Consider the following 55,534-nt stretch of genomic DNA (forward strand, 5'->3'; position numbering starts at 1 on the left):
GCGGTCTATCAGTAACCGAGATGTTGACTGATGCACCGCTATCGGGAGCAAGCCCCCTCCCACATTTTGTTCTGCGTTAAATCAGAACTCGTGTTTCCTGAATGTGGTCCTATAGCCTATGCAGCCTTAGGCGCACACCCGTGCGCATGCATTCAGGGAGCTTCACACATGAAACGTTTTGCCTTGGCGATCATCTGCGGTGCGTTGGCCACTTCGGCCGTGGCCGCTCCAAAAGATTGTGAAGAGCTCAGGAAAGAGATCGAAGTGAAGATCCAGGCCAAGGCGATTCCGTCCTACACCCTGGAAATCATCACCGCCGAAGAAGCCAAGAATCATGACAGCGCGATGATTGTCGGTACGTGCGAAAACGGCACCAAGCGCATCATCTACCAGAAAAATAACGACTGATCACAGGCAGTTGACGCTGCGTTCTTCAGCCAGCAATTGGCGGGCGGCGTTATACAGTCGGATATTCGGCGTAAAGGCCAATGAGCGCCCTTCCAGGCGATAACGTTGGCCGGCCTCGAAATGGTCGTACTGCAGGGTGATGAAACAGGTGCGGTCGGCCGTTTGCCCAAAGCCATTGAGGCTGCCGCCGGTTGGCACCTCGAAATCAAAGCGCACCATCAACTCGTGACTGCCCGGTGGTACCTGGAAGTAGCGTCCGTCCGGCAGGCTCTTGCCGTCCAGGCGCTGCGCCATCACCAGCTTGGCTCCCGGCGTCGGCGTGGCGAAATCAATCCAGGCTTGATGCGGGTCGACCGGCGGGACGGGCGTCGAAGCGCAGGCGCTGAGGAACAGGGCGACGACGGAAAGCAGGAGCTGGCGCATGGCAGGTACTCAACGCGAGGAGAGGTTTGAGTATAAACACGCTGCGCCGTGGAAAAATCCCCTTCAGGCGCGATAGTCTGGCGCACAAATCACCCAGGAGCGGTCGAGGCATGGTCAGGCGTTTTCTTCCAGGGTTGATAGTTGTACTGCTCAGTGGCTGTTCCAGCGTCAGTTACTACAGCCAATTGGCGGGCGGCCAGTGGCAGCTGTTGCGGGCCCGAGAGCCGGTTGCCGAGGTCATCGCCGATCCATCACGGCCGCAGTTGCTGCGTGATCATCTGGCTCAATCACAGAAAGCTCGAACCTTCGCCAGTGAGCACCTGCATCTGCCGGACAACCAAAGTTACCGGCTGTACGCCGATATTGGCCGACCTTATGTGGTCTGGAATGTCTTCGCTACGCAGGAGTTTTCCCTGGCGCCTCAAACCCATTGTTTCCCCATTGCCGGTTGCGTGGCCTATCGCGGCTATTATCGCCAGGGTGCGGCGCGCGGTGAAGCGGCGTTGTTGCACCAACAAGGCCTCGACGTGTCGATTGGCGGTGTCGAAGCCTATTCCACCCTGGGATGGTTCAACGACCCGATCATGAATTCGATGATGAACTGGGGCGACGAACGCCTGGCCACGCTGATTTTCCACGAGCTGGCGCACCAGCGTTTCTACGTCAAAGACGACACCGAGTTCAACGAGTCATTTGCCAACTTCGTCGAGCAGGAAGGCACCCGCCAGTGGCGCGCGACCCAGGGCCTGGCGCCGCTTGGCAACTCGACGCGGCAGCAGCGTGACCAATTTACCCAACTGATCCTCGATACGCGTAAACGCCTGGAAAAACTCTACGCGCAACCGCTGTCTGCCGACGCGATGCGCCAGGCCAAGGCGGCCGAATTCGAGGGTTTGCGCCGTGAGTACCGGCAGCTGCGCGATAACCAATGGGGCGGGGACAAGCGTTATGACGCCTGGATGAACCTGCCGATGAACAATGCGCGATTGTTGCCGTTCGGGCTGTATGACCAATGGGTGCCGGCGTTTGCGGCGCTGTTCCGGCAGGAAGGTGGGGATTGGCTGAAGTTCTACGCAGCGGTGGAGAAGATGGGCAAGTTGCCGGTGGCGCAGCGCAAGGCCGCGTTGAGGCAGTTGGAAGGGGTTGATCTGTAGGGCCTCATCGGGAGCAAGCCCCCTCCCACATTTGCCCGGCGTACACAGGTCAACAGATGGGAGGGGGCTTGCCCCCGATGGCGGCCTCAAGGCCGCTGCAAAAACGCCTGATGCATCTGTGCCAATGTCTCAAAATGCCAGGTCGGCGCCTCGGCGTTCAACTCTTCGAAACTACCAAACCCATAACCGACGGCCGCCGAATCCACCCCATTACTACGCGCCCCGATCAGGTCGTGCTTACGATCACCAATCATCAGGGTGGTCGCCGGGTCCAGGCTTTCTTCGCTGATCAAATGCGCAATCAACTCGACCTTGTTGGTGCGTGTCCCGTCCAGCTCGCTGCCGTAGATCACCTTGAAGTGCCTGGCAAAATCGAAATGCCGCGCGATCTCGCGGGCAAACACCCAGGGCTTGGACGTGGCGACATACAGCTGGCGGCCCTGTTTGCTCAGGTCTTCGAGCAGCGGCATCACGCCGTCGAACACGCGGTTTTCATACAGCCCGGTGACCTTGAAGCGCTCGCGGTAGAAATTCACCGCCTCCCAGGCCTTGGCCTCATCGAAGTCGTAGAACTGCATGAACGCTTGCAGCAACGGCGGGCCGATGAAGTGTTCGAGTTTGGTCAGGTCGGGTTCGTCGATGCCCAGTTTGCCAAGGGCGTACTGGATCGAGCGGGTGATGCCCTCGCGCGGGTCGGTGAGGGTGCCATCCAGGTCGAACAGGACGGTTTGGTAATTGAGGATCATCGGTCGAATCCTTCAGCCAGGTGCAGGTCTTTGAGCTTCACGTAGTTGGCGGCGCTGTAGGTGAAAAAGGCGCGTTCCTTGTCAGTCAGCGGGCGGATTTGTTTAACCGGGCTGCCGACATACAAAAAACCGCTGTCGAGTTTCTTGCCCGGTGGCACCAGGCTGCCGGCGCCGATGATCACGTCGTCTTCCACCACGGCGCCGTCCATCACGATGCTGCCCATGCCGATCAAAATCCGGTTGCCCACCGTGCAGCCATGCAGCATGACTTTGTGGGCGATGGTGACGTCGTCGCCGATCAGCAGGGGGAAACCATCAGGATTGAACGGGCCCGCGTGGGTAATGTGCAGCACGCAGCCGTCCTGCACGCTGGTGCGCGCACCGATGCGGATGCGGTGCATGTCGCCGCGAATCACGGTCAGCGGCCAGACCGAGCTGTCGGTGCCGATTTCGACATCGCCGATCACCACCGCCGAAATATCGACAAAAGCCCCGGCGCCCAGGGTTGGCGTGTGGTTCTGATAGGTGCGAAGGGTCACGATAGCCTCTCTCTTATGTGCTGATAGCTGCGGTGGACGTTGATTGTAATTAAGATGGCCCCATCTTTGTTCTTACATGTTTCTTCAGCCAAGGTGCCAACCGTGAGCGCGAACAACCCTCTTCTGCAGTCCTACGACCTGCCGCCGTTCTCGGCGATCCGTGCCGAGCACGTGCAGCCGGCCATCGAACAGATCCTCGCCGACAACCGTGTTGCCATCGAAGGAATCCTGCAAAGCCAGGGTAAAAATCCTACATGGGCCGGGCTGGTGCTGGCCATGGACGAATTGAATGATCGCCTCGGCGCCGCCTGGAGCCCGGTCAGCCACCTCAATGCCGTGTGCAACAGCGCCGAGCTGCGCGAAGCCTACGAGGCGTGCCTGCCGGCATTGAGCGCCTACTCCACCGAGATGGGCCAGAACCGCGCGCTGTTCCAAGCCTTCGAAGCCCTGGCCAACAGCCCGGAAGCCGCCGGTTTCGACGTGGCGCAAAAAACCATTCTTGAACACTCCCTGCGCGACTTCCGCCTCTCGGGTATCGACTTGCCGCCTGAGCAGCAAAAACGTTACGCCGAAGTGCAGAGCAAGCTTTCCGAGCTGGGCAGCAAATTCTCCAACCAACTGCTGGACGCCACCCAGGCGTGGACCAAGCACGTCACCGAGGAAGCCACCCTCGCCGGCCTGACCGATTCGGCCAAGGCGCAGATGGCCGCTGCCGCGCAGGCCAAGGGCCTCGACGGTTGGCTGATCACCCTGGAGTTTCCGAGCTACTACGCGGTCATGACCTACGCCCAGGACCGCGCCCTGCGTGAAGAAATCTACGCGGCCTACTGCACCCGTGCGTCAGACCAAGGCCCGAATGCGGGTCAGAACGATAACGGCCCGGTGATGGAACAGATCCTCGACCTGCGTCAGGAACTGGCCAAGCTCTTGGGTTACGCCTCGTTCTCCGAGCTGAGCCTGGCCACCAAGATGGCCGAGTCCAGCGACCAGGTGCTGAGCTTCCTGCGTGACCTGGCCAAGCGCAGCAAGCCGTTCGCTGCCCAGGACCTGCAACAGCTCAAGGCCTACGCCGCCGAACAAGGCTGCGCCGACCTGCAAAGCTGGGACAGCGGTTTCTACGGTGAAAAGCTGCGTGAGCAACGCTACAGCGTGTCCCAGGAAGCCCTGCGCGCCTACTTCCCAATCGACAAGGTGCTGAGCGGCCTGTTCGCCATTGTGCAGCGTTTGTACGGTATCGAGATCGCCGAGCAAAAAGGCTTCGACACCTGGCACCCGGATGTTCGACTGTTTGAAATCAAGGAAAACGGCCAGCATGTCGGCCGCTTCTTCTTCGACCTGTACGCCCGCGCCAATAAGCGTGGCGGTGCCTGGATGGACGGCGCGCGCGACCGCCGCCGCACCATCGACGGCGTGCTGCAAAGCCCGGTGGCGAATCTGGTGTGCAACTTCACCCCGGCCGACAGCGGCAAGCCTGCCCTGCTGACCCACGATGAAGTGACCACCCTGTTCCACGAATTCGGCCACGGCCTGCATCACCTGTTGACCCGCGTCGAGCATGCCGGTGTGTCCGGTATTAACGGCGTGGCGTGGGATGCGGTGGAATTGCCGAGCCAGTTCATGGAGAACTGGTGCTGGGAACCGCAAGGCCTGGCGCTGATCTCCGGCCACTATGAGAGCGGCGAGCCACTGCCCCAGGACCTGCTGGAAAAAATGCTCGCGGCGAAGAACTTCCAATCCGGCCTGATGATGGTGCGCCAGTTGGAGTTCTCGCTGTTCGACTTCGAATTGCATGCCACCCATGGCGATGGCCGCAGCGTGGCCCAGGTGCTCGAAGGCGTGCGCGATGAGGTGTCGGTGATGCGTCCTCCTGCCTACAACCGTTTCCCTAACAGCTTTGCGCACATTTTTGCCGGCGGTTATGCCGCGGGTTACTACAGCTATAAATGGGCCGAAGTGCTGTCGGCGGATGCCTTCTCCAAATTCGAAGAAGACGGCGTGCTCAATGCCGAGACCGGCCGTGCCTTTCGCGAGGCGATCCTGGCGCGTGGCGGCTCCCAGGCACCGATGGTGCTGTTCGTCGACTTCCGCGGACGTGCTCCGTCGATTGACGCACTCTTGCGCCACAGCGGCCTGAGTGAGGACGCAGCAGCATGAGTGAAGGGCCTGTGATTACCAAAAAGCAATTTATCGCCGGGGCGGTGTGCCCGGCGTGCAGCGAGCCGGACAAGTTGAAGATGTGGACTGAGGACAGCGTGCCGCATCGCGAATGCGTGGCCTGCGGGTATACCGATACGCTGAATGATCAAGGTCTGTCGGTGCCCAAGGAGTTGGGCACGCGGGTCAATACGTCGGCGTTGAAAGCGCCGGACCCGAAGGTGCAGGCGGTGCAGTTTTTCCCTAACCCGAAGCTGAAGAAAGACTGATTCGTTTACCCCCTGGGAGCGCGTCTCAGGGGGTGACCAGCAGTGCAGTTTTTTCCTCGGCGGGCTCGTGATCCTTGCTCGCCGGGTTCAGCCAGCTGTTCATTGAGCACAGGGCAAACGCGCTGGTGCTGCAATCGCCATTCGCCAAGGCTGTGCGCAACTTGTCGATATCGGCCTTCATCATGTAGCGAATGCCGTCCTTGAAGCCGTTACTGGTGCCGAAACCGCCCAAGGTCATCTCGTTCAGCGCATCCTCCTTGCTCCATCCCTGGATTACCACGCGATACATCGCCGCCATCAGGCCGGTGCGGTCAGAACCGTGCTTGCAGTGCATCAGCACCGGGCCATTAGCTTCCGCTTCCTTGATCGCCCTGAGCGCCGCCAGCACGTCGGAGTCATCCACATGGTTGGTGCGATAACTCAACTGAACCTGACGGATGCCTGGAGCCTTCAGCCAGTTGCTATCGGGCTCGGGCAGGAAATTGATCACGGTGCCTATCTTGAGTTGTTCCAACAACGGCGCTGCATTGCTATCCGGCAGTGCGCTGCGATAGAGCGTCGGCGTCATTTGATGCAGGTTGTAGCGGTCGCCCACGGGTTGGGCCCATTCGGGAGAACGAAGGAACGTAGCATCATCGGCCTGTGCAAAAGCTGTGTTGAACAGTGCCATAAACGCCAGGCCGAGGGCTGGCAACCAATGATGCGTGTGCATGGGCGACGTAACCGTATAGGGAATGGGTGGATAGCGCCCAGAGTCAGTCACAGGGGGTCAACGAGGTGTGAGGTGCCCGTCAAAGAATCGTGAATCCTCAATCTTTAGTCGCTGAAACGATTCTCTCGATGCTTAGGCTGCTATCATTTGTAACCATTGTTTGCCGCTGCGCTCTATCCCTTTGGATCGCCTGGATCCAATTCGCCGCGCGACAAAACCAAGCCGCTCCCTAGAAGCGGCTGAAAACCCCGTGACCACATGATGAGGTGCCACCATGTCTGATCAAGATCAAGACAACCCCCGGCGTGACTTTCTACGCAAATCCTTGACCTTGATCCCGGTGGTCACGGTTGCCAGCACCGGCCTTGGCGGTTCGATGCTGATGGCGACACCTGCGCCTGCCGAGGCTGCGCCGGCTAAGCCAGCGGTCAGCGAAAAAGCCTACGAGCCAAGCTATTTCACTACCGAGGAATGGGCGTTTATCAACGCTGCCGTCGAGCGTCTGATCCCGGCCGATGCCCAAGGCCCCGGAGCCCTGGAAGCCGGCGCGCCGGAGTACATCGACCGTCAGATGAACACGCCTTACGCCAGCGGCGCCCTGTGGTTTATGCAAGGCCCGTTTAATGCCGATGCTCCACCGGAGATGGGCTGGCAGAGCAAATTGGTGCCCAAGGAGATCTATCGCCTGGGTATCGCCGCGACGGATGCCTGGTCGAAGGCGTTCAACGGCAAAGCTTTTGCTGCGCAAGACAGCGCTACCCGAGACGATATGCTGCGTCGCCTGGAAGCGGGCGGCAGTGAAGTCACGGCACATTTTGACGCGGTACCACCGAAGATATTCTTCAACCTGCTGCTGCAAAACACCAAGGAAGGGTTCTTCTGCGACCCGATCCACGGTGGCAACAAAGGCATGGTCGGCTGGACCATGATCGGCTTCCCCGGCGCCCGCGCCGACTTCATGGATTGGGTGGAACGCAACGAGCAGTACCCCTTCCCGGCAGTTTCCATCCGCGGCGAGAGGGCATAAACGTGGCGACCATCATGAAGAAAGTGGATGCGGTGATTGTCGGCTTCGGCTGGACCGGCGCGATCATGGCCAAAGAGCTGACGGAAGCGGGCCTCAACGTGCTGGCGCTGGAGCGCGGTCCGATGCAGGACACTTACCCGGACGGCAACTATCCCCAGGTCATCGACGAACTGACCTACAGCGTGCGTAAAAAACTCTTCCAGGACATCTCCAAGGAGACGGTGACGATTCGCCATAGCGTGAATGACGTTGCCTTGCCTAACCGTCAGCTCGGCGCGTTTTTGCCGGGTAACGGCGTGGGCGGTGCGGGCTTGCACTGGTCGGGCGTGCATTTCCGTGTCGATCCGATTGAACTGCGCATGCGCAGCCATTACGAAGAGCGCTACGGCAAGCATTTCATTCCCAAGGACATGACCATCCAGGACTTCGGCGTGAGCTACGAAGAGCTGGAGCCGTTTTTCGACTATGCAGAAAAAGTCTTCGGCACCTCAGGCCAGGCCTGGACCGTGAAAGGCCAGGTCGTGGGCGAAGGGCGTGGCGGCAACCCTTATGCGCCGGACCGTTCCAACCCATTTCCGTTGGAAGCGCAAAAGAACACAGTCTCCGCACAGCTGTTTCAGAAAGCGGCCGCCAGCGTCGGGTATAAGCCCTACAACCTGCCGTCAGCCAACACCTCGGGGCCCTACACAAACCCCTACGGCGCGCAGATGGGGCCGTGCAACTTCTGCGGTTTTTGCAGTGGCTACGTGTGCTACATGTACTCCAAGGCCTCGCCGAACGTGAACATCCTGCCGGCGCTGCGCCAGGTGCCGAATTTCGAGCTGCGGCCTAATTCCCACGTGCTCAAGGTCAACCTGGACAGCACCAAGAGCAAGGCCACCGGCGTGACCTACATCGACGCCCAGGGCCGCGAGTGCGAACAACCGGCAGACCTGGTGATCCTCGGCGCGTTCCAGTTCCACAACGTGCGGCTGATGCTGCTCTCGGGTATCGGCAAACCTTATGACCCGATTACCAATGAGGGCGTGGTGGGCAGGAACTTCGCCTACCAGAACATGGCCACCATCAAGGCGTTCTTCGACAAGGACACCCATACCAACAACTTCATCGGTGCCGGCGGCAATGGCGTGGCGATGGATGACTTCAACGCGGACAACTTCGACCACGGCCCTCATGGGTTTGTCGGGGGCTCACCGATGTGGGTCAACCAGGCGGGCAGCCGGCCGATTGCCGGTACGTCCAACCCGCCCGGCACACCGGCCTGGGGCAGTGCCTGGAAGCGCGCCACCGCCGATTACTACACCCACCAGGTGTCGATGGATGCTCACGGCGCCCATCAATCCTACCGGGGTAACTACCTGGATCTGGACCCTGTCTACCGCGATGCCTACGGCTTGCCGTTGCTGCGCATGACGTTCGACTGGCAGGAAAACGACATCAAGATGAACCGCTTCATGGTCGAAAAAATGGGCAAAGTCGCCGAAGCGATGAACCCCAAGGCGATTGCCGTGCTCGGTAAAAAAGTCGGTCAGCACTTCAACACCGCGTCCTACCAGACCACCCACCTCAACGGTGGTGCGATCATGGGCACCGACCCGAAAACCAGTGCGCTGAACCGCTACTTGCAGTGCTGGGATGTGCACAACGTGTTTGTCCCGGGCGCATCCGCTTTCCCACAAGGCTTGGGCTACAACCCTACCGGCCTGGTGGCGGCGTTGACCTACTGGTCGGCCCGGGCGATCCGCGAGCAGTACCTGAAAAACCCCGGCCCGCTGGTTCAGGCATAAGGAGCGATGACCATGAAAGCATTTGTTCTCGCGACGTTTGCCCTGCTCAGCAGCTGCTCGATCAGTGCCGCCGAAACCGACCTGATCAAGCAGGGCGAATACCTGGCCCGCGCCGGCGACTGCGTGGCCTGCCACACCGCCAAGGGCGGCAAACCGTTCGCCGGTGGCCTGCCGATGGAAACTCCCATCGGTGTGATCTATTCCACCAACATCACCCCGGACAAGACCGGTCTGGGCGACTACAGCTTCGAGGACTTCGACAAGGCCGTGCGTCACGGCGTCGCCAAGAGTGGCAGCACGCTTTACCCGGCGATGCCCTACCCGTCTTATGCGCGCGTCAGCGAAAGCGACATGCAGGCGTTGTATGCGTACTTCATGAAGGGCGTGGAACCGGTCGCCCAGGAGAACAAGGACAGCGACATTCCGTGGCCGTTGAGCATGCGTTGGCCGTTGGCGGCGTGGCGCTGGATGTTTGCCCCCGAGGTGGCGGACAAACCGGCCGTGGCGGGCGCAGACCCAGTGATCAGCCGCGGCGCTTACCTGGTGGAGGGCCTTGGCCACTGTGGCGCGTGCCATACACCACGCGCCCTTACCATGCAGGAAAAAGCCCTGAGCGCGACTGACGGCAACGCGTTCCTGTCCGGCAGTGCGCCGCTGGAAGGCTGGATTGCCAAGAGCCTGCGCGGTGACCACAAGGACGGTCTTGGCGGTTGGAGCGAGGAGCAACTGGTGCAATTCCTCAAGACCGGTCGCAGTGATCGCAGCGCGGTATTTGGCGGTATGAGCGACGTGGTTGTGCATAGCATGCAGTACATGTCGCAAGACGACCTGACGGCTATCGCCCGTTACCTCAAAAGCCTGCCGGCGGTGGACCCACAAGACCAGCCGCACCAGTACGACAAGCAGGTGGCCGAGGCGCTGTGGAAGGGCGATGACAGCAAGCCCGGCGCGTCGGTGTACATCGACAACTGCGCGGCCTGCCATCGTACCGATGGCCATGGCTATACGCGGGTGTTCCCGGCGTTGGCGGGCAACCCGGTGGTGCAGACCGCGGATGCCACGTCGTTGATCAACATCGTGTTGAACGGCGGCACGTTGCCGGCCACTCACACGGCGCCGTCGACCTTTACCATGCCGGCATTCGCCTGGCGCCTGTCGGACCAGGAAGTGGCGGATGTGGTCAGTTTCATCCGTGGCAGTTGGGGTAACCAGGGTGCACCGGTGAAAGCCAGTGACGTGGCCGACCTGCGCAAGAACGACATGCGCACCACCTCGGGCGATGACCTGGGGCAGGTCACACAAAAGCACTGACCGCCAAACGGCACTGGTCAGGAACCTCACGCCTCGATACTGTATATAAAAACAGTATCGAGGCGCTTTCATGTCTACTCCGCTGCCGCCCCGTGGTCGGGGCACGGCCACCAACCTGCATAATCGTTTTGCGCCCACCGTCAGCGTGGCCGAGGACGACGGCTGGTATCAGGAAGTGCCGCCCACCCAGGGCACCGAAGTGCGCATCGAGACGGCCAAGACCATCATCACCCGCAACAACTCGCCGGACCTGCCGTTCGACCGCTCCATCAACCCCTACCGTGGCTGCGAGCATGGCTGTATCTACTGCTATGCACGGCCCAGCCACGCCTATTGGGACATGTCACCGGGGCTGGATTTTGAAACCAGGCTGATCGCCAAGAGCAACGCGGCCGACGTGCTGGAACAGCAGCTGTCGAAGCCGGGCTATGTGTGTGCGCCGATCAACCTGGGCTCCAACACCGACCCGTACCAGCCTATCGAGCGTGAGTACAAGATCACCCGGCAAACCCTCGAAGTGCTGCTGCGCTATCGGCACCCGGTCACCATCATTACCAAGGGCTCGCTGATCCTGCGCGACCTGGACCTGCTGGCTGAGCTGGCCAGGCAGCGCCTTGTGGCGGTGATGATCAGCCTCACCAGCCTGGATGATGAGCTCAAGCGCATCCTGGAACCGCGCACAGCGGCGCCCAAGGCTCGGTTGCGGGCCATCCGGGTGATGCGCGAGGCGGGTATCCCGGTGGGCGTGCTGTGCTCACCGATGATCCCGATGATCAACGACAGCGAGCTGGAAAGCCTGCTCACCGAAGCCCATGCCGCCGGTGCGCAGAGTGCGGCCTACATGATGTTGCGCCTGCCGCTGGAGGTGGCGCCGCTGTTCGAGGAGTGGCTGGCGGCGCATTACCCGCAGCGTGCGGCCCATGTGATGAGCCTGGTACGTCAGGTGCGCGGTGGTGAGGTGTACGACAGTCGGTTCGGCGTACGCATGCGGGGCGAGGGGCCGTTTGCCGACCTGCTGGCCCAGCGCTTCAGCAAGGCGATCAAACGCTTGGGGCTGAATCGGCGAGAAGGTTTCAATCTTGATTGCACGGCGTTCTGTCCACCGGGCAGGCAGATGGCATTGTTGTAGACTTATGAGGAAGAATGCACCGCTCCTGTAGAAATAGTCGCGTTTTGATATTACTGAAACCCGCGATCTAGAGCGGTTCATTCAGTTTGAGTTAAGTTTCGGTGGTTACCTTGTTCAGCGAGTGACTGATGAGTCGGCGCCTTGATGTGTGAAGTTTTCCAACTATTCCACTCGCCAGGCGTCGAACTGACCTGAAAACTCCCCTGCATTAATCAAGAGGATGAATCATGAGTGACAAGGATAAACAGCCGTTGGCTGCGTCGGCTTCAGCCCCTCAGGTGGCGGAGTCTGCCGATGCAGCGCTAAAACATATCGTTGACGGCTTTTTGCATTTCCATCACGACGTCTTCCCTCAGCAGGAAGAACTCTTCAAGAAACTCGCCACGGCCCAGAGCCCACGGGCGATGTTCATTACCTGCGCCGACTCGCGCATCGTGCCTGAGCTGATTACCCAAAGCTCTCCCGGCGACCTGTTCGTGACCCGCAACGTCGGTAACGTCGTGCCGCCTTATGGGCAAATGAATGGCGGCGTTTCCACTGCCATCGAGTACGCCGTACTGGCCTTGGGCGTGCAGCACATCATCGTGTGCGGGCATTCCGACTGTGGTGCCATGCGTGCGGTCCTGAACCCCGCCAGCCTGGAGAAAATGCCGACGGTAAGGGCCTGGCTGCGGCACGCCGAAGTCGCCAAATCCATGGTCGAGGACAACTGCGACTGTGCCAACGAAGGCGAGAGCATGAAAGTGCTCACCGAAGAAAACGTCATCGCCCAACTGCAGCATTTGCGTACCCATCCCTCGGTGGCGTCGCGTATGGCCAATGGTCAGCTGTTTATTCACGGTTGGATCTACAACATCGAGACCAGCGAAATCCGCGCCTACGATGCGGACCAGTCAGCGTTCCGCCCGTTAGGCGGCGAAGGACCGATTCCATCCGCGACGCCTAAAGCGCGCTTCTAAAACACTTCCCTGCCGGGTAAAGCGGTGGCTGCCATGGATGCAGCCAGGCTTTGCCGCGCCCGGCGAATGCCTCGGGAGAGCCATCATGCGTGCTGCTCAATTGAAAGCTGTATTGCCACGGGAGCTGCTCGCCTCCGTGGTTGTGTTTCTGGTCGCCCTGCCCCTGTGCATGGGGATCGCGATCGCGTCCGGCATGCCGCCGGCCAAGGGCCTGATCACCGGGATTATCGGTGGCTTGGTGGTGGGCTGGTTGGCGGGTTCGCCGCTGCAGGTCAGCGGCCCGGCGGCGGGTTTGGCGGTATTGGTGTTCGAGTTGGTGCGCCAGCACGGGATGATGATGCTCGGGCCGATCCTGCTGCTGGCGGGTTTCCTGCAACTGGTGGCCGGGCGTTTGCGCCTGGGTTGCTGGTTCCGCGTCACGGCGCCGGCGGTGGTGTACGGGATGCTGGCGGGGATCGGCGTATTGATTGTGCTATCGCAGATCCATGTGATGCTCGACGGTGCGCCCAAGCCCTCAGGGCTGGATAACCTGGCGGGCTTCCCCGCCGCGCTGGTGGAGGCGATTCCAACCTTGGGCGGCGGCCTGGGTTGGCAGGCCGGATTGCTCGGTTTGTCGACGATGCTGGTGATGTACCTGTGGGATAAATTCCGTCCGCAAACCCTGCGCTTCGTGCCCGGAGCGCTGTTGGGCGTGGGCCTGGCAACGGTGACCAGCCTGGTGTTGGCGTTGCAGGTCAAGCGTGTGGAGGTGCCGGAGAACCTCGCCGACGCCATCGATTGGCTGCGTCCCAGTGACCTGCTGAACCTGGCCGACCCCCAGTTGTTGATCGCCGCGTTTGCCGTGGCGTTTATCGCCAGTGCCGAAACCCTGCTCTCCGCTGCAGCGGTCGACCGCATGCACAGTGGCCAACGTTCCGACTTCGACAAGGAATTGTCTGCTCAAGGTGTAGGCAACATGCTATGCGGCCTGGTCGGTGCCCTGCCGATGACCGGTGTGATCGTGCGCAGCTCGGCCAACGTGCAGGCCGGTGCTACCACGCGCTTGTCGGCGATGTTCCATGGTGTATGGCTGTTGGGCTTCGTGTTGTTGCTGTCGAGGGTGTTGCAGAGCATTCCGGTGGCGAGCCTCGCGGGTGTATTGGTGTACACCGGGATCAAACTGGTGGATATCAAGGCCTTCAAGGCGCTCGGTCGCTATGGGCGTATGCCGATGTTTACCTACGCGGCCACGGCGTTGGCAATCATTTTCACCGACCTGCTGACCGGTGTGCTGGTGGGCTTCGGGCTTACGCTGGTCAAGCTGGCGTTCAAGGCCTCGCGCCTGAAAGTCAGCCTGATCGACCTGCCCCAGGAGGGGGAAATGGAGCTGCGTTTGACCGGCGCGGCGACCTTCCTGAAAGTGCCGGCATTGACCCAGGTGCTGTCGACGGTGCCTGCGGGCACCACCGTGCACGTACCGCTGAGCAACCTGAGCTATATCGACCATTCCTGCCTGGAGTTGCTGGAGGAATGGGGCCGGGCGAATGCGGCCAAGGGCTCGAAGCTGGTGATCGAGGCGCGTGGGTTGAAGCGCAGGCTCGAAGGCCGGGTCAGGACGACGACAGGGATCGGCTCGGCGCCCTCAATCGGCTGAGGCAGCCGGATCAACATGTGGGAGGGGGCGAGCCCCTCCCACATTCGTTCTGGCCTAATTTAAGATTTAAGCTGGCTGATCCAGTGCCAACTCAACCCCCAGTTGGCGGGAAAGACACGGCCAGCGCTTCCACGCGGCTTCCGTTTCCGGGCTTTTCAGCTGCTCGCGATACGCCTCGACAGACTCCAGCGCAAAACTGTCTTCGTTGAGCATTTCATCCACGGCATGGTGTACGGCTTCATCGAGCTGGTTGGCGAATGCTTCGCCGATCAACTGATGGGCAATCAGGTTGGCCACGGTGGTGTCTGCTGGAATCAACGGCTGGCCGAAGTGCTTGATATACAGATCGTTGACTTCTTCAACCAGGCGATGGGCCAAGTAAGCCTCGTCGAGCAGGCCGTCGAGCCCCAGGTGGCCCGCCAGAATAGCCGGTGGTTGCAGAAAGAACTGCTCGGCGATCTTCAGCACCGGCTTGATCTGGCTTTCGATACCGGCTTCGCGTGCCACGTCATTGGCGGCTTCCAGCAAGTCCGGGACGAGTTCGATGTAGGCGGTCACAAAGCGAGTCATGACGATGTTGCGATCACCGTCAACCAGGGAAATGGCCGAATGCAGGTGCGGCAATTGCTCTTCCAGCTGCTTGGCCAGTTGGCCGGTGCTGGCTTCGTGTTGATGGGCAAGGGAAATCTGCTCGCGCAATGCGGCGGTGTTCATGAAGGCTCCAGTGAAGCAGGTGTAGGAATAGGGACAGCATAAGGTAGCTCGTTTATACGAGCGCCTAAGACGCATTTGTCATAATTATTTCATGGTTATGCACCCGCGTTATATCGAATTGCCATCGTTCGTCGGATAAACGATTCCGCACCCGGTTTTATTAGGCCCGGCCACTCATTTTTGCTCATTTGCCCCTACACATTGCGGGGTTGCAGAGCGTGTCTATACTCGGGTTTGTACGCGATTAGCTGATGACGCCAGACTGCATAAGCAGGTAAGGCTAAGCGGTTGTAAGCAGTATGGAAGCCGCTCCCTTCGACGCAGGTGCAAACCGGCGGGATAACAAGAACGATAAGGGGAACCCGCAATGACGCGACATCCACACGTTTGGATGGGCCTTCTGTTGTGGTCAGTATTCGGCCAGGCGCACGCCGCCTGGACAATGAATATGGCACCAGGGGCAACTGAAGTCAGTCACGCTGTGTTTGACCTGCACATGACCATTTTCTGGATCTGTGTGGTGATCGGCATTGTCGTATTTGGCGCAATGTTCTGGTCGATGATCCTTCATCGCCGCTCTACAGGCCAGGTCGCGGCCAAATTCCACGAAAGCACGACCGTGGAGATTCTCTGGACCGTGGTGCCCTTGCTGATCCTGGTGGCGATGGCCATTCCGGCGACCAAGACCCTGATCAACATCTACGACAGCAGTGAGTCGGATATCGATATCCAGGTCACCGGCTATCAGTGGAAGTGGCATTACAAATACCTGGGCCAGGATGTGGAGTTCTTCAGCAACCTGGCCACGCCCGCCGAGCAGATCCATAACCAGGCGACCAAGGGCGAACACTACCTGCTGGAAGTCGACCAGCCGCTGGTGCTGCCGGTGGGCGCCAAGGTGCGCTTCCTGGTAACCGCCGCCGACGTGATCCACTCCTGGTGGGTGCCGGCCTTCGCGGTCAAGCGCGACGCCATCCCGGGTTTCGTCAACGAGGCCTGGACCCGCGTCGAGAAGCCCGGCATCTACCGTGGCCAGTGCGCCGAACTGTGCGGCAAGGACCATGGCTTCATGCCCATCGTGGTCGAGGTCAAGTCCAAGGCCGACTACGACACCTGGCTCGGCGAACGCAAGGCAGAGGCCGCCAAGCTCAAGGAGCTGACCTCCAAAGAGTGGACGCTCGAAGAGCTGGTGGCCCGTGGCGACAAGGTCTACCACACCACCTGCGTGGCCTGTCACCAGGCCGAAGGCCAGGGCCTGCCGCCGATGTTCCCGGCGCTCAAGGGCTCGAAGATTGCCACCGGACCCAAGGAAGGCCACCTCAGCATCGTCTATCACGGCAAGCCTGGTACCGCGATGGCCGCCTTCGGCAAGCAGCTCTCGGAAGTCGATATCGCCGCCGTAGTGACCTACGAGCGCAACGCCTGGGGCAACAACAAAGGCGACATGGTCACGCCTAAAGACGTGCTGGCCATCAAGCAGGCGGAAAGCAAATGACCTACTTCATCGCTTTTACCTCGACCCGCCCCGCCCACTCGCTTGCAGGAGAACGGCCATGAGCGCTGTGATCGATGACCATGGCCACGCCGGTGACCATGCCCACGGCCCCGCCAAGGGTTTGATGCGCTGGGTGCTGACCACCAACCATAAAGACATCGGCACCATGTACCTGTGGTTCGCGTTCACCATGTTCCTGCTCGGCGGCTCGTTCGCCATGGTGATCCGTGCCGAATTGTTCCAGCCTGGCCTGCAGATCGTCGAGCCGGCGTTTTTCAACCAGATGACCACCATGCACGGCCTGATCATGGTGTTCGGTGCGGTGATGCCGGCGTTTGTCGGTCTGGCCAACTGGATGATTCCGCTGATGATCGGCGCGCCGGACATGGCCTTGCCGCGCATGAACAACTTCAGCTTCTGGCTGCTGCCGGCGGCGTTCCTGCTGCTGGTCTCGACCCTGTTCACGCCCGGCGGCGGGCCGAATTTCGGCTGGACCTTCTACGCCCCGCTCTCTACCACCTACGCACCGGAAAGCGTGACGTTCTTCATCTTCGCCATCCACTTGATGGGCATCAGTTCGATCATGGGTGCGATCAATGTGGTCGCCACCATCCTCAACCTGCGTGCGCCCGGCATGACCTTGATGAAGATGCCGCTGTTTGTCTGGACCTGGCTGATCACCGCGTTCCTGCTGATCGCGGTAATGCCGGTACTGGCCGGCTGCGTGACCATGATGCTGATGGACATCCACTTCGGCACCAGCTTCTTCAGCGCGGCCGGTGGCGGTGATCCGGTGCTGTTCCAGCATGTGTTCTGGTTCTTCGGCCACCCCGAGGTGTACATCATGATCCTGCCGGCGTTTGGCGCCGTCAGTTCGATTATCCCGACCTTCTCGCGCAAACCGTTGTTCGGCTATACGTCGATGGTCTACGCCACGGCGAGCATCGCGTTCCTGTCGTTTATCGTGTGGGCGCACCATATGTTCGTGGTGGGTATACCGTTGGTGGGCGAACTGTTTTTCATGTACGCCACGCTGCTGATCGCCGTACCTACGGGGGTTAAGGTGTTCAACTGGGTCAGCACCATGTGGCAAGGCTCGCTGACCTTCGAGACACCGATGCTGTTTGCCGTGGCCTTCGTGATCTTGTTCACCATCGGCGGCTTCTCCGGGTTGATGCTGGCGATTGCCCCGGCGGACTTCCAGTACCACGACACCTACTTTGTGGTGGCGCACTTCCATTACGTACTGGTGCCTGGCGCGATCTTCGGCATCTTCGCCTCGGCCTACTACTGGCTGCCGAAATGGACCGGCCACATGTACGACGAAACCCTGGGCAAGCTGCATTTCTGGTTGTCTTTCGTGGGCATGAACATGGCGTTCTTCCCAATGCACTTCGTGGGGCTGGCCGGCATGCCGCGGCGGGTGCCGGACTACAACCTGCAGTTCGCCGACTTCAACATGGTCTCGTCCATTGGTGCCTTCATGTTTGGCGCCACGCAGATCTTCTTCCTGTTTATCGTGATCAAGTGCATCCGTGGCGGCCCGCCGGCACCGGCCAAGCCGTGGGATGGCGCCGAAGGGCTGGAGTGGAGCGTGCCTTCGCCCGCGCCGTACCACACCTTCACCACGCCACCGGAGGTCAAATGAACACGCTGATCGCCTTCGCTTCAGGGGGATGTCATGGCTGACTCCGTGCCCCTCAAGCGCCTGGTCACCCGCCTGTTGATCCTGGTGGTGGCGATGTTCGCCTTTGGTTTCGCCCTGGTGCCGATCTACGACGTGATGTGCAAGGCGTTCGGCATCAACGGCAAGACGGCCGGGCAATACGAGGGCGAGCAGGTCGTCGACCTCACGCGGCAGGTACGGGTGCAGTTCCTGTCCACCAATGCCATCGACATGGTCTGGGATTTTCACTCCAAGGCTGACGAGGTGGTGGTCAACCCCGGCGCAGTCACCGAGATGCTGTTCGTGGCCTACAACCCCACCGACAAACCGATGACCGCCCAAGCGGTGCCAAGCATTTCCCCGGCCGAGGCGGCGATGTACTTCCACAAGACCGAATGCTTTTGCTTCACCCAGCAAGTGCTGCAACCAGGCCAGCGCATCGAGATGCCGGTGCGTTTTATTGTCGACCGCGACATGCCCAAGGATGTGAAGCATTTGACCCTGGCGTACACGCTGTTTGATATCACTGCGCGCCAACCGCCGGTGGCTGTCCGTACCGGCGGCTAGCTACTGTTTGCCCGCTCAATCAGGAGAGCGAATACATGTCGACTCATGATACGTACTACGTACCAGCGCAAAGCAAATGGCCGATAATTGCCACGATTGGCATGCTGGTCACCGTGTATGGCCTGGCCGTGTGGTTCAACGACCTGAAGGCGGCACGCCCGGAATCCCACGGGCCGTGGATCTTTTTCGTCGGTGGGCTGTTGCTGGCCTACATGCTGTTCGGCTGGTTCGGCGCGGTGATCAAGGAAAGCCGTGCCGGTTTGTACAGCGCGCAGATGGACCGCTCGTTTCGCTGGGGCATGACCTGGTTCATCTTTTCCGAGGTGATGTTCTTTATCGCGTTCTTCGGTGCGCTGTTCTATGTGCGGCATATGTCTGCGCCCTGGTTGGCCGGTGAAGGCTCGAAGGGCATCGCGCACATGCTGTGGCCGAGTTTCGAGTTCGCCTGGCCGTTGCTCAACAACCCCGATCCAAAGCTGTACCCCGCACCCGAGGGCACCATCAGCCCCTGGGGCCTGCCGTTGGTCAATACCATTTTGCTGGTGAGCTCGAGCGTGACCATCACCATCGCCCACCATGCCCTGCGCAAGGGCCATCGCGGTGCGCTGAAGATCTGGCTGGCGATCACCGTGTTGCTTGGCCTGGCGTTTCTCGGGTTCCAGGCCGAGGAATACATCCACGCCTACAAAGAGCTGGGCCTGACCCTTGGCTCAGGCGTGTATGGCGCAACCTTCTTCATGCTCACGGGCTTTCACGGCGCCCACGTGACCATCGGCACCATCATTTTGTTTGTGATGCTGATGCGCATCCTGCGCGGGCATTTCAATGCCGAGCATCAGTTCGGTTTCGAAGCGGCCAGTTGGTATTGGCACTTCGTGGATGTGGTGTGGATTGGGCTGTTTTTCTTCGTCTATGTGCTGTGAGGCGACTTACCAAGGCGCGTGAGACACCAGCTGGCCGCTGAAAAAGCCCCAGGCGATCAAGGCCACGGTGATCACGGCCAGTACGACACGCACGGTCAAGGCAGTGACGAGGCGGTTGGAGTTGCCCTCGTCCTTGACCAGAAAGAACAAGCCACTGAACAGGCTCACGACGGTCGCGATCAGCATCAGGGCAATGGCTGCTTTGAGCATGGTCTGGTTCCTGGCTTTGGTGGGCATTGAGGGGATGGGCGGGCAATGAAAACAAGTATAGCCAGCGCCATGAAACGCTTTCGTCCAGGTATCGCACCGACCCTGGTGGTGATGATTCTGCTGCCGTTGATGGTGGGCCTGGGTTTCTGGCAACTGTCACGCGGCCATGAGAAGCAGTTGCTGGTGGACAGCTATGCCGAACGCCGCGTGGCTGAGCCGATCAGCAGTGTGCAGCTCGGTGACATGGCGGACCCGGCCTTTCGCCGCGTGCATCTGCGCGGGCAATTCGATGCCGAGCACAGCGTACTGCTGGATAACCGCATGCGCGACGGCAAGGCCGGTGTCGAGTTGCTGCAACCCTTTCACGATCAGGCCAGCGGCCTATGGCTGTTGCTCAATCGCGGTTGGTTGCCGTGGCCGGATCGGCGCACCCCGCCCGTCTTCACCACCCCAGACCAGCCTTTGAATCTCGACGCCTGGGTGTATGTCGCGCCCGGCGAAACATTCCAGTTACATGCAGACCCCACGACCGCGCAATGGCCGCGCCTGTTGACCGCGCTGCACCCCGCTGCGTTATGGGCTGAGCTCGGTCGCAGCGGTTTTGCCTACGAACTGCGCACTGAAGCCGGCCCCGGTACGTACGAAACCACTTGGCCCATCGTTGCGATGGGCCCGGAAAAACACCTGGCCTACGCGGTGCAGTGGTTCGCCATGTCGCTGGCGCTATTGGCGCTTTACCTCTACCTCGGATGGCACACCACAAAGGAGAAGCCCCATGGGAACGGCCATGAATCCACCCAACATGTCTGAGGTGCCTGATCGGCGCAAAGGCCGCTGGCAACTGTTGTTGATCCTGCTGATGGTGATCGGCCCGATGGCGCTGGCCACCTTCATGTACAAACTGCAGTTCTGGGTGCCGGACAGTCGCAGCTACCACGGGGAAATGATCGGTAACGGTCAGACCCGCGCCGATATTGGCGTGCAGGCCGATGAACAGCGCTGGCAGTTGCTGGTCACCGCGCCCGCTGCCTGCGCTGCCGATTGCCAGCAACTGGTGTACCTCGCGCGCCAACTGCAGATCGGCCTGGGGCGCGACGCCTCACGCGCCAGCCATGCCCTGGCCAGTGCGCAACCGGTCGGTACCGACTATGACGCTAAGTTGAAGGTCGAATACCCGCAATTGCAGCGCTACTCGCTGGACCTTTCGACCTTCACCAAAAACGCCGCCGCGCCGGGCGATGCGCAACTGTGGATCGTCGACCCCCACGGCAATCTGGTGCTGCGCTACGACGCCAAGGTCAAGGGCAAGGACTTGCTCAATGATCTGCGCCACCTGCTGAAACTGTCGAACATCGGATAAGGGCATCGTCATGGCCAAACCTGGATTTCGCCTCGCGTTGTTTGCCACCCTGCTGGCGCTGATCGTCGTGCTGCTCGGCGCCTACACCCGCCTGACCCATGCCGGCCTTGGTTGCCCGGACTGGCCGGGCTGCTACGGCTTTATCAGCGTGCCGCAAAGCGAGGCCCAGTTGGCCCATGCCGAATTGCATTTTCCCGATACGCCAGTGGAGGCTGACAAGGGCTGGGCCGAGATGACCCATCGCTACTTTGCCGGCACCCTGGGCCTGTTGATTGTGCTGTTGGCGGCGCGTTCGTGGAGCCATCGGCATGATCCGGGCCAGCCGGTGAAACTGCCGTTGTTTGTGCTGATGGTGGTATTCGCCCAGGCGGCGTTTGGCATGTGGACGGTGACCTTGAAGCTATGGCCCCAGGTGGTGACGGGGCATTTGTTGGGCGGCTTTGCGACCTTGAGCCTGTTGTTCCTGCTGACCCTGCGCTTGTCCGGCGTGCTGCCCGCCTTGATCGTGCCCAAGCGCCTGCAATATTGGGCCACGGCGGGTCTGGTGCTGGTGATCGGCCAGATTGCCTTGGGCGGCTGGGTCAGTTCCAACTACGCGGCGGTGGCCTGTATCGATTTGCCCACTTGCCACGGCCAGTGGTGGCCTGCGGCGGACTTCGCCAACGGCTTTCACCTGACCCAGCACATCGGGCCCAATTACCTTGGCGGCCAACTCGACAGCGATGCGCGCACCGCCATCCACCTGACCCACCGCATCGGTGCGGTGCTGGTCACCGTGGTGCTTGCGGGCTTGGCCTGGCAGCTGCGCGTGGTCGGTATGACTCGGCTCGCGGGCCTGCTGTTGATTGCCCTGGCGGCCCAAATCAGCCTGGGCCTGAGCAACGTGTATTTCCACCTGCCGCTGCCGGTTGCGGTCGGCCATAACGCCGGCGGCGCGGCGCTGTTATTGAGCCTGGTGCTGGTCAATTACCACGCCCGCACCAGTCTGGTCCGGGTACGTCACCAACTGCCCTTCGGCTGGCGCTTCAGCCCGCGCAAACACGTATCGGGCCTCATCACCCTTAAAGGAGAGATGCCATGGCGACCTTGATCGGCGCGCGCCACAGCCAGGCGATCTGGCGCGATTACCTGGAGCTGACCAAGCCGAAAGTGGTGGTGTTGATGCTCATCACCTCCTTGGTCGGCATGTTCCTCGCGACCCGCGCCGGCGTGCCGTGGGCGGTGCTGATTTTCGGCAACCTGGGGATAGCCCTGTGTGCTGGTGGCGCGGCGGCGGTGAACCATGTAGTGGACCGGCGGATTGATGCGGTGATGGCCCGCACCCATAAGCGACCGTTGGCGCAGGGCCGTGTATCGCCGATGGCGGCGCTGGCCTTTGCTTTGTTTCTAGCCGTTGCAGGATTGGCCTTGTTGCTGGCGTTCACCAATCCCCTGGCGGCATGGCTGACGCTGGCTTCGCTGTTGGGTTACGCGGTGATCTACACCGGCTTTCTCAAGCGCGCGACGCCACAAAATATTGTTATTGGCGGCTTGGCCGGTGCCGCGCCGCCGCTGTTGGGCTGGGTCGCCGTCACCGGCCACGTCAGCGCCGAACCCTTGTTATTGGTGCTGATCATCTTCGCCTGGACCCCGCCGCACTTCTGGGCGCTGGCCATTCACCGCAAGGAGGAATACGCCAAGGCCGACATCCCGATGCTGCCGGTCACCCATGGCGAGCACTACACCAAGGTGCATATCCTGCTCTACACCTTCGCCCTGTTGGCGGTGAGCCTCATGCCCTATGTGATCCATATGAGCGGCCTGCTCTACCTGGCGTGTGCGCTGGTTTTGGGCGGACGCTTTCTGCAATGGGCCTGGGTGCTGTACCGTGGCGCTCAGCCGCACGCGGCGATCAACACCTTCAAGTACTCTATCTGGTACCTGTTCCTGCTGTTTATCGCCCTGCTCGTAGACCACTACTTACTGTTGAACCTATGACTCGAACTCAAAAAACCGTCTTTATCCTGGTGGCCATCGTCGCGTTGATCATGGGCCTGACCGTCAACAAAGTGCTCTCGGGCAAAGGCCAGGGCGACCCTACCGCGTTGATCGACGCCGGCATCATCCTGCTGCCGCAAAGCCGTCAGTTGCCACCGGTGAGCATGACCAACCAGGACGGCCAGCCGGTGCTGGTCAACGAGTTGAAAGGCAAGTGGAGCCTGCTGTTCTTCGGCTACACCTTCTGCCCCGACATCTGCCCGACTACCCTCGCCCAACTGCGCCAGATCAAGAGCGAGTTGCCTAAAGAGGCTGTGGACAAGTTTCAAGTGATCCTGGTCAGCGTCGACCCGAACCGCGACACGCCGACCCAGCTCAAACAGTACCTGGGCTATTTCGACCCGCAATTCGAAGGCCTCACCGGCGCGAACGTGGAGGATGTGCAGAAGGTCTCGAATGCCGTGAGCATCCCGTTCATCCCGGCAGACACCAGCAAGCCCAACTACACCGTCGACCACAGCGGCAACCTCGCGCTGATCGGCCCGGATGGTACCCAGCGCGGGTTTATCCGTGCGCCGTTGAACAATCAGAAGCTGGTAGCGCAACTGCCGGGGCTGTTGCAGCGCAAGTAACAGGCAACACAAAACACATGTGGGAGGGGGCTTGCCCCCGATGGCGGCAGATCAGTCAGCTCATGCAGCGACTGCTACTCCGCAATCGGGGGCAAGCCCCCTCCCACATTTTTTGATCTCCAGAGTGTTGGAGATCGAGCTGGATCAGAACGCCGGCAGGATCGCGCCTTTGTACTTCTCTTGGATGAATTGCTTCACTTCAGGAGTGTGCAGGGCTGCAATCAGCTTCTTCATCGCGTCCGAATCCTTGTTGTCTTCGCGGCTCACCAGGATGTTCACGTAAGGCGAGTCATTGCCTTCGATCACCAGGGCGTCCTTGGAAGGGTCCAGTTTGGCTTCCAGCGCGTAGTTGGTGTTGATCAGCGCCAGGTCGACCTGGGTCAGCACGCGCGGCAGGGTGGCGGCTTCGAGTTCGCGGAATTTCAGGTTTTTCGGGTTTTCGGTGATGTCCTTGATGGTCGACAGGATGTTGGTCGGGTCCTTCAGGGTGATCAGGTTGTGTTTGGCCAGCAGCAGCAGCGCACGGCCGCCGTTGGTGGCGTCGTTCGGGATCACCACGTTGGCGCCGCTTGGCAGTTCCTCCAGCTTCTTGTACTTGCTGGAGTAAGCGCCCAGGGGCTCCAGGTGCACCGCGCCGACGCTCACCAGGTGAGTGCCCTTGGCCTTGTTGAACTCATCCAGGTACGGCTGGTGCTGGAAGAAGTTGGCGTCCAGGCGCTTTTCCGACACTTGCACGTTTGGCTGTACGTAGTCAGTGAACACTTTGACCTGCAGGTCCACGCCTTCTTTGGCAAGCGCAGGCTTCACGAATTCCAGGATTTCCGCGTGGGGCACCGGCGAGGCGGCGACCGTGATGGTCTCGGCGTGGGCGGAAAACGCGGCAACGGCGGCGAAAGCAACCAGTAGTTTTTTCATCCAACAAGCTCCTTGTTCGGGCATGTGCCGGCTTTTGCACCGGCAATGGCCGTTATTTTCGAGAAAAATGCACCACCAGCTTGTCGCCGACGGTTTGCAGAATTTGCACCAGGATCAACAGCATCACCACAGTGACCACCATCACATCGGTCTGGAAGCGCTGGTAACCGAAACGGATCGCCAGGTCACCCAGGCCGCCGGCACCGACGACACCGGCCATTGCCGTGTAGGACACCAGTGTAATCGCCGTCACCGTGATCGCCGCGAAGATGCCAGGGCGTGCTTCGGGCAGCAGCGCGTTAATGATGATCTGGCGGGTGCTGGCGCCCATGGACTGGGTGGCTTCGATGATGCCGCGGTCCACTTCACGCAAGGCGGTTTCCACCAGACGCGCGAAGAATGGCGTGGCACCTACGACCAGCGGCGGGATCGCCCCCGCTACGCCCAGCGAGGTGCCGGTGATCAGCACGGTGAACGGGATCATCACGATCAGCAGGATGATGAACGGCAGCGAGCGCAGGATGTTCACGACCAGCGACAGCAGTGCGTACAGGCCTTTTTGCTCGAACAGCTGGCGTGGGCTGGTCAGGAACAGCAGCACGCCCAAGGGCAGGCCCAATACCACGGTGAAGAACAGTGAACCGAACAGCATGATCATGGTGTCGCCGGTGGCGAGCCAGATTTCGGACCAGTCGATATTGGCGAAGAAGCTCAGGAACACTTCCATTAGCGCAGCACCTCCATGTGGACGTCTGCGGCGGTAAAGCGGGCAAAGGCCGCTTCCATGTCACCACCGGTGACCGCCAGGGTCAGTTGCCCGTAGGGGATGTCTTTGATGCGGTCGATGCGGCCGGCGAGGATGCTGTAGTCCACTCCTGTTTCGCGGGCGACGGTACCCAGCAATGGCGCGTAGGTCGCTTCACCTTGGAACGTCAGGCGCACGATTCGACCGGGTACATGGGCGAAATCGTCGTGCTGTTCGCCTTCGTCGACCTGCTCGGCTTCTTGTACAAAGCGTTTGGTGGTCGGGTGCTTGGGATGCAGGAACACGTCGGCTACCGAGCCTTGCTCGACGATCACGCCGGCGTCCATCACGGCTACCTGGTCGCATACGCGGCGAATCACGTCCATTTCATGGGTGATCAGCACGATGGTCAGTTTCAACTCGCGATTGATCTCGGCCAGCAATTGCAGGACCGAGGCGGTGGTTTGCGGGTCGAGGGCGCTGGTGGCTTCGTCGCACAGCAGGATTTTCGGCTTGGTCGCCAGGGCGCGGGCGATGCCGACGCGTTGCTTCTGGCCGCCAGACAACTGCGCCGGGTACTTCCTGGCGTGGTCCGACAGGCCGACGCGGGCGAGTAGCTCGGCGACGCGTTGATCGATCTCCTTGCGCGACAATTCGCCGGCCAGGGTCAGTGGCAGCGCCACATTGTCGGCAACGGTCTTGGACGCCAGCAGGTTGAAGTGCTGGAAGATCATCCCGACCTGCTGACGGAAACGGCGCAGGCCGTTGGCATCCAAGGAGGTGACTTCTTCGCCGTCCACCGTGATCTGACCGCCACTGGGCTCTTCCAGGCGGTTGATCAGGCGCAGCAGGGTGCTTTTACCTGCACCTGAGTGGCCAATCAGGCCAAACACCTGGCCGTTTTCGACACGCAGGCTGGTGGGGTGCAGCGCGGGAATATCCTTACCGGCGACGCGGTAGGTTTTATGGACGTTTTGAAACTCGATCACGTAGCGAACCTTGTGGGGCGCATGGAAAAGGGATCAGCGGTTAGCCGGGCGCGCATTTTAGCCTGTCCGTATAGCGTTTCTTAGCATTTATTTCGCATTCAACCAGTGATTTGGCAATAACGCGATCAAAGGTCATAAAAAAGGAACGGTGCAAAACGGTGTCAGTCACTACTTAAGCAACTCAATTTCCCAGGTGCCGTGCCTGGGGTTTTGCTCAAACGAGCCGGGGACCGCTCTGGCCACTTTGAATAAGGAGTTTTGACTGATGAGTACCAAGAAGCCAGCCACCCCGTCGAAGAGTGAGCTCGCGGGCACCGATACCCTGGACCGTGGCAACACCAACGCCAAGCTGCAGGCCCTGGAAGAATTCCGTTCCGATGCGACCGGCCAGGCCCTGCGTACCAACCAAGGCGTGAAGATTTCCGACAACCAGAACACCTTGAAAGTCGGCGCCCGCGGCCCCTCGCTGCTAGAAGACTTCATCATGCGTGAAAAAATCACGCACTTTGACCATGAGCGTATCCCCGAGCGCATCGTGCATGCCCGCGGCACGGGCGCCCATGGCTATTTCCAGACCTATGAAAACCATTCCGCGCTGAGCAAGGCCGGTTTCCTGCGCGATCCAGGTCATAAAACCCCAGTCTTCGTACGATTTTCCACTGTGCAGGGCCCGCGTGGTTCCGGCGATACGGTGCGTGACGTGCGCGGTTTCGCGGTGAAGTTCTTCACCGACGAAGGCAACTTCGATCTGGTCGGCAACAACATGCCGGTGTTTTTCATTCAGGATGCGATCAAGTTTCCCGATTTCGTGCATGCGGTAAAACCTGAGCCGCACAACGAAATTCCTACCGGCGGCTCGGCCCACGATACGTTCTGGGATTTTGTTTCGTTGCAACCGGAATCGGCGCACATGGTGATCTGGGCGATGTCTGACCGTGCCATTCCAAAAAGCCTGCGGGCCATGCAGGGTTTTGGCATTCACACCTTCCGCTTGATCAATACCGAAGGTAAGTCGAGCTTTGTGAAGTTTCATTGGCACCCGAAGGTCGGCACCTGCTCCCTGGTGTGGGACGAAGCGCAAAAGCTTGCCGGTAAAGATACCGATTACCACCGTCGTGACCTGTGGGAAGCGATTGAAAGCGGCGACTACCCTGAGTGGGAATTGGGTGTGCAGATCGTTGCGGAAGAAGACGAGCATAAGTTCGACTTTGACCTGCTCGACCCCACCAAGATCATCCCCGAGGAACTGGTACCGATCACGCCGCTGGGCAAGATGGTGCTGAACCGCAACCCGGATAACTTCTTTGCCGAAGTCGAGCAGGTCGCGTTTTGCCCGGGCCATATCGTGCCGGGCATCGACTTCACCAACGACCCTCTGCTGCAAGGTCGTCTGTTTTCCTACACGGATACACAGATCAGCCGTCTCGGCGGCCCGAACTTCCATGAGCTGCCGATCAACCGGCCTGTAGCGCCTTTCCACAATGGCCAGCGCGACGCACAGCATCGCACCGTGATCGACAAGGGCCGTGCTGCGTACGAGCCGAATTCGATTGATGGCGGTTGGCCAAAAGAAACGCCGCCGGCTGCCCAGGATGGCGGTTTCGAAACTTATTACGAGCGTGTAGACGCCAACAAGGTCCGTGAGCGCAGTGAGTCGTTTGGCGACCATTTCTCGCAAGCCGCGCTGTTTTTCCACAGCATGAGCCACCACGAGAAAGAGCACATCATCGCGGCCTACAGCTTCGAGTTGGGCAAGGTGGAGCGCGAGTTTATCCGTGCGCGTCAGGTCAACGAGATCTTGGCTAATATCGATCTGGAACTGGCCAGGCGCGTTGCGCAGAACCTAGGTTTGCCGGCGCCGACCAAAGGCACGGTGCCGCCGCGTGAGACTTCGCTGAAAGAGTCGCCAGCGTTGAGCCAGGTGAACTTGCTGTCGGGTGATATCAAGACGCGTAAAGTCGCGATTCTCACGGCCAACGGTGTCGATGGCGCGGTGATCGATGCGCTGAAAAAAGCGCTGGAGGCAGAAGGTGCCCATGCGAAGTTGCTGGGGCCGACCTCGGCGCCGGTGACGACGGCGGATGGCAAGAGCCTGCCGGTGGATGCGTCGATGGAAGGCATGCCGTCCATTGCCTTTGACGCCGTGTTTATCCCGGGCGGAAAAGAGTCGGTGAAAGCACTGAGCGGCGATGGCGTGGCGTTGCATTACGTTCTGGAAGCCTACAAACACCTGAAGGCGATTGCAGTTGCCAGTGATGTGAAGCCACTGCTGGATCTGCTGAAGCTGGAGACGGATGCGGGGTTGATCGTTGGTTCGGATGCGAAAGCGTTCAAGGCGTTTTTTGCCGCGATTGCACAGCATCGGGTTTGGGATCGTGAGCCGAAGGCTAAGGCGATTCCGGCCTGATTTTTTGGTCGTTGGTTAGATCACCATCGGGGGGCAAGCCCCCGATGCGTTATTCCGCCTTGCGCGGAATCAGCACAACCTGCGCCGGAATATGCTTCAGAATCTGCCGGTGAATCTTCAGGTCATATCCCGAATCAATACGCTTCACCCGTTTGGTCAGCAACGTGGCCAGCCATGGGTAGTCCTGGGTGCGCGGCGCCTGGATCGTCACATCACACTGGTAATTCACCACGTCGGTGGCGATCGCATCCAGTTGATGGCGCAGTTCTTCGATGTCGGTGAGGTTCAGCGCCACGGTCGTGCTCGGCGCCGCCGGGTCGATGACCTTGGCTGCGGGCTTGGCTTCGGCGGCTTTGAGGGCCTCTTCGGCCTTATCCAATTCCGCCTTGCGGGCGTGGGTGATGGCGCTGTTCACGCCACCGGTCAGCGCTGGCGCCTTGGGCATCAGTGCGCGGGCTCGGCTCAGGGCGGTGGCAGCGGCGTTTACGTCGCCTTTTTGCAGCACGATCTGGCTGCGCTGCAGGTAAGCCTCGGCCAATTGACGTTGGTAGGGTTCCAGCGTCGGGTCATTGGGCGACTGGGCCTGCAGCGCGGCAAGTTGGTCTTCGGCGGTGGCCAGCTCACTGCTGGCCAGGTTTTGCTCCAGCTGCGCGATGGCCGCAGCACGCGGATCCGGGGCCTCTGGGGCGGCGGGCGGTGTGCTTTGACAGGCGCCCAGCAGCAGGGAAAACGCGGCAAGGAGCAGATAACGGGAGGTGAACAGCTTCATTCCTGCGACTCTCTATTTGCGCAAAAAGCGAGCAAGTCTACACCCCTCGACGGGGCAGGACAAAACTCAGCAGAAACAGGGCGGCCGCCGTGACTACAATCGACGGTCCGGCCGGGGTGTCCTTGAACCACGACAACGCCAGGCCCCCGCACACTGCCAGCATCCCCAACAGGCTGGCACCGATCGCCATCTGCTCCGGTGAGCGGGCGTGGCGCTGGGCGGCGGCAGCGGGAATGATCAGCAGCGACGTGATCAACAATACGCCGACAATCTTCATCGCGACAGCGATCACCACGGCAATCAGCAGCATCAGGGCCATGCGCAACGCTGGTACGGGCAAACCTTCGACCCTGGCCAGTTCTTCATGCACCGTGATTGCCAGCAGCGGACGCCACAGGGCTACCAGCAGCACCAATACTGCAGCGCTGCCGCCGAGAATCCAGGCAAGGTCGGTGGGGCTGATCGCCAGCAGATCGCCGAACAGATAGGCCATCAGGTCGATGCGCACTTCATGCATAAAGCTCAGCACCACCAGGCCCAGGGACAGCGTGCTCGGCGCCAGGATGCCCAGCAGGGTATCCGAGGCCAGTGGCTGGCGCTGTTGCAGGGTCACCAGCAGCACCGCCAGCAGCAGACAGCCCACGGTCACGGCGATGGTCGGGCTCACATCCAGCAGGAAGCCCATGGCCACGCCCAGCAGCGCGGCGTGGGACAAGGTGTCGCCAAAGTACGCCATGCGCCGCCAGACCACGAACGAGCCCAGTGGGCCCGCCACCAGCGCCAGAGCCAAGCCTGCCAGCAGGGCGTAAAGCAGAAAATCAGCCATGCTTGCAGTTATCTCCATGCTTGTGGGTGTGGGGCGTCGCGGGATCGTCAACGACAGCGCCATGCAGGTCATGGGCGTGGTCGTGATGGTGGTGATAGATCGCCAGGCTCTGGGCGTTCTTGCCGAACAGTTCGACGAACGCGGGGTCGTTGCTGACTTGTTCCGGGTGGCCGGAGCAGCACACGTGGCGGTTGAGGCATACCACCTGGTCGGTGGTGCTCATCACCAGGTGCAAATCATGGGAGACCATCAGCACGCCGCAGCCATGGCGGTCGCGCAGGCGGGTGATCAGGCTGTACAGCTCGGCCTGGCCGGCGACGTCGACGCCCTGCACGGGTTCATCCAGCACCAGCAACTCGGGCTCGCGCAGCAGGGCGCGGGCCAGCAGCACGCGCTGCATTTCGCCGCCGGAGATGCTTTGCACCGGGCTGTCGATGACCTGTTCGGCACCGACTTCCTTGAGCGCGGCCTGTGCGCGGCCGCGGTCCACACCAGGCACCAGGCGCAAAAAACGCAGCACCGATAAGGGCAAGGTCGGATCCACATGCAGCTTTTGTGGCATGTAGCCCACGCGCAGCTTGGGCTTGCGCCACACGCTGCCGGTGTCGGGCTTGAGCAGGCCGAGTACGGCACGCACCAGGGTGGTCTTGCCCGCGCCATTGGGGCCGATCAGGGTGACGATCTGTCCCGGCTCGACGCTCAAGGCGATGTTATCCAGCACGTTTTGCCCGGCAAACGTGACGCCGACCTGCTCCAGGCGGATTAACGCGTTGCTCATCAAGCCCCCTGGCAGCCCGAGCACAGGCCGACCACTTCGACCGTTTGCCCTTCGACCCGGAAGCCCACGTCGGCGGCGCTCTTGATGATGGCGTCGCTGATGCTTTTTTGTTCAAGTTCGATGGCGGCGTGGCACTCGCGGCAGATCAGGAACTGGCCCTGATGCGCGTGTTCCGGGTGGTTGCAGCCGACAAAGGCGTTGAGCGAGGCAATACGGTGCACCAGGCCGTTTTCCAGCAGGAAATCCAGCGCGCGATACACGGTCGGCGGCGCGGCGCGGCGGCCGTCCTGCTCGCTGAGCACACCCAGGATGTCGTAGGCGCCCAGCGGCTTGTGGCTCTGCCAGACCAGTTCCAGCACCCGGCGGCGCAGAGCAGTCAGGCGCAAGCCCTTCTGTGCGCACAGGGTGTCGGCCTCCGACAGCGCGGTATGCACGCAGTGAGAGTGGTCGTGTGGACGGCTGGCAAGTGGTGTTATAGGCATGAGCGGCGACAGATATTTGATAGAGACGTTATTATGTTACCCGTTCCTACGTCATTGAGTGGTCATCGTGTCCCGACTTTTTCCCGTTTTTGTCGTATTTGTCACCAGTTTGTTCATCGCTGGCGCCGCTCAGGCCGAGGTCAAGGTGCTCACGAGCATCAAGCCATTGCAGTTGATTGCCGCCGCCGTGCAGGACGGTGTGGCGGTTCCGGAGGTATTGCTGCCGCCGGGTGCATCGCCGCATAACTTCGCGTTGCGTCCGTCCGACGTACGGCGCGTGCAGTCGGTCGATCTGCTGTATTGGATCGGGCCGGACATGGAGGGCTTCCTGCCTCGCGTGCTCAAAGGTCGTACGGCTCCGACGATAGCGGTTCAAGACCTTGCGGGGATGAAACTGCGCCGTTTCGCCGAAGATAGCCATTCCCACGCCGATGATGCCGACGAACATGATCACGATCACCGCCCTGGCAGCCTGGATGCACACTTGTGGTTGTCGACGGTCAACGCTCGCGTGATCGCCGCGCGCATGGCGTCTGACCTCAGCGCTGCCGACCCGAGCAATGCCGCGCGTTACCAGAGCAACGCGAAGGCTTTCGACGAGCGCCTGGATGCGCTGGATGCGCGCCTGAAAAAACGTATGGCGAGCATCGGTGACAAACCTTACTTCGTGTTCCACGAAGCCTTTGATTACTTCGAAGCTGCTTACGGGCTCAAGCACACCGGCGTGTTCAGCGTTGCTGCCGAAGTGCAGCCTGGCGCCCAGCACGTGGCGGCGATGCGTACGCGTTTGCAGGAAGTCGGCAAGACCTGCGTGTTCAGTGAACCGCCGTTGCGCCCGCGCCTGGCCGAGACGCTGGTGGCCGGACTGCCGGTGAAGTTGGCGGAACTGGATGCATTGGGCGGCTATACCCCGGCGACAGCCCAAGGTTACGAGCAGGTGCTGGAGAAATTAGGCAACGACCTGGCCGGGTGCCTGGAGTCGCTCTAAGCAGATCGGGGATCAAATGTGGGAGGGGGCTTGCCGCCTCCCACATTTTTAGAGCGCGAACGGCAGTTGGATTGTGACCTGCTGGCGCTGTACCAACCGATGCTCGAACTCGGCGGGATCGTGGATCAACACATCCTGCCCGGCAAACGACTCTGCAGCGATCAGGCGCGACAGCCAGAACCGCACGCACGCCACCCGCAACATGGTCGGCCATAGCTCGGCCTCCTTGGCCGTGAACGGCCGCAGGCCGGCGTAGGCCCCCAGCAGTGCTCGGGCGCGCGGCCCATCAATCACGCCATCGGCGTCCGAACACCAGTCATTCAGGGCGATCGCCACGTCGTACAGCATCGGGCCGGAGCAGGCGTTGTAGAAGTCGATCAGGCCGGTCAGGTGGGTGCCTTCGAACATTGCATTGTCGCGGAACAGGTCGGCATGCACGTTGGCGCGCGGCAGGGCGAGGATCTCGGCCTTATGGGCGTCGATTTCAGTCAATGCAGCGTGCAGCAGGCTTTGCTGTGCATCGTTCAAGTGCGAAATCAGCTGCGCACCTTCGCTGAGCATCCAGTCCAGCCCGCGATCGGTCTTGCGCTCCAGCACTTTCTCGCCTTGCGTCGCCAAGTGCAGATGGCCGAGCAGGTCGCCGACCTGGGCGCAATGCTGTGCGTTGGCGTCCTTGATGTGCTTGCCGGCCAGGCGTGGTTGCAGCAGTGCTGGTTTGCCGGCCAATTCGCGCAGGGCCACGCCATCGGTGGTGCGCAGCGCGTAGGGCACCGGCAGGTCGGCGTCGTGGAGCACGTCGAGCAGTTCGATGAAGAATGGCATTTCCTGCACGGGGCCGCGTTCAACCAGGGTCAGGACGTACTCGCCCTGTTCCAGGCTGATAAAGAAATTGGTGTTTTCGCTACCAGCGGCAATCCCCTGGAAGTCAAGCAGGCGGCCGAGCCCGTAGGGGGCGAGAAAGGTTTCCAGCTCGGGCCGAGCCAGGGGGGTGAACACAGACATGGTTAAAACTGCCAGTACGGGCGCCGCAGTGGGCGGCGCCAATTGAAGTTAAGAAATCATTTCCATTCGAAGATCTTCCATGACGGGATCAGCATATCCGGCTGGTCAGAGCGGATGAAGTTCGCGTCGGTTCCGTCCGCGCGCACCAGGAAATACGGCGGCGCGCCTTTTACGGTCACCTTGATTGCATACAGGAAGCCGTTTTGACGGTACTCCTGGATTGTCCGGTCGCCTTCCGTGCGAATGGTAACTTCCGGATCACCCGAAGGGGCACTGTCTGCTGCGATGGCAACCATCGGAGCGAGTGCAATCAGGCCGGTCAACAGCAGGCGATTGAATGTACGCATGATAACCTTGTCCCTTTGTTTTCATTGGTCCGGCTATTCTAGCGCCTGACCCGCCGAAAAGGTTGATCCTGCTCATGAGCCAAGCACCCCTCGTCCTGGTGGACGGTTCGTCTTACCTGTACCGCGCGTTCCATGCGCTGCCACCGCTGACCACCTCCAAAGGCCTGCCGACCGGTGCGGTCAAGGGCGTGTTGAACATGCTCAAAAGCCTGCGCAAGCAGTACCCGGACAGCCCGTTCGCGGTGGTGTTCGACGCCAAGGGTGGGACGTTTCGCGATGACATGTACGCCGAATATAAGGCCAACCGCCCAAGCATGCCCGATGACATGCGCGTTCAAATCGAACCCCTGCACCAAAGCGTGATCGCCTTGGGCTTCCCATTGCTATGCGTCGAAGGCGTCGAGGCCGATGACGTGATCGGCACCCTGGCCCGCAGCAGCGCGGCCGCTGACCGTCCGGTGGTGATCTCCACCGGCGATAAGGACATGGCGCAGTTGGTCGACGGGCACATTACCCTGGTCAACACCATGACCGGTAGCTCGATGGGCATTGAGGGCGTAAAGGAGAAATTTGGCGTCGCTCCGGAGCAGATCATCGACTATCTGGCGTTGATGGGCGATTCGTCCGACAACATCCCGGGCGTTCCGGGTATTGGTCCGAAGACCGCTTCCGGCTTGCTGGTGGGCGTGAATGGCGGCCTCAAAGAGCTTTATGAGCAGTTGGACATTGTGCCGACCCTGCCGATCCGGGGCGCCAAGACGCTGCCGGCGAAGCTGGAAGAGCATAAGGAGATGGCATTCCTTTCCTATCAGTTGGCGACGATCAAGATCGATGTGCCGCTGGACATTGGTCTGGACGATTTGCACCTGATTGAACCGGATCGTGAAAAGTTGCTGGAGCTTTACACCCTGCTGGAGTTCAAGAGCTGGTTCGATGAGATCCAGCGCGATGCCAAGCGGGTGGAGCTCAAGGCCGCGCCTGTTGCCGAAGAGACTGTTGAGGCTGAGCCTGCTGTACTGGCAGAGACGGCCTATACCACCATCCTCGACCAAGCCACATTCGAGGCCTGGCTGAAGAAGCTCAACGACGCGACGTTGTTCGCCTTCGACACCGAAACCACCGGGATCGACGCTCAACAGGCGCAACTGGTGGGGGTGTCCTTCGCCGTGCAGCCCCATGAAGCGGCCTACATCCCGCTGACCCATTCCTACATCGGTGCGCCGCAGCAGTTGGATCGCGATACCGTGTTGCTGGCCCTGAAGCCATTGCTGGAAGATCCGAGCAAGCTCAAGGTCGGCCAGCACGCCAAGTTCGACATGAATATCCTGGCCAACTGCGCCATCGGCGGCGACCCGGCGAATGGCATCAGCGTGCGCGGCATTGCTTTCGACACCATGCTTGAATCCTACGTGTTGAATTCCACCGCGACCCGCCATGACATGGACAGCCTGGCCAAGAAGTACCTGGACTACGACACCGTCAGCTTTCAGGACATCGCCGGCAAAGGCGCCAAGCAGCTGACGTTCGACCAGATCCCGCTCGAACAGGCTGGCCCTTATGCCGCCGAAGATGCAGACGTGACGTTGCGCCTGCATCAGGCATTGCACGCACAGCTTGCGGCCATACCGAGCCTGGCGAGTGTGCTGACAGACATCGAAATCCCCCTGGTACCGGTGCTGGCGCGTATCGAGCGCCAAGGCGCCCTGGTGGATGCGCAGCTGCTCGGTGTCCAGAGCATCGAGTTGGGTAACAAGATGGTTGAACTGGAGCGCCAGGCGTTCGAGATCGCCGGCGAAGAATTCAATCTGGGTTCGCCCAAGCAGCTCGGGGCGATTCTCTACGAGAAATTGGGGATGCCGGTACTGAAGAAGACTGGCAAGGGGCAAGCGTCCACGGCTGAAGAAGTGCTGGCCAAACTGGCCGAAGATGACTATCCGCTGCCCAAGGTACTGATGCAGTACCGCAGCATGAGCAAGCTCAAAAGCACTTACACCGACCGCTTGCCGGAGCAGATCAACCCGCGTACCGGGCGTGTTCACACCTCTTACCATCAGGCGGTGGCGGCGACCGGGCGGCTGTCTTCCAGCGACCCGAACTTGCAGAACATCCCGGTGCGTACCGCTGAAGGGCGGCGCATTCGCCAGGCATTTGTGGCGCCTAAGGGCTACAAACTGCTGGCGGCGGACTATTCGCAGATCGAACTGCGGATCATGGCGCACCTGTCCAAGGACGAGGGGCTGATGAATGCGTTTCGCAATGACCTGGACGTGCATACCGCCACGGCGGCCGAGGTATTCAAGGTTGAATTGGCTGAGGTCACGTCCGATCAGCGTCGCAGTGCCAAGGCGATCAACTTTGGCCTGATCTACGGCATGGGGGCGCAGAAGCTCGGCAAGGACATCGGTGTCGATACCAAGACCGCAAAGGCTTATATCGATGTGTACTTCGCCCGCTACCCAGGAGTTCGCGAGTACATGGAGCGCACCCGCGCCCAGGCTGCCGATCAAGGCTACGTGGAAACCTTTTTCGGGCGTCGGCTGTATTTGCCGGATATCAACTCCAACAAGCCCCAGGAGCGTGCGGCCGCAGAACGCACGGCGATCAACGCGCCGATGCAGGGCACGGCGGCGGATATCATCAAGAAAGCCATGGTATTGGTGGATAACTGGCTGACCGAGTCGGGCCTGGATGCCAAGGTGATCCTGCAGGTGCACGATGAATTGGTGCTGGAAGTGCGTGAGGATCTGGTGGCAGAGGTCAGCGAGAAGATTCGCGAGCACATGAGTGCGGCCGCGCAGTTGGATGTGCCGTTGGTGGTGGACGTTGGCGTAGGCAACAACTGGGACGAAGCGCACTGATTTCGCGGCCTCACCGCCACCGCGCAGGGTGGCGGAGTGCTTTAGATCGGAAACGGCCGTCGGTTATTTCCAATAGTTTTTTGAACCTGCCGGAACTTAACCTGTGAACTGCTACTCAGAGTTACTGAATGGGTGGTGAAGCCCTTCAATGCTCCTATGTTGTGTTAAGTGTTGGCAGATATCTGGACCCCGCCCTAGCGGTCCGGAACTTGAACCCCGAACTTCCCCTCCCCATACGAAGTCCGGGGTTTTTTTTGCCCGCAGAAAAGTTATTCCGCGAGTTCCGCACCTTTGTCAGCCAATTCCATCCAGCCGGCCAACACGGTATAGGCATCTTCCAGGCCCATGCGCTTGGGCGCCGAGAACAGCTGGATGGTAATGGTGTCACCCCAACCCTTACGGATTTCGGACTGCACTTTGAGAAGGGTGTTCTTGGCTGCGCCGTAGGTGAGCTTGTCGGCCTTGGTCAGCAGGATATGCATCGGCATGCCGCTGGCGACAGCCCAATCGAGCATCAGCAGGTCGAAGTCGGTCATTGGATGACGGATGTCCATCATCAGGATCAACCCCTTCAAACTCTCGCGGCCACCCAGATAAGCCTCCAGGTGACGCTGCCAGTGCAGCTTCAGCGGGATAGGTACTTTTGCATAACCGTAGCCTGGCAGGTCGACCAGACGCCGATCATCGTCTAGCTTGAAGAAGTTGAGTAACTGTGTGCGACCCGGGGTTTTCGAGGTGCGCGCCAGGCTGGCGTGGGTCAGGGTGTTCAGTGCGCTGGATTTACCGGCGTTGGAGCGACCGGCGAAGGCGACTTCAAAGCCTTCGTCATCGGGGCATTGGTCAACTTTGGCGGCGCTGAGCATGAAGGTGGACTGTTGGCACAGGCCGAGGATGGGGTTCTTGAGTTGCATGAGATTTCCGATGTGGGCGGTGCCGAAAAAGGGTGCGGCAAGCGGTGTCGTTTCCGTTTCAGTAGCGCCAGTATATAATGCCGCAGATTTTGTGTGTGCTTTGTCCCAGCGAAGGATGAAGTTCACGGGAGCGATAGACCTTTATTGCGCATTAGAACGCAAAACGCTCTCAAACCCTGAAAAGGTCGATGTATGACCAGATGGTTGCTCGCTATCGGTGTCCTGATTCCGCTTTATGGTGCTCAGGCTACACAGGATCCGGAAGCGCTGTACAACCGAGTTTGCGTGGCTTGCCATGCTGGCCAACTGCCGAATGCCCCGAAGCGGGGTGACCAGGCAGCCTGGGCGCCAAGACTGGCGCAGGGCATGGACACGCTGGTGCAACACGTGACCCAGGGTTTCAAGGCAATGCCGCCGCGTGGTTTGTGCATGGACTGCAGTACCGAGGATTACCAGGCCATCATTGAGTTGATGGTGAGTAAACCCGGTAGATAACTCTTAAACCCTTAGCCGTAGTTGGATTAGCTGATGAACAAACTGATCGTGAGTCTGCTGTTGACCTTGGGCATCACCGGTGTTGCCTTTGCTGCAGAGGGCCCCCCTAAAGGTGTTGCCACTGCCGGCCAAGCGAAAGCCGCCGTATGTGGTGCTTGCCATGGGCCGGATGGTAACAGCCCGGCGCCGAACTTCCCCAAACTGGCCGGCCAGGGTGAACGTTACCTGACCAAGCAGATGCACGACATCAAGGATGGCAAGCGCACGGTCCTGGAAATGACCGGCTTGCTGACCAACCTCAGTGATCAGGACCTGGCGGATATAGCGGCGTATTTTGCCAGCCAGAAAGGCAGTGTGGGAGCTGCTGATCCGAAGCTGGTGGCCCGTGGCGAAAAACTGTTCCGCGGCGGTGACCTCGATAAGGGCCTCCCAGCCTGCATTGGCTGCCACTCGCCAAATGGCGCAGGGATTGCAGCAGCGGGCTTCCCGCACCTGGGTGGCCAGCATGCCCAATACGTTGCCAAGCAGTTGACCGATTTCCGTAAAGAAGAAGCCGGCCGGGCCAACGATGGTGATGCGATGATCATGCGTACCATCGCTCGCAAGCTGAGTGACGAGGACATTGCAGCCGTCTCCAGCTACATCCAGGGCCTGCACTAAGGTGCACGCAACGTTAACGCTCGATTAATCCATCGATGCAAGCATAAAAAGGGTGGCTTAGGCTGCCCTTTTTTGTGGCCGCTGCCGTTACACTAACGAACTCATGCCCGCGTAGACCTGTCACAACAAAGGTCGCGTGAGGCGACTTTATTTGTCCAGGAGTAAAGCATGCGTAATCTGATTCTCAGCGCCGCTCTCGTCACTGCCAGCCTCTTCGGCATGACCGCGCAAGCTGCCGATGTGCCGCTTGAAGCCGGTAAGACCTACGTTGAATTGGCCAACCCAGTGCCGGTTTCGGTACCGGGCAAGATCGAAGTGGTGGAGCTGTTCTGGTACGGCTGCCCGCATTGCTACGCTTTTGAGCCGGTCATCAACCCTTGGGTCGAGAAGCTGCCTAAAGACGTGAACTTCAAGCGCATCCCCGCCATGTTCGGCGGCCCATGGGATGCCCACGGCCAACTGTTCCTGACCCTCGAAGCCATGGGTGTGGAGCACAAGGTCCACAACGCCGTATTCGACGCCATCCAGAAACAAGGCAAGCGCCTGACCAAGCCGGACGAAATGGCTGACTTCATTGCCACCCAGGGCGTCGACAAGGACAAGTTCCTGGCCACCTTCAACTCCTTCGCCATCCAGGGCCAGATCAAACAGGCTAAGGAACTGGCGCAGAAGTACGGCGTGCAAGGCGTACCGACCATGATTGTCAACGGCAAGTACCGTTTCGACCTGGGCACCACCGGTGGTCCTGAAGCGACCCTCAATGTTGCCGACCAGCTGATCGCCAAAGAACGCGCAGCCAAGTAAGGGGCTCCTCATGCGCCGCTGGGGTACCGAACGTGTCGTTGGCCTGCATGAACCGCAGGTTAACGAACATCACCTGGAGTCCACAGGCTTGCCGGCGGACAGCCGTCTGCGCCTGCTCAGCTTCAATATCCAAGTGGGCATCAGTACCGAGAAGTACCGGCACTACGTCACCCGTGGCTGGCAGCACTTGCTGCCCCACAACGGCCGTGCCGGTAACCTGCAGAAGATCGGCGACCTGTTGAGTGATTTCGACTTGGTCGCCCTGCAGGAAGCAGACGGCGGCAGCATGCGTTCCGGCTATATCAATCAGGTCGAACACCTGGCGCATCTGGGGGCCTTCCCCTATTGGTATCAGCAGCTCAATCGCAACCTCGGGCGCCTGGCGCAGCACAGTAATGGTGTGCTCAGCCGCTTGAAGCCAACGGCCATCGAAGATCACCCGTTGCCGGGCCCCAAGGGGCGCGGGGCGATTCTCGTGCGTTTTGGCGAAGGGCCTGAAGCCTTGGTGGTGGTGATGATGCACCTGGCGCTCGGAGGGCGTACGCGCAACCTGCAGCTGGCCTACGTGCGCGACCTGATTGGCAACTACAAGCATCAGGTGTTGATGGGTGACATGAACACCCACGCGAACGACCTCCTGCTGAATTCCCCGTTGCGTGACCTCGGGTTACTGGCGCCGCAAGTCGAAGCCACGTTCCCCAGCTGGCGCCCGCAACGCTGTCTAGACCATATCCTGCTCAGTCCGACCCTCACGCTTGAGAGTGTGCAGGTGCTGGCGCAGCCCATCTCCGATCACCTGCCGGTCGCGGTAGAGATTCGTCTGCCGGGTTCGCTCACGGTTGATGCATTACCCGCGTTGAGCCCCGGCCCTCGCGGACCCCTTGCATGAGCGACGACGCCCAGCGCTGGAAAGAAAAATACCTGTTAAGTATCGAGCAACAAGAAAAGCTCGAACGCCGTTGGGCTGCCCGCCTCGACCTGCTGCGCCGTGGGCTGGTGCGCAGTACGCTGGCGGCGGAAGGGACCGACCGCGCGGTTGACCAATGCATGAAGGAAATGCGCGACGTTGTGCGTACCGACGACATGGACGCCGCCCTCGCCGCCTTGCTGCCGCGCCTGGAGAAGGCGGTACTGGATTCGGAGCAGCGCCGCGAAACCCGGATCGACCAGATGAGCAGCGCACTGACGTCCCTGGTTACGCAGTTGCAAAAGCTGCCGCTGCCTCGTGAGGTAGCTCGTCCGCTAAAGACCTTTGCCAAGCAGTTGGATGGCCGCGTCAGCCAGGCCCGTGAGATCCCGTTGTTGCTTAGCGAGTTGAGCAGCCTGCAAGGGCAGGCGCTGAATAACCTGGAGCCGGAAGGTGAAGCTGTGCGCCCAGGGCCGGGTTTGTTGCAACGCCTGTTTGGTGCCAAGGACGTTTCGAGCGAGGCCGCGACCAGCGAGCCCGTCCCCAGCCCGCCCCCGGCACCTGTTGCGCCTGTCGCGCCCAAGCCTGCCGCCGAGCCTCAGGAGCCCGAACAGTCCGACGAGTTGACGCAAGCGCTGCGGGCATTTTCACCGCCGCCTGATGAGCCGGTCGCCGCGCAGCCTGGAGCTGCAGCGCCCGCCAAGGTTGCCGATGTCGCCAGTGAAAAGTTTGTGTACGAGGCGCCTGCTCAAAAGGTCGCAGTGGCTGCGCCTGTCGACGTATCTTCGGCACCTGTCGAGCCCGGGGAGCCCGAGCCGCAGGTGGAAGAGCCCACCTCCGAAAGCGCTCTCGCCGCCTTTATCGAAACGCCGCAGGTTGCCGTCGAGGCGCCGGAGGAGACGGTGATCGGCAGCCTCTCGCTCCCACCGGTTCTCGACGCCGAAGAACTGGACCCCGACGAACTTCAATCGGATGGCCCCTATTCCTTGCCGGATTCACCGGAGCCGTCGTACAGCTCCGTGGCCAAGCACATCGAAGACACCCTGATCGGCCTGCTGGAAGAGCTGGCTTTGCCCGAGCGCCATCGGCCCCAGGCCGAAGCCATGCGCGAGCGCTTGGCCCACGGGTTGAATTGGTACGAATTGCTGCCGATCCTCGATGACCTGGCGGTGCTGATGCTGGCGATCACCGACAGTGGCCACCACGAGTTCGAGGCTTACCTCAAACAGCTCAACGAACGCCTCGAAGCCTTCCAGGGCCATCTGCAAGTGGCCAGCGACGGCCATGCCGACAGCCGCTCTGCGGCCAGGGAGCTGGACACGCAGATTCGCGAACAGGTCGACGGTCTGCAAAGCAGCGTCCAGGAAGCGGCGGACCTGGACAGCCTCAAGCAAGTGCTCGAAAGCCATCTGGAGGGTTTGCTCGGGACCATGGACGAGCACCAGCAGCAACGTGACCGGCGCGAGCAGGAAGTGGCGGCGCGCTTGAAAGGCCTGGCCGAGCGGGTCGCCAATATGGAGCAGGAAGCCCAGGGCTACCGTGAGCACCTGGAGGTGCAACGCCAGAAGGCCCTGATCGATCCGCTCACCGGCTTGCCTAACCGCGCGGCCTGGAGCGAGCGCCTGGATCATGAGGTCAATAGCTGGCACCAGCGTGGCAATAGCCTGTCGCTCGCGATGTTGGACCTGGATCACTTCAAGCGCATCAACGATGGCTATGGTCATCTGGCGGGTGACAAGGTGCTGAAAATCATCGCCAACGTACTGCGCAAGCGCCTGCGCCCAAACGACTTTATCGCGCGGTTTGGCGGTGAGGAGTTTGTGTTACTGATGCCCGACTCATCCCTGTCGGATGCCCTGGCAGTGGGTGAAGTACTGCGTGCCGCGATTGCGGCCTGCCCATTCCACTTCAAGGGCGAACCGGTGACGATTACCGTGTCCATGGGCGTGGCGCAGTTGCAGCCGACTGAGCGCAGCGAGCTGGCACTCAAGCGGGCCGACGAGGCGTTGTATCGGGCAAAGGCGGCTGGGCGTAATCAGGTGCAGGCGGCGTAAAAGATGTTCGATTGTGTAATTTGCCCGCTGGGCCACAAACGGTACGTTACACTGTTGCATTATCGTCCTCAGCGTACTGTCTTCCGTCATGAAATCCTTGTACTTCGCCTTTGTATTTCTTCTGCTCGCCGGCTGCGCCAGTGGTCCGCGCCTGGACACCAGCCACCCCTCGGCGAACCACGACAACCGCGTGCAGTTCGTGGTCGTCCACTACACCTCCACCAATCTCGAACGTTCCCTGGCCCTGTTGACGCACGGCCAGGTCAGCGCGCATTACCTGATCAGTGACGACGCCGGCGCCACCATCTACAAGCTGGTGGATGAAGGCCAGCGTGCCTGGCATGCCGGCGAAAGCGAGTGGATGGGGCGTACCTGGCTCAATTCCAGCTCCATCGGCATCGAGATCGTAAACCCCGGCTACAAGGACACACCCACAGGCCGCTTGTGGTACCCGTACTCCGAGGCCCAAGTGAAATCGCTGGTGGTGTTGCTCAAGGACATCAGCAAGCGCAATGGCATCGACCCCAGGAACATCATCGGCCATAGCGATATTGCGCCCCTGCGCAAGCTCGACCCGGGGCCGCTGTTTCCCTGGAAGCGCCTTGCCGATGAAGGCCTGAGTGTGTGGCCGGATGCCCAGGCCGTGGCCCGCTTCCAGGTGCAGTACGCCGCTGAATTGCCGAGCATTACCTGGTTCCAGGAAGAGTTGGCGCTCCTTGGTTACCCGACACCTCAGACGGGTGAGTTGGATGTCGCCACGCGCCATGTGATCGCGGCGTTCCAGATGCGGTTCCGGCCATCGCTGTTTGATGGCATGCCGGATGCCGAAAGTGCTGCCATCTTGCGTGCCCTGAACCGGCGTTAAGCTCGTTCCTACAAGGGCAGCGCCATATAGAACTGAGTGCCCTGCCCCGGCCGTGAATACACCCCCATGCGGCCGCCATGCAACTGCACGATCTCCTTGCACAGCGCCAGCCCCAGGCCGGCGCCGCCCTTCTTGCGGCCAACCTGGACAAAGGGTTCGAAGATGCGTCCCTGTTGGCCATAAGCGATACCTTCGCCGTTGTCTTCGACGCTGATAATCACCCGTTCGCCATGACGTCGCGCCTGCAGGCGAATTTGCCCACCGTCGGCGGTATGCCGCAGGGCATTGCCCAACAGGTTGTCGAGTACCCGTTCCAATTGCGCCTGGTCGGCATATAGCCGTGGCAGGTCGGATTGGACTTCTACCAACAGTTCGATGTGTTGCGCATTGGCGGGCTCCACAAAGCGCGCACGGGCGTGTTCGAGCAGATCGGTCACGTCGCAGGGGCCCAAGGTGAGTTTCTGCAGGCCATTCTGGTAACGCGAGAAGTTGAGCAGGTCGTTGATCAACTGCATCAGACGCTGCATTTCTTCATTGACCGTATCCAGCAGGTCCGCTTCACGGGATTCCGGCGGGAACTTCGCGCGTTCACGGAACAGGCCGAACGCCATATGCATGCCGGTCACCGGCGTGCGCAGTTCATGGGAGGCGCGCAAGACGAATTCGCTGCGTACCCGTTCGAAGGCGCGCTGTTCGGTGACATCGTGCAGCACCATCACCGCCCCAAGGATATGTCCCTGGGTATGGCTGACGGGTGTGAGGCTGTAGGTCAGCAGGCGCAGCTCGCCCTCTACTTCGACTTCCAGGTCTTCCGGTGCGCGCTCCAGATTGCCGCCGCGCAACACCAGTTGCAGTTGTTCATCCAGCTCCGGGCGCACCAGCGCTTCGCCAAGGCCTTGGCCGAGGCGCTCCTCGTCCCAGCCCAATTGGCGTTGCGCAACGGGGTTGAGATGCTCCAGGCGGCCTTGGCGGTCAATCATCAGCAGGCCATCGTCGATGCTGTCGAGCACGGCTTGCAGGCGCTGCTGGCCGGCCAGCAGTTCGTCAACATTGGTTGCCTGATGCTGGCGCACCGCCTCCGCCATAAGCCCGAAGCGACGGGTCAACAGGTTCATTTCCGCTGCCGAAGAGATCGGTAGCGTCACTTCAAAATCACCCTGGCCGATCTTGTCCGCGGCTTTTGCCAGCGCTTCGATCGGCCCGCCAAATCGCCGGGCGATGCCATGGGCCGTGACAAATCCGATGATCAGCACTGCAAGGCCCACCAACCCCAGCAAGCCGGCGATCAGCAAGGCGCGCGCGCGGGATTTATGCTCGCTGTTGCTGATGTTTTCCAGGGCCTGCTTATGTTCGGCAATCAGCCCGTTGCGCAGCGCATTGAAGGCTTCGGTGAGTTTTTCCTTGCTGCCCGGTGGTGGCGACGCTTGCTGGGATTGCTCGAATGCGTCCAGCAGGTTCTGGTATTGGGTTCGCGCCTGGCTGAAACCGTGGCTATGACCGTCGCGTTGCTCATGGGCGATGCCTTGGTCAAGCAGGTCGAAGTAACGTTGCTTGGAGCTTTGCAATGCCTGCGGATCGGGGCGATGTTCCAGCATCATGAGCAATTGGTCGCCCAGGCTTTGGCGCAGTTTGAGCCCCAGGTCCAGCGTGACGAAGTTGCTGCGAATCAGGGACTCCTGGGTCTTGGCCATTTGCATGACGCTGACCAGACCCAGGATCAGACCCAACAGGGCGACGGTAATCAGCGCTGAGATACTCAGGAACAACCGAGTGCGCAGTTTCATCGCGAGTTTCATAAGGTGCAGCTCACAGGTTGTACTGTTTGCGTTTGCGGTACAGGGTCGACGCGTCGATGCCGAGCGTGCGGGCCGCCTGGTCCAGGGTGTCGCTGGTGGCCAGTACGGCGCCGATATGGGCTTTCTCCAGCTCGTCCAGGCTCAGCGCCGCGCCAATGCGTGGGGCGTTATTGGTCGGTTGCTCGGCCATGCCGAGGTGGATGATTTCGACCTTTTCCTGTGGGCAGATGATGCTGGCGCGTTCCACCACGTTGCGCAGTTCGCGGATATTGCCGGGCCAGCGATAGTTGAGCAGGGCTTCGCGTGCTTGATCACTGAAGCCACGCGCCGGGCGGGCGTATTCCTTGACGAAGCGCGCCAGGAAGCGGTCTGCCAGGGTGAGGATGTCTTCACTGCGCTCGCGCAGCGGTGGCAGGTGCAAGGTGATGACATTCAGGCGGTACAGCAGGTCTTCACGGAAGCGGCCATCGCGCACCATGTCTTCCAGGTTCAGGTTGGTGGCGGCCAGGATACGTACATCGGCACGCCGGGTGACCGGGTCGCCCACGCGCTCATATTCCTTGTCCTGGATAAATCGCAGCAACTTGGGTTGCAGTGTGAGGGGAAAGTCGCCGATCTCGTCGAGAAACAGCGTACCGCCGTCCGCCTGGTTGACCCGGCCCAACGTGCTCTCACTGGCACCGGTAAAGGCGCCACGGCTATGGCCGAACAGCTCGCTTTCCATCAGTTCTGCCGTCAGCGACGGACAGTTGATGGTCACGCAGGATTTCTTCGAGCGCTTGCTCCAGCCGTGAATGGCCCGGGCCAATTCGCCTTTACCCGTGCCGGATTCGCCGAGGATCAGGATATTGGCATCGGTGCCCGCCACTTGGCGTGCGGTTTCCAGCACAACCATCATCGACGGGCTATGGGAATCGAGGCCGTCCTTCTGCTGGCGGACGGCGCCCTCCAATGCTTCCAGGCGTGCGGAAAGCTGGCGCACTTCCAGCTGTTTGGCGGTGGCCAGGCGAAGTTGGTCGGGGCTGCAAGGCTTGACCAGGTAGTCGGCGGCACCCGCCTGGATCGCGTCCACGGCGGTATCGACGGCGGAATGGGCGGTGACGATCACCACACGCATCCACGGCGCCTGGATCCGCATCTGGGCCAACACATCCAGGCCATTGTCTTCACCCAGGCGCAGGTCCAGGAAGCACAGGTCGAACACCTGGCGTTGCATCAGGGCATCGGCCTGGGCGGCGCTGTTGGCGGTGGCGACGGTGTAGCCTTCATCTTCCAGGCAATAACGGAAGGTGCGGAGGATCGCGGACTCGTCATCCACTAAAAGAATACGGCCTTGAAGTTCCTTGGCTGATTCCATCTGTCCCGCGCTCCTTAACTATGAATGATGGTGTTTAGTCCCGGAATAATCGGGCAAGTTGCATGGTTTATTCTGATCGATAAAAAGCAACGTCGTGCAGCTATCTGCAAGTCTTCCTACAAAGCCCCGTCTGATGGCGTTTTCATGCCGTCTTGCCACTTCGGCAACTCAACCCGCGCATTCGATCCTTTGACCCGACCGCTGGCCATCGTGCATTTCGCACGGCCTGTAGCGGTGGATCGTGCAGGATGCTGCGCCGCCAGTTGAGCCTTAATTTATAAGCTATTGATTTTAATGGTTTTTATTTTGTAAAAAAGCTGGCATGCGCTCTGCAATACCTCTCTCAAGAGCGTCATGAACGAATAATCAGAATGCGGGAGAAAAGCAGCATGACTCGCCAACACCTCAGCCAACTGCGTGTATCGCCACTGCGTATGCAACAGGGGCTGTTTGCCAGCCTGGCCCTGATGGTCACGCTGATTGCAGGCCAGCAGATGCAACATTGGCAGCAGAGTCAGCCCCAAGCCCCGCAATTCGAACGTCCGGTAATGACCCAGACCCATTTCAGTTCCATTGAGAGCCGTGCCGTCGGGAGCGTTTCTGCCGATGTGACCGCCAAGCAATTGAGAGTGGCCGATCAGGACTCCACCCTGGGCGAGCTGCCAACCCAAGAGCGTTGGGTGTTCTAGGCAAAAACGTCGGACGCTTGTGTTGAGCGCCTGAACGGCATCACAGCTGTTACCTTTTATAGAAGCGTAAGGAGAATCACCATGTTGAGTTGGGCAATCACATTTCTGATCATCGCCATTGTGGCCGCAGTCCTGGGCTTCGGTGGTATCGCGGGCACCGCCACGGGTATCGCCAAGATTCTGTTTGTGGTCTTCCTGGTGATGTTCATTGCTTCGTTCTTCTTTGGTCGTCGCGGCCGAGGCTGAAAATGACCACTTTGTCCCTCAAAGCGATTGCTGCCGCTGTGCTCTTGGGCGGCAGCGGCTTCGCGATGGCCGCCAATGACGGTCAGTCGCGGGCCAACGAACTGCTCAGCGCGGATCCGCAGTACCGCGAGACCTGGCAAGGCGTGGTGAAGAAAGAAGAGCGCCTGCCGGAATGGGTCTTGAACCTGTCGGGCACGGCCGAGCAGATGAATGCCGTGGAAGAAGATGGCGATAAGTACTTGGTGGGGCCGCTCTGCGAAACTGCGGATACGTGCCTTAACAAGCGCCTGATCGTGGCCTTCAGCCTCGACAAGGAAGATGCCTACGCCATGTTGGTGGAAGTCCCTGCCGGTTTGCCGGCGGACAAGTCTCCGACGCGGCATGCCGATTACCGGTTTATCGGTAAGCCGGACGAAGGCATGCAGAAGCTGCTGATGGAGCAGCTGAAGAAAGATCCGAATTGGTACTAGGTTGCGTCTGACGGGTCTGTCGTCTGCGCGATCAGCGTCCATAGAAAGAAGCCCCTCGCTTCTTTCTGTCTGCATCCCCCGCCAAGGGGGATGCATGACCAGGGGGCCGGGTTGTTCTGATCAATTGAGATCGGCGTGACCTACGGGCACAGGGAGTGCCTGCGCAAGGGCCAGGTCAGGTGAAAAGCTGCGACGCAGGTTCACAAGCCCACGGCTTGCTGAACTTGCGGCGGGCTTATCACTCTCATTCCCGCCTCGTATGCCGCCCATAGCTGCAAATTCCCCTTTCGCCTGTTACCAACCATTACTTGGTGTGTCAGGGCGACCATCTATCGAGAAAGTTTTGCTCGCGCTATAGGACGTTTCCGACGCTCGACGGCAGAGCTCTCGGGTATTTCTGCCATCCTCCCCAAGACGTTCAGAATCTCTGCGCGAGCCTGAACTGGCCGGTTCACGGCATATTCACCGGACAAAATGTCACATTTGAACTGACCGTTCGGACAGTTATTATGAAAAAAAGTCATGCCGATTCGGCATGGGGTAGGCGTTTACGGCATTAGACGTCGTCCCCTTGCATGGGAATAGTTGCGCCTTTTTTCGCCTGCCAGTAAGCCATTTCGGCCACGCTGCGGTGACCTTTCATGGAGGCAGATGCACACACTTTTTCGCTTTCGAGCGTTCCAGCTGGCGCATTTGCCTTAAGTTCACTTGAAGTAAGGGTAATGACATGAAGAAGGCAAAGCTAAGCCTCGCCTGGCAGATCCTCATCGGTTTGGTGCTGGGGATTGCAATCGGTGCAGTGCTCAACCATTTCAGCGCTGAAAAGGCCTGGTGGATCAGCAATGTGTTGCAGCCAGCGGGCGATATCTTTATCCGCCTGATCAAGATGATCGTGATCCCGATTGTGATTTCCTCACTGATCGTCGGCATTGCCGGTGTTGGTGACGCGAAAAAGCTCGGGCGTATCGGCGTCAAAACCATTCTTTACTTCGAAGTGGTCACCACCATCGCTATCGTGGTCGGGCTACTGCTGGCCAACCTGTTCCATCCGGGCGCAGGCATCGACATGAGTACCCTGGGTACCGTCGATATATCCAAGTACCAGGCGACCGCCGCCGAGGTGCAGCATGAGCATGCGTTCATCCAGACCATCCTCAACCTGATCCCGTCTAACATCTTCGCCGCTGTAGCCCGTGGCGAGATGCTGCCGATCATCTTCTTCTCGGTGCTGTTTGGCCTGGGCTTGTCGAGCCTCAAGCCGGAGCTGCGCGAGCCGCTGGTGACCATGTTCCAGGGCGTGTCCGAGAGTATGTTCAAAGTCACCCACATGATCATGAAGTACGCCCCCATCGGCGTATTCGCGCTGATTGCGGTGACCGTGGCCAACTTCGGCTTCGCCTCGCTGCTGCCGCTGGCCAAGCTGGTTATCCTGGTTTACGTCGCCATCCTGTTCTTCGCCTTTGCGGTGCTGGGCCTGATCGCCCGCCTGTTTGGCTTCTCGATCCTCAAGCTGATGCGCATCTTCAAGGACGAGCTGGTGCTGGCCTACTCCACCGCCAGTTCCGAGACTGTTCTGCCGCGTGTGATCGAGAAGATGGAAGCCTACGGCGCGCCAAAGGCCATCTGCAGCTTCGTGGTACCGACCGGCTACTCGTTCAATCTCGACGGTTCGACCCTGTACCAGAGCATCGCGGCGATCTTTATCGCCCAGCTGTATGGCATCGACTTGTCGATCGGCCAGCAATTGATGCTGGTATTGACCCTGATGGTCACTTCCAAAGGCATCGCCGGTGTGCCGGGCGTGTCCTTCGTGGTGCTGCTGGCCACCCTGGGCAGCGTCGGCATCCCGCTGGAAGGCTTGGCGTTCATCGCCGGTGTCGACCGCATCATGGACATGGCCCGTACCGCACTGAACGTGATCGGCAACGCCTTGGCCGTGCTGGTCATCTCCCGTTGGGAAGGCATGTACGACGACGCCAAGGGCGAGCGCTACTGGAACTCCCTGCCGCACTGGCGCACCAAGCAGGCGCTGCCGGCCGGTGAAGTCAGCCGCGGCTGATAACGGCTGAACAAAACAAACCCCGGGAAATCCGGGGTTTGTCGTTTCTGTCAGCCCCGCTATCATTCGCCCCATCTTTCGGGGGATTCAACTGATGCTCAATGGCCTGTGGCTTGGCTTCTTTGTCGTGGCAATGGTGTCAGCACTGGCGCAATGGCTGGTCGGCGGTAACGCCGGGATTTTTGCGGCGATGGTTGAAAGCATTTTCGCCATGGCCAAATTGTCGGTGGAAGTGATGGTGCTGCTGTTCGGCACCCTGACGTTATGGCTGGGCTTTTTGCGTATCGCCGAAAAAGCCGGGATTGTCGAATGGCTGGCCAAGGCCCTTGGCCCGCTGTTCTTGCGCTTGATGCCGGAAGTGCCGGCCGGTCACCCCGCTATCGGCCTGATCACCCTTAACTTTGCCGCCAACGGCTTGGGCCTGGATAACGCAGCAACACCTATCGGCCTGAAGGCCATGAAGGCACTGCAAGAACTCAATCCCATCCCGAACACGGCGACTAACGCGCAGATCCTGTTCCTGGTGCTCAATGCATCCTCCCTGACCCTGTTGCCGGTGACGATCTTCATGTATCGCGCCCAGCAAGGTGCGCCCGATCCGACGCTGGTATTCCTGCCGATCCTGCTGGCCACCAGTGCGTCCACATTGGTGGGCCTGCTGTCGGTGGCGGTGATGCAGCGCCTGCGGCTGTGGGACCCGGTGGTGCTCGCCTACCTGATTCCCGGCGCATTGGTACTGGGTGGGTTCATGGCCCTGCTGGCGACCCTCTCGGCCACCGCATTGGCCGGGCTGTCGTCGATCCTCGGCAACCTGACGTTGTTCGGCCTGATCATGCTGTTCCTGCTGATCGGTGCATTGCGCAAGGTGAAGGTGTACGAGGCGTTTGTCGAAGGGGCCAAGGAAGGTTTCGATGTCGCCAAGAACCTGTTGCCGTACCTGGTGGCGATGTTGTGTGCGGTGGGCGTATTACGTGCCTCCGGCGCGCTGGATCTGGGCCTCGAAGGTATTCGCCATGTGGTGGCCTGGACCGGCATGGACACGCGTTTTGTCGACGCCCTGCCGACCGCAATGGTCAAGCCATTCTCCGGCAGCGCGGCCCGGGCGATGTTGATCGAGACCATGCAGACCCAGGGTGTGGACAGCTTCCCGGCGTTGGTGGCGGCGACGATTCAGGGCAGTACGGAAACCACCTTTTATGTGTTGGCGGTGTACTTCGGCTCGGTGGGCATCCAGCGGGCGCGGCATGCCGTAGGGTGCGCGTTGCTGGCTGAATTTGCCGGTGTGGTGGCGGCGATTGCGGTGTGCTACTGGTTCTTTGGCTGAGGCTTGGATTGCTATCGGGAGCAAGCCCCCTCCCACATGTTGATCTGTGAATACACTCAAAATGTGGGAGGGGGCTTGCCCCCGATGAGGCCCTCAGCGTTTCCCCGCCCCGTTGCCCTGCTGAACAACCCACTCCACCACCTGCCTGTTCAACTGATCTCCCGCCAACCCAAACCCGGCCACCACCGCCGGCACTTTGGTATCAGTCACCGGCTGGTGCACTTCAAACCGCCGGCTGGCAATAATCCGCTGATCACTCCCACGCACCAGGCGTGCGTCGAGGCGGATCACCACCTCTACCGCACTGCCGCGGTACTCACTCTGAAACGCCTGCAACTGCCCGCCCAGCTCATAGTCGGCCTGCAGGTTGGTGTCGTCGGTGCTCAACAGCGTCACGCGCCCATCACCTTGGAAACCGTCCATCAGGCGATTACGCAACAGCACCGGCGCCGGGTCGCTCCAGCGTGAGTTCGCATAGCTGCTGATCAAATCGCCGTTGGGCACCACGGCGATGCGCGCGCTGTCGAGAAACTCACTGGTCTGCGGCTTGGCCAGACGCAGCGACCAGCTGACCGGCGCTCCCTGCTGGTTGACGGCCTGGGCCGAGGGCAGTCGGTACACGTCCGACGGATCCGCCTTGGGCAGGATCGAGCATGCGCTGATCAGCGCCAGGGCCACAGGGGCGATCATTTGGTAAGCACGCTTCATGGCGTGAACTCCTTGTTCTTGTCGCTGCCCAGCAGGTAACCGCTGGGGTTGGCTTCCAGGCGGCGGGAGATGGCGCGCAGTGAGCCGAGGGTTTCGCGCAGTTCACGCACCGCCGGCGCCAGTTCGTTGAGGCCCTGCATGCCGCTGTTCACCGAGTCCTTGTTGTTGGTCAGCAAGGTATTGATGGTGGCGGTGCTTTGCTCAAGGGATTTCATCGCCTGTTCGGCGCTGCCAAAGGCCTGTTTGCCTTGATCGTTGAGCAAACCGTTGGCATTACGCATCAGCACCGTGGTCTGCTCCAGGGCGGCGCTGGCCTGTTTGCTCACCTGCATCAGTTGCTGCATCACCACCTTGATGTCGCCGCGCTGATCGGCAATGGCACCGGTGGTTTGCTGCAGGTTGTCCAGGGTTTTACTGATGCGGTCGACGTTTTCCGCAGAGAACATGTCATTGGCGTTGTGCAGCAGCAGGTTGATGCTGGTCATCAGGTCGTTGCTGTTATTCAGCAACCGCGCGATAGGCGATGGCGAGGCGATGATCTCCGGCAGGTTGCCGTCCTTGCCCTTGAGCTCCGGGCTTTGCGGGGTGCCGCCGCTGAGTTGGATGATCGACGTGCCGGTGATGCCGGTCAGCGCGAGTTTGGCCTGGGTGTCTTCCTTGATCGGCGTCTGGCCGGCCAGGCGGATGCGCGCGAGTACGCGGCGCGGGTCCTTGGGGTCCAGGCGCAGGCTGATGACATCGCCCACCTTGATCCCGCTGTACTGCACCGAGCTGCCCTGGGACAGGCCGCTGACCGCCTCGTTGAAGATCACTTCGTAATCCTGGAAGGCGCTGTCGACGCTGGATTTGGCCAGCCACAGGCCAAACAGCATCGCGCCGACCACCACGATCACGCTGAACAGACCGATCATCACATGATGGGCTCGGGTTTCCATGTCATACCTCGTTGAGCGGTTGAGCGGCATCCAATGCCGCGCGGCCTCGGGGGCCGTGGAAATATTCGTGAATCCAGGCGTCGTTCGTTTCCGAGACGACATCGATGGCATCGGCCACCAGCACCTTCTTCTGCGCCAGCACCGCCACACGGTCGGTGATGGTGTAGAGCGTGTCCAGGTCATGGGTGACCAGGAACACGCTCAAGCCCAGCGCGTCACGCAGGGTCAGGATCAGTTGATCGAATTGCGCCGCACCAATCGGGTCGAGGCCGGCGGTGGGTTCGTCGAGAAACAGGATGTCCGGGTCTAGCGCCAGCGCGCGTGCCAGGGCTGCGCGCTTGATCATGCCGCCGGACAATGACGCGGGGTATTTGTCGGCCGCTGACAGCGGCAGCCCGGCCAACGCCAGCTTTACCGCAGCCAGGTGCTCGGCATCACGGCGGCTGAGCCCTGCATGTTCGATCAGCGGCAGCGCCACGTTCTCGGTCACCGTCAGCGAGGAAAACAGCGCGCCCTTCTGGAACAGTACGCCAAAGCGCCGTTCCACCAGCGAGCGCTCATGTTCCGGCAAGCTCGGCAGGTTCTTACCGAACACCCGCACTTCGCCTTCACTGGGCCGGCGCAGGCCGACGATGCTGCGCAGCAGCACCGACTTGCCGCTGCCGGAGCCGCCGACCACCGCAAGGATCTCGCCCTTGTATAAATCCAGGTCGAGATTCTCGTGCACGCGCTGGCTGCCAAAGCGATTGCACAGGCCACGCACTTCAATCACCGCCTCGGTGGGCGCACGGTGTAGACGACTCACCAGCCCATCTCCATGAAGAACAACGCGGCAACCGCGTCCAGCACGATCACCACAAAGATCGATTGCACCACGCTGGAGGTGGTGTGGGCGCCGACCGATTCGGCGCTGCCGCTGACCTTGAAGCCTTCCAGACAACCGATGGCGGCGATCAGGAAGGCGAAGAAGGGGGCTTTTACCATGCCGACCAGGAAGTGCTGCACGCCAATGTCCGATTGCAACAGCGAGAGGAACATCGCCGGCGAGATGTCCAGGGCCACGGCGCAGACCACGCCGCCGCCAACGATCCCCGCCAGCATCGCCATAAACGTCAGCATCGGCAGCGCCACCAGCAACGCCAGCACGCGCGGCAACACCAGCAATTCCATCGGGTCCAGGCCCAGGGTGCGGATGGCGTCGATTTCTTCATTGGCTTTCATCGAGCCGATTTGCGCGGTAAAGGCGCTGGCGGTACGGCCGGCGATCAGGATGGCGGTGAGCAATACGCCGAATTCCCGTAGGAAGGAGAACGCCACCAGGTCGACGGTGAAAATAGTCGCGCCAAAACTCTTGAGCACCGTAGCGCCGAGGAACGCCACCACGGCGCCCACCAGAAAGGTCAGCAAGGCGACGATGGGCGCGGCGTCGAGGCCGACCTGCTCAAGGTGAGCGACCATCGGCGTCACGCGCCAGCGCTTGGGCCGGAAAATGCCCCGGGCGAAGGTTTCTAGGATCAGGCCGATAAAGCCCAGCAATTGCTTGCTGTCTTGCCAGACCTTGTCCACGGCCCCGCCGATACGCGCCAGCACCTGAATGCCGGTGGCTTCTTCCGGTGCTTTGTCCGGCACGCAAAAATCGTTGAGGGAGCGGTAGACGGTCTTGAGCAGCGCGCGGTCGGCGGCGGACAGGCTGCAGTCGGTCTGCTCGGCGGATTGTTCGATACGGGTGGGCCCCAGCAGCTCCACCAGCAGTGAGGCACCGGCGGTATCCAGGGCGCCGAGGCCATTGAGGTCGATGCGCGCGCCGGCGTCGTATTGGCCGTCGAGCTTGTCCGACAGCTTCTTCAGGTTTGCGTAGTGGGCAAGCGTCCAGTCCCCTGTAATCCGCAGTAACGGGGGAGCGGTGGACGTATCGAGGTGGGCTGCGCCGGCCGTGGTACTACTGGTCATAAGCTCCGAGCTTGTTTGGCTATCCACAATTCCTACGTAATAGCACGATCCTGCCTACTTTGGGTTGTCGGTTTGTGCTGTGTCCGTCACTTTAAAACGCAGCACGCCGATCACCTGGCCGTCCTCCGTCAACACCTGGACTTGCCAGCGCCCTACCGCTTCGGGCGGGAAGTTCTGCTTGTGGGTCCAGGCGCGGTAGCCTTCCTTGCGCCCGCCGTGGATGTCCAGAGCGATGCGGTCGACCTCTTTGCCGTTGAATTTCCACACGTGGTAGATGCGCTCGTCCAGGCCGCGCGGCGCGTTGATCGCGGTGTAGGCGTAGAGCCCGGTGCTGCGCAGTTGGCTGGCGTTGACCTCCTTGAGATCGTCGCCTGGGGTGCGGTCCTGCAACTGGGTGCTGATC

Annotated in this window: 56 protein-coding genes (1 of these 56 cut by a window edge); 33 read left to right on the forward strand and 23 right to left on the reverse strand. The window is 60.6% G+C overall.

All coding sequences use genetic code 11. From position 1 onward, the window contains the following. The first annotated feature begins 168 nt into the window (after window positions 1-168). On the forward strand, window positions 169-408 hold the full coding sequence (locus tag AB1462_RS27050) for a DUF1161 domain-containing protein (RefSeq protein WP_090401292.1): 240 nt from the start codon (window positions 169-171) through the stop codon (window positions 406-408). Here AB1462_RS27050 and AB1462_RS27055 read toward each other — a convergent pair whose 3' ends face one another. Further along, a complete protein-coding gene (locus tag AB1462_RS27055) occupies window positions 409-831 on the reverse strand; it encodes a hypothetical protein (RefSeq protein WP_090401291.1) in 423 nt (140 codons plus the stop codon). A 110-nt stretch (window positions 832-941) separates the two neighbouring features. On the opposite strand from AB1462_RS27055, the gene AB1462_RS27060 reads away from it, so the two are divergent. Continuing rightward, window positions 942-1,985: an aminopeptidase gene (locus tag AB1462_RS27060; protein ID WP_259194641.1), complete on the forward strand. Its 1,044-nt coding sequence runs from the start codon at window positions 942-944 to the stop codon at window positions 1,983-1,985. Between the two features lie 86 nt (window positions 1,986-2,071). On the opposite strand, the gene AB1462_RS27065 is transcribed toward AB1462_RS27060, so the two are convergent. Continuing rightward, entirely contained in the window at window positions 2,072-2,731 is a 660-nt protein-coding gene (locus AB1462_RS27065) for an HAD family hydrolase (RefSeq protein WP_090401289.1), read from the reverse strand. Next, entirely contained in the window at window positions 2,728-3,270 is a 543-nt protein-coding gene (locus AB1462_RS27070) for a gamma carbonic anhydrase family protein (protein ID WP_090401288.1), read from the reverse strand. Before AB1462_RS27070 ends, AB1462_RS27065 begins: the two co-directional genes overlap by 4 nt. Window positions 3,271-3,324: 54 nt before the next feature. Between AB1462_RS27070 and prlC the strand changes: the two genes are divergently transcribed. Both prlC and AB1462_RS27080 read left to right on the forward strand, forming a co-directional pair. Beyond that, window positions 3,325-5,424 (forward strand): oligopeptidase A, encoded by a 2,100-nt coding sequence (gene prlC / locus AB1462_RS27075; protein WP_367248441.1) that lies wholly within the window; start codon window positions 3,325-3,327, stop codon window positions 5,422-5,424. Then, window positions 5,421-5,693, forward strand: a complete 273-nt coding sequence (locus tag AB1462_RS27080) for a YheV family putative zinc ribbon protein (RefSeq protein ID WP_027608125.1) — start codon at window positions 5,421-5,423, stop codon at window positions 5,691-5,693. Before prlC ends, AB1462_RS27080 begins: the two co-directional genes overlap by 4 nt. 25 nt (window positions 5,694-5,718) lie before the next feature. Here AB1462_RS27080 and AB1462_RS27085 read toward each other — a convergent pair whose 3' ends face one another. Then, entirely contained in the window at window positions 5,719-6,405 is a 687-nt protein-coding gene (locus AB1462_RS27085) for a tyrosine-protein phosphatase (protein ID WP_259194645.1), read from the reverse strand. 274 nt (window positions 6,406-6,679) lie between these two features. Here AB1462_RS27085 and AB1462_RS27090 point away from each other — a divergent pair, with 274 nt between their 5' ends. From AB1462_RS27090 to AB1462_RS27115, 6 genes are all read left to right on the forward strand, one after another. Continuing rightward, window positions 6,680-7,432: a gluconate 2-dehydrogenase subunit 3 family protein gene (locus AB1462_RS27090; protein WP_367248443.1), complete on the forward strand. Its 753-nt coding sequence runs from the start codon at window positions 6,680-6,682 to the stop codon at window positions 7,430-7,432. 2 nt (window positions 7,433-7,434) lie between these two features. Continuing rightward, window positions 7,435-9,219, forward strand: a complete 1,785-nt coding sequence (locus AB1462_RS27095; protein ID WP_315338799.1) for a GMC family oxidoreductase — start codon at window positions 7,435-7,437, stop codon at window positions 9,217-9,219. 12 nt (window positions 9,220-9,231) lie between these two features. Then, window positions 9,232-10,530 carry a cytochrome c gene (locus AB1462_RS27100; protein WP_259194648.1) on the forward strand — a complete coding sequence of 433 codons (1,299 nt, stop codon included), beginning with the start codon at window positions 9,232-9,234 and terminating at the stop codon, window positions 10,528-10,530. Window positions 10,531-10,600: 70 nt separating this feature from the next. Continuing rightward, window positions 10,601-11,659 carry a PA0069 family radical SAM protein gene (locus AB1462_RS27105; RefSeq protein WP_184745288.1) on the forward strand — a complete coding sequence of 353 codons (1,059 nt, stop codon included), beginning with the start codon at window positions 10,601-10,603 and terminating at the stop codon, window positions 11,657-11,659. 227 nt (window positions 11,660-11,886) lie between these two features. Beyond that, window positions 11,887-12,618 carry a carbonic anhydrase gene (locus AB1462_RS27110; protein WP_090401279.1) on the forward strand — a complete coding sequence of 244 codons (732 nt, stop codon included), beginning with the start codon at window positions 11,887-11,889 and terminating at the stop codon, window positions 12,616-12,618. A gap of 85 nt (window positions 12,619-12,703) precedes the next feature. Next, window positions 12,704-14,251, forward strand: coding sequence for a SulP family inorganic anion transporter (locus tag AB1462_RS27115; protein ID WP_367248445.1), 1,548 nt, complete (start codon window positions 12,704-12,706; stop codon window positions 14,249-14,251). A 66-nt stretch (window positions 14,252-14,317) separates the two neighbouring features. On the opposite strand, the gene AB1462_RS27120 is transcribed toward AB1462_RS27115, so the two are convergent. Then, window positions 14,318-14,965 carry a hypothetical protein gene (locus AB1462_RS27120; RefSeq protein ID WP_090401277.1) on the reverse strand — a complete coding sequence of 216 codons (648 nt, stop codon included), beginning with the start codon at window positions 14,963-14,965 and terminating at the stop codon, window positions 14,318-14,320. 367 nt (window positions 14,966-15,332) lie between these two features. On the opposite strand from AB1462_RS27120, the gene coxB reads away from it, so the two are divergent. Genes coxB through AB1462_RS27140 form a run of 4 tightly spaced genes read left to right on the forward strand, consistent with a single transcriptional unit; the run spans window position 15,333 to window position 19,616 of the window. After that, window positions 15,333-16,460 carry a cytochrome c oxidase subunit II gene (coxB, locus tag AB1462_RS27125; protein ID WP_090401276.1) on the forward strand — a complete coding sequence of 376 codons (1,128 nt, stop codon included), beginning with the start codon at window positions 15,333-15,335 and terminating at the stop codon, window positions 16,458-16,460. 58 nt (window positions 16,461-16,518) lie between these two features. Next, entirely contained in the window at window positions 16,519-18,108 is a 1,590-nt protein-coding gene (gene ctaD, locus AB1462_RS27130) for a cytochrome c oxidase subunit I (protein WP_024072609.1), read from the forward strand. 33 nt (window positions 18,109-18,141) lie between these two features. Continuing rightward, window positions 18,142-18,693: a cytochrome c oxidase assembly protein gene (locus AB1462_RS27135; protein ID WP_090401275.1), complete on the forward strand. Its 552-nt coding sequence runs from the start codon at window positions 18,142-18,144 to the stop codon at window positions 18,691-18,693. Between the two features lie 35 nt (window positions 18,694-18,728). Beyond that, window positions 18,729-19,616, forward strand: coding sequence for a cytochrome c oxidase subunit 3 (locus tag AB1462_RS27140; RefSeq protein WP_053127337.1), 888 nt, complete (start codon window positions 18,729-18,731; stop codon window positions 19,614-19,616). 6 nt (window positions 19,617-19,622) lie between these two features. Here the strand turns inward: AB1462_RS27140 and AB1462_RS27145 are convergent, their stop codons facing one another. Beyond that, window positions 19,623-19,826: a twin transmembrane helix small protein gene (locus tag AB1462_RS27145; RefSeq protein ID WP_016978774.1), complete on the reverse strand. Its 204-nt coding sequence runs from the start codon at window positions 19,824-19,826 to the stop codon at window positions 19,623-19,625. 45 nt (window positions 19,827-19,871) lie between these two features. Between AB1462_RS27145 and AB1462_RS27150 the strand changes: the two genes are divergently transcribed. Genes AB1462_RS27150 through AB1462_RS27170 form a run of 5 tightly spaced genes read left to right on the forward strand, consistent with a single transcriptional unit; the run spans window position 19,872 to window position 23,795 of the window. Beyond that, window positions 19,872-20,636 (forward strand): SURF1 family protein, encoded by a 765-nt coding sequence (locus AB1462_RS27150; RefSeq protein WP_090401274.1) that lies wholly within the window; start codon window positions 19,872-19,874, stop codon window positions 20,634-20,636. Further along, window positions 20,602-21,186 (forward strand): hypothetical protein, encoded by a 585-nt coding sequence (locus AB1462_RS27155; RefSeq protein WP_090401273.1) that lies wholly within the window; start codon window positions 20,602-20,604, stop codon window positions 21,184-21,186. Before AB1462_RS27150 ends, AB1462_RS27155 begins: the two co-directional genes overlap by 35 nt. Window positions 21,187-21,196: 10 nt before the next feature. Then, a complete protein-coding gene (locus AB1462_RS27160) occupies window positions 21,197-22,276 on the forward strand; it encodes a heme A synthase (RefSeq protein ID WP_090401272.1) in 1,080 nt (359 codons plus the stop codon). Continuing rightward, window positions 22,264-23,163, forward strand: a complete 900-nt coding sequence (cyoE, locus tag AB1462_RS27165) for a heme o synthase (protein ID WP_090401271.1) — start codon at window positions 22,264-22,266, stop codon at window positions 23,161-23,163. The genes AB1462_RS27160 and cyoE overlap by 13 nt, the downstream gene beginning before the upstream one ends. Then, the gene (locus AB1462_RS27170) at window positions 23,160-23,795 is read left to right on the forward strand and encodes an SCO family protein (protein WP_090401270.1); all 636 of its coding nucleotides are present in this window, start codon (window positions 23,160-23,162) and stop codon (window positions 23,793-23,795) included. The genes cyoE and AB1462_RS27170 overlap by 4 nt, the downstream gene beginning before the upstream one ends. A gap of 144 nt (window positions 23,796-23,939) precedes the next feature. On the opposite strand, the gene AB1462_RS27175 is transcribed toward AB1462_RS27170, so the two are convergent. Genes AB1462_RS27175 through AB1462_RS27185 form a run of 3 tightly spaced genes read right to left on the reverse strand, consistent with a single transcriptional unit; the run spans window position 23,940 to window position 26,444 of the window. Beyond that, complete coding sequence (locus AB1462_RS27175) at window positions 23,940-24,710, reverse strand: MetQ/NlpA family ABC transporter substrate-binding protein (RefSeq protein WP_090401269.1); 771 nt, start codon at window positions 24,708-24,710, stop codon at window positions 23,940-23,942. Window positions 24,711-24,762: 52 nt separating this feature from the next. After that, window positions 24,763-25,437, reverse strand: a complete 675-nt coding sequence (locus tag AB1462_RS27180; protein ID WP_090401268.1) for a methionine ABC transporter permease — start codon at window positions 25,435-25,437, stop codon at window positions 24,763-24,765. After that, a complete protein-coding gene (locus tag AB1462_RS27185) occupies window positions 25,437-26,444 on the reverse strand; it encodes a methionine ABC transporter ATP-binding protein (RefSeq protein WP_090401267.1) in 1,008 nt (335 codons plus the stop codon). Before AB1462_RS27185 ends, AB1462_RS27180 begins: the two co-directional genes overlap by 1 nt. A gap of 265 nt (window positions 26,445-26,709) precedes the next feature. Between AB1462_RS27185 and katE the strand changes: the two genes are divergently transcribed. Continuing rightward, complete coding sequence (gene katE / locus AB1462_RS27190; protein WP_367248450.1) at window positions 26,710-28,851, forward strand: catalase HPII; 2,142 nt, start codon at window positions 26,710-26,712, stop codon at window positions 28,849-28,851. Between the two features lie 49 nt (window positions 28,852-28,900). On the opposite strand, the gene AB1462_RS27195 is transcribed toward katE, so the two are convergent. Genes AB1462_RS27195 through zur form a run of 4 tightly spaced genes read right to left on the reverse strand, consistent with a single transcriptional unit; the run spans window position 28,901 to window position 31,706 of the window. After that, complete coding sequence (locus tag AB1462_RS27195) at window positions 28,901-29,620, reverse strand: PA5502 family lipoprotein (RefSeq protein WP_090401265.1); 720 nt, start codon at window positions 29,618-29,620, stop codon at window positions 28,901-28,903. 37 nt (window positions 29,621-29,657) lie between these two features. Beyond that, window positions 29,658-30,446, reverse strand: coding sequence for a zinc ABC transporter permease subunit ZnuB (gene znuB / locus AB1462_RS27200; RefSeq protein WP_027608036.1), 789 nt, complete (start codon window positions 30,444-30,446; stop codon window positions 29,658-29,660). Beyond that, entirely contained in the window at window positions 30,439-31,224 is a 786-nt protein-coding gene (gene znuC / locus AB1462_RS27205; protein ID WP_315338787.1) for a zinc ABC transporter ATP-binding protein ZnuC, read from the reverse strand. The genes znuB and znuC overlap by 8 nt, the downstream gene beginning before the upstream one ends. Beyond that, window positions 31,224-31,706: a zinc uptake transcriptional repressor Zur gene (zur, locus tag AB1462_RS27210; RefSeq protein WP_090401263.1), complete on the reverse strand. Its 483-nt coding sequence runs from the start codon at window positions 31,704-31,706 to the stop codon at window positions 31,224-31,226. Before zur ends, znuC begins: the two co-directional genes overlap by 1 nt. A gap of 58 nt (window positions 31,707-31,764) precedes the next feature. On the opposite strand from zur, the gene AB1462_RS27215 reads away from it, so the two are divergent. Beyond that, window positions 31,765-32,694, forward strand: a complete 930-nt coding sequence (locus AB1462_RS27215) for a zinc ABC transporter substrate-binding protein (protein WP_367248451.1) — start codon at window positions 31,765-31,767, stop codon at window positions 32,692-32,694. A 48-nt stretch (window positions 32,695-32,742) separates the two neighbouring features. Here the strand turns inward: AB1462_RS27215 and AB1462_RS27220 are convergent, their stop codons facing one another. Together AB1462_RS27220 and AB1462_RS27225 are read right to left on the reverse strand one after the other, a co-directional pair. Next, window positions 32,743-33,696 (reverse strand): homoserine kinase, encoded by a 954-nt coding sequence (locus AB1462_RS27220; RefSeq protein ID WP_090401261.1) that lies wholly within the window; start codon window positions 33,694-33,696, stop codon window positions 32,743-32,745. Window positions 33,697-33,752: 56 nt separating this feature from the next. Further along, window positions 33,753-34,043 (reverse strand): DUF2782 domain-containing protein, encoded by a 291-nt coding sequence (locus tag AB1462_RS27225; protein WP_090401260.1) that lies wholly within the window; start codon window positions 34,041-34,043, stop codon window positions 33,753-33,755. Between the two features lie 74 nt (window positions 34,044-34,117). Between AB1462_RS27225 and polA the strand changes: the two genes are divergently transcribed. Further along, complete coding sequence (polA, locus tag AB1462_RS27230; RefSeq protein ID WP_367248453.1) at window positions 34,118-36,901, forward strand: DNA polymerase I; 2,784 nt, start codon at window positions 34,118-34,120, stop codon at window positions 36,899-36,901. Between the two features lie 269 nt (window positions 36,902-37,170). Here the strand turns inward: polA and yihA are convergent, their stop codons facing one another. After that, window positions 37,171-37,812: a ribosome biogenesis GTP-binding protein YihA/YsxC gene (yihA, locus tag AB1462_RS27235; protein ID WP_027608030.1), complete on the reverse strand. Its 642-nt coding sequence runs from the start codon at window positions 37,810-37,812 to the stop codon at window positions 37,171-37,173. Between the two features lie 192 nt (window positions 37,813-38,004). Here yihA and AB1462_RS27240 point away from each other — a divergent pair, with 192 nt between their 5' ends. The 6 genes from AB1462_RS27240 (at window position 38,005) to AB1462_RS27265 (ending at window position 43,597) form a co-directional block, all read left to right on the forward strand. Continuing rightward, a complete protein-coding gene (locus tag AB1462_RS27240) occupies window positions 38,005-38,307 on the forward strand; it encodes a c-type cytochrome (RefSeq protein ID WP_090401258.1) in 303 nt (100 codons plus the stop codon). Between the two features lie 33 nt (window positions 38,308-38,340). After that, on the forward strand, window positions 38,341-38,967 hold the full coding sequence (locus tag AB1462_RS27245; protein WP_090401257.1) for a cytochrome c4: 627 nt from the start codon (window positions 38,341-38,343) through the stop codon (window positions 38,965-38,967). Window positions 38,968-39,135: 168 nt separating this feature from the next. Next, entirely contained in the window at window positions 39,136-39,771 is a 636-nt protein-coding gene (gene dsbA / locus AB1462_RS27250) for a thiol:disulfide interchange protein DsbA (RefSeq protein ID WP_027608027.1), read from the forward strand. A gap of 10 nt (window positions 39,772-39,781) precedes the next feature. Continuing rightward, window positions 39,782-40,660: an endonuclease/exonuclease/phosphatase family protein gene (locus tag AB1462_RS27255; RefSeq protein ID WP_367248455.1), complete on the forward strand. Its 879-nt coding sequence runs from the start codon at window positions 39,782-39,784 to the stop codon at window positions 40,658-40,660. Then, a complete protein-coding gene (locus AB1462_RS27260; RefSeq protein WP_367248457.1) occupies window positions 40,657-42,732 on the forward strand; it encodes a GGDEF domain-containing protein in 2,076 nt (691 codons plus the stop codon). The genes AB1462_RS27255 and AB1462_RS27260 overlap by 4 nt, the downstream gene beginning before the upstream one ends. An 88-nt stretch (window positions 42,733-42,820) precedes the next feature. Next, window positions 42,821-43,597: an N-acetylmuramoyl-L-alanine amidase gene (locus AB1462_RS27265; RefSeq protein ID WP_259194656.1), complete on the forward strand. Its 777-nt coding sequence runs from the start codon at window positions 42,821-42,823 to the stop codon at window positions 43,595-43,597. A gap of 8 nt (window positions 43,598-43,605) precedes the next feature. Here AB1462_RS27265 and AB1462_RS27270 read toward each other — a convergent pair whose 3' ends face one another. Together AB1462_RS27270 and algB are read right to left on the reverse strand one after the other, a co-directional pair. Further along, window positions 43,606-45,393, reverse strand: a complete 1,788-nt coding sequence (locus tag AB1462_RS27270) for a KinB sensor domain-containing domain (RefSeq protein WP_090401253.1) — start codon at window positions 45,391-45,393, stop codon at window positions 43,606-43,608. Window positions 45,394-45,403: 10 nt separating this feature from the next. Then, window positions 45,404-46,750: a sigma-54-dependent response regulator transcription factor AlgB gene (gene algB, locus AB1462_RS27275; protein WP_065926864.1), complete on the reverse strand. Its 1,347-nt coding sequence runs from the start codon at window positions 46,748-46,750 to the stop codon at window positions 45,404-45,406. 389 nt (window positions 46,751-47,139) lie between these two features. On the opposite strand from algB, the gene AB1462_RS27280 reads away from it, so the two are divergent. The 5 genes from AB1462_RS27280 to AB1462_RS27300 all read left to right on the forward strand — a co-directional run bounded on the left by AB1462_RS27280 (window position 47,140) and on the right by AB1462_RS27300 (window position 51,538). Beyond that, on the forward strand, window positions 47,140-47,439 hold the full coding sequence (locus AB1462_RS27280) for a hypothetical protein (protein ID WP_065926887.1): 300 nt from the start codon (window positions 47,140-47,142) through the stop codon (window positions 47,437-47,439). 81 nt (window positions 47,440-47,520) lie between these two features. Further along, window positions 47,521-47,685 (forward strand): DUF1328 domain-containing protein, encoded by a 165-nt coding sequence (locus AB1462_RS27285; protein WP_003170804.1) that lies wholly within the window; start codon window positions 47,521-47,523, stop codon window positions 47,683-47,685. A 2-nt stretch (window positions 47,686-47,687) separates the two neighbouring features. Next, on the forward strand, window positions 47,688-48,155 hold the full coding sequence (locus tag AB1462_RS27290) for an inhibitor of vertebrate lysozyme family protein (RefSeq protein ID WP_065946470.1): 468 nt from the start codon (window positions 47,688-47,690) through the stop codon (window positions 48,153-48,155). A gap of 727 nt (window positions 48,156-48,882) precedes the next feature. After that, a complete protein-coding gene (gltP, locus tag AB1462_RS27295; RefSeq protein ID WP_090401252.1) occupies window positions 48,883-50,214 on the forward strand; it encodes a glutamate/aspartate:proton symporter GltP in 1,332 nt (443 codons plus the stop codon). A 94-nt stretch (window positions 50,215-50,308) separates the two neighbouring features. Further along, on the forward strand, window positions 50,309-51,538 hold the full coding sequence (locus tag AB1462_RS27300; protein ID WP_090401251.1) for a nucleoside recognition domain-containing protein: 1,230 nt from the start codon (window positions 50,309-50,311) through the stop codon (window positions 51,536-51,538). Window positions 51,539-51,631: 93 nt separating this feature from the next. Here AB1462_RS27300 and AB1462_RS27305 read toward each other — a convergent pair whose 3' ends face one another. The 5 genes in view from AB1462_RS27305 to AB1462_RS27325 are tightly spaced (at most 54 nt apart) and all read right to left on the reverse strand, a layout consistent with a single transcriptional unit that may run on beyond the window. After that, window positions 51,632-52,246 (reverse strand): ABC-type transport auxiliary lipoprotein family protein, encoded by a 615-nt coding sequence (locus tag AB1462_RS27305; protein WP_367248458.1) that lies wholly within the window; start codon window positions 52,244-52,246, stop codon window positions 51,632-51,634. Further along, a complete protein-coding gene (locus tag AB1462_RS27310) occupies window positions 52,243-53,181 on the reverse strand; it encodes an MlaD family protein (protein ID WP_090401249.1) in 939 nt (312 codons plus the stop codon). The genes AB1462_RS27305 and AB1462_RS27310 overlap by 4 nt, the downstream gene beginning before the upstream one ends. Window position 53,182: 1 nt before the next feature. Further along, entirely contained in the window at window positions 53,183-53,986 is an 804-nt protein-coding gene (locus AB1462_RS27315; protein ID WP_090401248.1) for an ABC transporter ATP-binding protein, read from the reverse strand. After that, window positions 53,983-55,131, reverse strand: coding sequence for an ABC transporter permease (locus AB1462_RS27320; protein ID WP_090401247.1), 1,149 nt, complete (start codon window positions 55,129-55,131; stop codon window positions 53,983-53,985). The genes AB1462_RS27315 and AB1462_RS27320 overlap by 4 nt, the downstream gene beginning before the upstream one ends. A 54-nt stretch (window positions 55,132-55,185) precedes the next feature. After that, window positions 55,186-55,534: the 3' end of a DUF5924 family protein gene (locus AB1462_RS27325; protein ID WP_090401246.1), read on the reverse strand. The gene runs 683 nt beyond the window's last position; 349 of the gene's 1,032 nt are visible here — the last part of the coding sequence; its start codon lies off the right edge, out of view; its stop codon occupies window positions 55,186-55,188.

The sequence above is a fragment of the Pseudomonas sp. SB113 genome, from assembly GCF_040754745.1.
GTDB lineage: Bacteria > Pseudomonadota > Gammaproteobacteria > Pseudomonadales > Pseudomonadaceae > Aquipseudomonas > Aquipseudomonas grimontii.

Excerpts from the sequence above, each read along its gene's own strand:
- AB1462_RS27050 (WP_090401292.1), top strand. The coding sequence starts at position 169 with ATGAAACGTTTTGCCTTGGCGATCATCTGCGGTGCGTTGGCCACTTCG.
- AB1462_RS27055 (WP_090401291.1), bottom strand. The coding sequence starts at position 831 with ATGCGCCAGCTCCTGCTTTCCGTCGTCGCCCTGTTCCTCAGCGCCTGC.
- AB1462_RS27060 (WP_259194641.1), top strand. The coding sequence starts at position 942 with ATGGTCAGGCGTTTTCTTCCAGGGTTGATAGTTGTACTGCTCAGTGGC.
- AB1462_RS27065 (WP_090401289.1), bottom strand. The coding sequence starts at position 2,731 with ATGATCCTCAATTACCAAACCGTCCTGTTCGACCTGGATGGCACCCTC.
- prlC (WP_367248441.1), top strand. The coding sequence starts at position 3,325 with ATGGCCCCATCTTTGTTCTTACATGTTTCTTCAGCCAAGGTGCCAACC.
- AB1462_RS27080 (WP_027608125.1), top strand. The coding sequence starts at position 5,421 with ATGAGTGAAGGGCCTGTGATTACCAAAAAGCAATTTATCGCCGGGGCG.
- AB1462_RS27085 (WP_259194645.1), bottom strand. The coding sequence starts at position 6,405 with ATGCACACGCATCATTGGTTGCCAGCCCTCGGCCTGGCGTTTATGGCA.
- AB1462_RS27090 (WP_367248443.1), top strand. The coding sequence starts at position 6,680 with ATGTCTGATCAAGATCAAGACAACCCCCGGCGTGACTTTCTACGCAAA.
- AB1462_RS27100 (WP_259194648.1), top strand. The coding sequence starts at position 9,232 with ATGAAAGCATTTGTTCTCGCGACGTTTGCCCTGCTCAGCAGCTGCTCG.
- AB1462_RS27105 (WP_184745288.1), top strand. The coding sequence starts at position 10,601 with ATGTCTACTCCGCTGCCGCCCCGTGGTCGGGGCACGGCCACCAACCTG.
- AB1462_RS27110 (WP_090401279.1), top strand. The coding sequence starts at position 11,887 with ATGAGTGACAAGGATAAACAGCCGTTGGCTGCGTCGGCTTCAGCCCCT.
- AB1462_RS27115 (WP_367248445.1), top strand. The coding sequence starts at position 12,704 with ATGCGTGCTGCTCAATTGAAAGCTGTATTGCCACGGGAGCTGCTCGCC.
- AB1462_RS27120 (WP_090401277.1), bottom strand. The coding sequence starts at position 14,965 with ATGAACACCGCCGCATTGCGCGAGCAGATTTCCCTTGCCCATCAACAC.
- coxB (WP_090401276.1), top strand. The coding sequence starts at position 15,333 with ATGACGCGACATCCACACGTTTGGATGGGCCTTCTGTTGTGGTCAGTA.
- ctaD (WP_024072609.1), top strand. The coding sequence starts at position 16,519 with ATGAGCGCTGTGATCGATGACCATGGCCACGCCGGTGACCATGCCCAC.
- AB1462_RS27135 (WP_090401275.1), top strand. The coding sequence starts at position 18,142 with ATGGCTGACTCCGTGCCCCTCAAGCGCCTGGTCACCCGCCTGTTGATC.
- AB1462_RS27140 (WP_053127337.1), top strand. The coding sequence starts at position 18,729 with ATGTCGACTCATGATACGTACTACGTACCAGCGCAAAGCAAATGGCCG.
- AB1462_RS27145 (WP_016978774.1), bottom strand. The coding sequence starts at position 19,826 with ATGCTCAAAGCAGCCATTGCCCTGATGCTGATCGCGACCGTCGTGAGC.
- AB1462_RS27150 (WP_090401274.1), top strand. The coding sequence starts at position 19,872 with ATGAAAACAAGTATAGCCAGCGCCATGAAACGCTTTCGTCCAGGTATC.
- AB1462_RS27155 (WP_090401273.1), top strand. The coding sequence starts at position 20,602 with ATGGGAACGGCCATGAATCCACCCAACATGTCTGAGGTGCCTGATCGG.
- AB1462_RS27160 (WP_090401272.1), top strand. The coding sequence starts at position 21,197 with ATGGCCAAACCTGGATTTCGCCTCGCGTTGTTTGCCACCCTGCTGGCG.
- cyoE (WP_090401271.1), top strand. The coding sequence starts at position 22,264 with ATGGCGACCTTGATCGGCGCGCGCCACAGCCAGGCGATCTGGCGCGAT.
- AB1462_RS27170 (WP_090401270.1), top strand. The coding sequence starts at position 23,160 with ATGACTCGAACTCAAAAAACCGTCTTTATCCTGGTGGCCATCGTCGCG.
- AB1462_RS27175 (WP_090401269.1), bottom strand. The coding sequence starts at position 24,710 with ATGAAAAAACTACTGGTTGCTTTCGCCGCCGTTGCCGCGTTTTCCGCC.
- AB1462_RS27180 (WP_090401268.1), bottom strand. The coding sequence starts at position 25,437 with ATGGAAGTGTTCCTGAGCTTCTTCGCCAATATCGACTGGTCCGAAATC.
- katE (WP_367248450.1), top strand. The coding sequence starts at position 26,710 with ATGAGTACCAAGAAGCCAGCCACCCCGTCGAAGAGTGAGCTCGCGGGC.
- AB1462_RS27195 (WP_090401265.1), bottom strand. The coding sequence starts at position 29,620 with ATGAAGCTGTTCACCTCCCGTTATCTGCTCCTTGCCGCGTTTTCCCTG.
- znuB (WP_027608036.1), bottom strand. The coding sequence starts at position 30,446 with ATGGCTGATTTTCTGCTTTACGCCCTGCTGGCAGGCTTGGCTCTGGCG.
- znuC (WP_315338787.1), bottom strand. The coding sequence starts at position 31,224 with ATGAGCAACGCGTTAATCCGCCTGGAGCAGGTCGGCGTCACGTTTGCC.
- zur (WP_090401263.1), bottom strand. The coding sequence starts at position 31,706 with ATGCCTATAACACCACTTGCCAGCCGTCCACACGACCACTCTCACTGC.
- AB1462_RS27220 (WP_090401261.1), bottom strand. The coding sequence starts at position 33,696 with ATGTCTGTGTTCACCCCCCTGGCTCGGCCCGAGCTGGAAACCTTTCTC.
- AB1462_RS27225 (WP_090401260.1), bottom strand. The coding sequence starts at position 34,043 with ATGCGTACATTCAATCGCCTGCTGTTGACCGGCCTGATTGCACTCGCT.
- polA (WP_367248453.1), top strand. The coding sequence starts at position 34,118 with ATGAGCCAAGCACCCCTCGTCCTGGTGGACGGTTCGTCTTACCTGTAC.
- yihA (WP_027608030.1), bottom strand. The coding sequence starts at position 37,812 with ATGCAACTCAAGAACCCCATCCTCGGCCTGTGCCAACAGTCCACCTTC.
- AB1462_RS27240 (WP_090401258.1), top strand. The coding sequence starts at position 38,005 with ATGACCAGATGGTTGCTCGCTATCGGTGTCCTGATTCCGCTTTATGGT.
- AB1462_RS27245 (WP_090401257.1), top strand. The coding sequence starts at position 38,341 with ATGAACAAACTGATCGTGAGTCTGCTGTTGACCTTGGGCATCACCGGT.
- dsbA (WP_027608027.1), top strand. The coding sequence starts at position 39,136 with ATGCGTAATCTGATTCTCAGCGCCGCTCTCGTCACTGCCAGCCTCTTC.
- AB1462_RS27255 (WP_367248455.1), top strand. The coding sequence starts at position 39,782 with ATGCGCCGCTGGGGTACCGAACGTGTCGTTGGCCTGCATGAACCGCAG.
- AB1462_RS27260 (WP_367248457.1), top strand. The coding sequence starts at position 40,657 with ATGAGCGACGACGCCCAGCGCTGGAAAGAAAAATACCTGTTAAGTATC.
- AB1462_RS27265 (WP_259194656.1), top strand. The coding sequence starts at position 42,821 with ATGAAATCCTTGTACTTCGCCTTTGTATTTCTTCTGCTCGCCGGCTGC.
- AB1462_RS27270 (WP_090401253.1), bottom strand. The coding sequence starts at position 45,393 with ATGAAACTCGCGATGAAACTGCGCACTCGGTTGTTCCTGAGTATCTCA.
- algB (WP_065926864.1), bottom strand. The coding sequence starts at position 46,750 with ATGGAATCAGCCAAGGAACTTCAAGGCCGTATTCTTTTAGTGGATGAC.
- AB1462_RS27280 (WP_065926887.1), top strand. The coding sequence starts at position 47,140 with ATGACTCGCCAACACCTCAGCCAACTGCGTGTATCGCCACTGCGTATG.
- AB1462_RS27285 (WP_003170804.1), top strand. The coding sequence starts at position 47,521 with ATGTTGAGTTGGGCAATCACATTTCTGATCATCGCCATTGTGGCCGCA.
- AB1462_RS27290 (WP_065946470.1), top strand. The coding sequence starts at position 47,688 with ATGACCACTTTGTCCCTCAAAGCGATTGCTGCCGCTGTGCTCTTGGGC.
- gltP (WP_090401252.1), top strand. The coding sequence starts at position 48,883 with ATGAAGAAGGCAAAGCTAAGCCTCGCCTGGCAGATCCTCATCGGTTTG.
- AB1462_RS27300 (WP_090401251.1), top strand. The coding sequence starts at position 50,309 with ATGCTCAATGGCCTGTGGCTTGGCTTCTTTGTCGTGGCAATGGTGTCA.
- AB1462_RS27305 (WP_367248458.1), bottom strand. The coding sequence starts at position 52,246 with ATGAAGCGTGCTTACCAAATGATCGCCCCTGTGGCCCTGGCGCTGATC.
- AB1462_RS27310 (WP_090401249.1), bottom strand. The coding sequence starts at position 53,181 with ATGGAAACCCGAGCCCATCATGTGATGATCGGTCTGTTCAGCGTGATC.
- AB1462_RS27320 (WP_090401247.1), bottom strand. The coding sequence starts at position 55,131 with ATGACCAGTAGTACCACGGCCGGCGCAGCCCACCTCGATACGTCCACC.